Annotated in this window: 45 protein-coding genes and 1 pseudogene (1 of these 46 running past the window's edge); 23 read left to right on the top strand and 23 right to left on the bottom strand. The window is 69.6% G+C overall.

What is annotated here, in order from left to right:
- Positions 1-1047, bottom strand: partial view of an ABC transporter substrate-binding protein gene (locus ABD830_RS19630; protein ID WP_344989072.1) — the 5' portion only. It extends 267 nt beyond the left edge of the window; the window shows 1047 of its 1314 coding nt (coding positions 1-1047); its start codon is at positions 1045-1047; the stop codon falls past the left edge of the window.
- 234 nt (positions 1048-1281) lie between these two features.
- Between ABD830_RS19630 and ABD830_RS19625 the strand changes: the two genes are divergently transcribed.
- The 3 genes from ABD830_RS19625 to ABD830_RS19615 are packed head-to-tail and all read left to right on the top strand — an operon-like array spanning position 1282 to position 4267.
- The gene (locus ABD830_RS19625) at positions 1282-2283 is read left to right on the top strand and encodes an SIS domain-containing protein (RefSeq protein ID WP_344989070.1); all 1002 of its coding nucleotides are present in this window, start codon (positions 1282-1284) and stop codon (positions 2281-2283) included.
- A gap of 7 nt (positions 2284-2290) precedes the next feature.
- A complete protein-coding gene (locus tag ABD830_RS19620) occupies positions 2291-3151 on the top strand; it encodes a PfkB family carbohydrate kinase (protein WP_344989068.1) in 861 nt (286 codons plus the stop codon).
- A gap of 30 nt (positions 3152-3181) precedes the next feature.
- Entirely contained in the window at positions 3182-4267 is a 1086-nt protein-coding gene (locus ABD830_RS19615; RefSeq protein ID WP_344989066.1) for a LacI family DNA-binding transcriptional regulator, read from the top strand.
- 43 nt (positions 4268-4310) lie between these two features.
- Here ABD830_RS19615 and ABD830_RS19610 read toward each other — a convergent pair whose 3' ends face one another.
- Positions 4311-5873, bottom strand: a complete 1563-nt coding sequence (locus ABD830_RS19610) for an alpha-L-arabinofuranosidase B (RefSeq protein WP_344989064.1) — start codon at positions 5871-5873, stop codon at positions 4311-4313.
- Between the two features lie 377 nt (positions 5874-6250).
- On the opposite strand from ABD830_RS19610, the gene ABD830_RS19605 reads away from it, so the two are divergent.
- A complete protein-coding gene (locus ABD830_RS19605) occupies positions 6251-6478 on the top strand; it encodes a hypothetical protein (RefSeq protein ID WP_344989062.1) in 228 nt (75 codons plus the stop codon).
- A 310-nt stretch (positions 6479-6788) separates the two neighbouring features.
- Here the strand turns inward: ABD830_RS19605 and ABD830_RS19600 are convergent, their stop codons facing one another.
- Together ABD830_RS19600 and ABD830_RS19595 are read right to left on the bottom strand one after the other, a co-directional pair.
- Complete coding sequence (locus tag ABD830_RS19600) at positions 6789-7619, bottom strand: SDR family oxidoreductase (RefSeq protein WP_344989060.1); 831 nt, start codon at positions 7617-7619, stop codon at positions 6789-6791.
- A gap of 86 nt (positions 7620-7705) precedes the next feature.
- Positions 7706-8077, bottom strand: coding sequence for a DUF5997 family protein (locus tag ABD830_RS19595; protein WP_344989058.1), 372 nt, complete (start codon positions 8075-8077; stop codon positions 7706-7708).
- A 54-nt stretch (positions 8078-8131) separates the two neighbouring features.
- Between ABD830_RS19595 and ABD830_RS19590 the strand changes: the two genes are divergently transcribed.
- A complete protein-coding gene (locus ABD830_RS19590; RefSeq protein WP_344989056.1) occupies positions 8132-8860 on the top strand; it encodes a LysR family substrate-binding domain-containing protein in 729 nt (242 codons plus the stop codon).
- 245 nt (positions 8861-9105) lie between these two features.
- Here ABD830_RS19590 and fabG read toward each other — a convergent pair whose 3' ends face one another.
- Entirely contained in the window at positions 9106-9810 is a 705-nt protein-coding gene (gene fabG / locus ABD830_RS19585) for a 3-oxoacyl-ACP reductase FabG (RefSeq protein WP_344989054.1), read from the bottom strand.
- Positions 9811-9845: 35 nt separating this feature from the next.
- Positions 9846-11162 (bottom strand): annotated as a pseudogene (locus ABD830_RS19580) (2-isopropylmalate synthase); the annotation flags it as partial.
- Positions 11163-11394: 232 nt separating this feature from the next.
- On the opposite strand from ABD830_RS19580, the gene ABD830_RS19575 reads away from it, so the two are divergent.
- The 3 genes from ABD830_RS19575 (at position 11395) to ABD830_RS19565 (ending at position 14075) form a co-directional block, all read left to right on the top strand.
- Positions 11395-12282: a UbiA family prenyltransferase gene (locus tag ABD830_RS19575; protein WP_344989052.1), complete on the top strand. Its 888-nt coding sequence runs from the start codon at positions 11395-11397 to the stop codon at positions 12280-12282.
- Between the two features lie 189 nt (positions 12283-12471).
- Entirely contained in the window at positions 12472-13410 is a 939-nt protein-coding gene (locus ABD830_RS19570) for a sensor histidine kinase (protein WP_344989050.1), read from the top strand.
- Positions 13407-14075, top strand: a complete 669-nt coding sequence (locus ABD830_RS19565) for a response regulator (RefSeq protein ID WP_344989048.1) — start codon at positions 13407-13409, stop codon at positions 14073-14075. Before ABD830_RS19570 ends, ABD830_RS19565 begins: the two co-directional genes overlap by 4 nt.
- 11 nt (positions 14076-14086) lie before the next feature.
- On the opposite strand, the gene ABD830_RS19560 is transcribed toward ABD830_RS19565, so the two are convergent.
- The 10 genes from ABD830_RS19560 to ABD830_RS19515 form a co-directional block, all read right to left on the bottom strand.
- The gene (locus ABD830_RS19560) at positions 14087-14950 is read right to left on the bottom strand and encodes an aldo/keto reductase (protein ID WP_344989047.1); all 864 of its coding nucleotides are present in this window, start codon (positions 14948-14950) and stop codon (positions 14087-14089) included.
- A 20-nt stretch (positions 14951-14970) separates the two neighbouring features.
- Entirely contained in the window at positions 14971-15885 is a 915-nt protein-coding gene (locus ABD830_RS19555; protein WP_344989045.1) for a cytochrome d ubiquinol oxidase subunit II, read from the bottom strand.
- An 8-nt stretch (positions 15886-15893) separates the two neighbouring features.
- A complete protein-coding gene (locus ABD830_RS19550) occupies positions 15894-17162 on the bottom strand; it encodes a cytochrome ubiquinol oxidase subunit I (protein ID WP_344989043.1) in 1269 nt (422 codons plus the stop codon).
- Positions 17163-17166: 4 nt separating this feature from the next.
- On the bottom strand, positions 17167-18540 hold the full coding sequence (locus ABD830_RS19545) for a class I adenylate-forming enzyme family protein (protein WP_344989041.1): 1374 nt from the start codon (positions 18538-18540) through the stop codon (positions 17167-17169).
- Positions 18533-19600, bottom strand: a complete 1068-nt coding sequence (locus tag ABD830_RS19540) for a sugar phosphate nucleotidyltransferase (protein ID WP_344989039.1) — start codon at positions 19598-19600, stop codon at positions 18533-18535. The genes ABD830_RS19545 and ABD830_RS19540 overlap by 8 nt, the downstream gene beginning before the upstream one ends.
- A gap of 28 nt (positions 19601-19628) precedes the next feature.
- On the bottom strand, positions 19629-20384 hold the full coding sequence (locus ABD830_RS19535) for an AfsR/SARP family transcriptional regulator (RefSeq protein ID WP_344989037.1): 756 nt from the start codon (positions 20382-20384) through the stop codon (positions 19629-19631).
- A gap of 228 nt (positions 20385-20612) precedes the next feature.
- Positions 20613-21257, bottom strand: a complete 645-nt coding sequence (gntA, locus tag ABD830_RS19530; RefSeq protein ID WP_344989035.1) for a guanitoxin biosynthesis heme-dependent pre-guanitoxin N-hydroxylase GntA — start codon at positions 21255-21257, stop codon at positions 20613-20615.
- Positions 21258-21465: 208 nt separating this feature from the next.
- On the bottom strand, positions 21466-22191 hold the full coding sequence (locus ABD830_RS19525; protein ID WP_344989033.1) for a hypothetical protein: 726 nt from the start codon (positions 22189-22191) through the stop codon (positions 21466-21468).
- Positions 22175-22936, bottom strand: coding sequence for an enoyl-ACP reductase FabI (gene fabI, locus ABD830_RS19520; protein ID WP_344989031.1), 762 nt, complete (start codon positions 22934-22936; stop codon positions 22175-22177). The genes ABD830_RS19525 and fabI overlap by 17 nt, the downstream gene beginning before the upstream one ends.
- A gap of 1 nt (position 22937) precedes the next feature.
- Complete coding sequence (locus ABD830_RS19515) at positions 22938-24716, bottom strand: NAD(P)/FAD-dependent oxidoreductase (protein ID WP_344989029.1); 1779 nt, start codon at positions 24714-24716, stop codon at positions 22938-22940.
- A gap of 151 nt (positions 24717-24867) precedes the next feature.
- On the opposite strand from ABD830_RS19515, the gene ABD830_RS19510 reads away from it, so the two are divergent.
- From ABD830_RS19510 to ABD830_RS19480, 7 genes are all read left to right on the top strand, one after another.
- Positions 24868-26070: an MFS transporter gene (locus ABD830_RS19510; RefSeq protein WP_344989028.1), complete on the top strand. Its 1203-nt coding sequence runs from the start codon at positions 24868-24870 to the stop codon at positions 26068-26070.
- Between the two features lie 72 nt (positions 26071-26142).
- On the top strand, positions 26143-30489 hold the full coding sequence (locus ABD830_RS19505; protein WP_344989026.1) for a type I polyketide synthase: 4347 nt from the start codon (positions 26143-26145) through the stop codon (positions 30487-30489).
- A gap of 33 nt (positions 30490-30522) precedes the next feature.
- Positions 30523-33192 carry an aldehyde dehydrogenase family protein gene (locus ABD830_RS19500; RefSeq protein ID WP_344989024.1) on the top strand — a complete coding sequence of 890 codons (2670 nt, stop codon included), beginning with the start codon at positions 30523-30525 and terminating at the stop codon, positions 33190-33192.
- Positions 33189-34901, top strand: coding sequence for a thiamine pyrophosphate-binding protein (locus ABD830_RS19495; protein ID WP_344989022.1), 1713 nt, complete (start codon positions 33189-33191; stop codon positions 34899-34901). The genes ABD830_RS19500 and ABD830_RS19495 overlap by 4 nt, the downstream gene beginning before the upstream one ends.
- Entirely contained in the window at positions 34898-36145 is a 1248-nt protein-coding gene (gene fabF, locus ABD830_RS19490) for a beta-ketoacyl-ACP synthase II (RefSeq protein ID WP_344989020.1), read from the top strand. Before ABD830_RS19495 ends, fabF begins: the two co-directional genes overlap by 4 nt.
- 31 nt (positions 36146-36176) lie before the next feature.
- On the top strand, positions 36177-36431 hold the full coding sequence (locus tag ABD830_RS19485; RefSeq protein ID WP_344989019.1) for an acyl carrier protein: 255 nt from the start codon (positions 36177-36179) through the stop codon (positions 36429-36431).
- A gap of 54 nt (positions 36432-36485) precedes the next feature.
- Positions 36486-37412: an acyl-ACP desaturase gene (locus ABD830_RS19480; protein WP_344989017.1), complete on the top strand. Its 927-nt coding sequence runs from the start codon at positions 36486-36488 to the stop codon at positions 37410-37412.
- On the opposite strand, the gene ABD830_RS19475 is transcribed toward ABD830_RS19480, so the two are convergent.
- Positions 37396-40071, bottom strand: a complete 2676-nt coding sequence (locus ABD830_RS19475) for a LuxR C-terminal-related transcriptional regulator (RefSeq protein WP_344989015.1) — start codon at positions 40069-40071, stop codon at positions 37396-37398. The two genes, ABD830_RS19480 and ABD830_RS19475, sit on opposite strands and share 17 nt — an antisense overlap.
- A gap of 152 nt (positions 40072-40223) precedes the next feature.
- Between ABD830_RS19475 and ABD830_RS19470 the strand changes: the two genes are divergently transcribed.
- The 6 genes from ABD830_RS19470 (at position 40224) to ABD830_RS19445 (ending at position 50252) form a co-directional block, all read left to right on the top strand.
- A complete protein-coding gene (locus ABD830_RS19470) occupies positions 40224-41537 on the top strand; it encodes a cation:proton antiporter (protein WP_344989013.1) in 1314 nt (437 codons plus the stop codon).
- Positions 41534-42901: a pyridoxal phosphate-dependent decarboxylase family protein gene (locus ABD830_RS19465; RefSeq protein ID WP_344989011.1), complete on the top strand. Its 1368-nt coding sequence runs from the start codon at positions 41534-41536 to the stop codon at positions 42899-42901. The genes ABD830_RS19470 and ABD830_RS19465 overlap by 4 nt, the downstream gene beginning before the upstream one ends.
- The gene (locus ABD830_RS19460) at positions 42898-43491 is read left to right on the top strand and encodes a GNAT family N-acetyltransferase (RefSeq protein WP_344989009.1); all 594 of its coding nucleotides are present in this window, start codon (positions 42898-42900) and stop codon (positions 43489-43491) included. Before ABD830_RS19465 ends, ABD830_RS19460 begins: the two co-directional genes overlap by 4 nt.
- Positions 43488-44162, top strand: a complete 675-nt coding sequence (locus ABD830_RS19455; protein ID WP_344989007.1) for a DUF6875 domain-containing protein — start codon at positions 43488-43490, stop codon at positions 44160-44162. Before ABD830_RS19460 ends, ABD830_RS19455 begins: the two co-directional genes overlap by 4 nt.
- A 345-nt stretch (positions 44163-44507) precedes the next feature.
- Positions 44508-50024: an ATP-binding protein gene (locus ABD830_RS19450; protein WP_344989005.1), complete on the top strand. Its 5517-nt coding sequence runs from the start codon at positions 44508-44510 to the stop codon at positions 50022-50024.
- A gap of 69 nt (positions 50025-50093) precedes the next feature.
- A complete protein-coding gene (locus tag ABD830_RS19445) occupies positions 50094-50252 on the top strand; it encodes a hypothetical protein (protein WP_344993065.1) in 159 nt (52 codons plus the stop codon).
- Positions 50253-50294: 42 nt separating this feature from the next.
- Here the strand turns inward: ABD830_RS19445 and ABD830_RS19440 are convergent, their stop codons facing one another.
- Positions 50295-50810: a hypothetical protein gene (locus ABD830_RS19440; RefSeq protein ID WP_344989003.1), complete on the bottom strand. Its 516-nt coding sequence runs from the start codon at positions 50808-50810 to the stop codon at positions 50295-50297.
- A gap of 283 nt (positions 50811-51093) precedes the next feature.
- Complete coding sequence (locus ABD830_RS19435) at positions 51094-51870, bottom strand: hypothetical protein (protein ID WP_344989001.1); 777 nt, start codon at positions 51868-51870, stop codon at positions 51094-51096.
- Between the two features lie 950 nt (positions 51871-52820).
- Between ABD830_RS19435 and ABD830_RS19430 the strand changes: the two genes are divergently transcribed.
- Entirely contained in the window at positions 52821-53348 is a 528-nt protein-coding gene (locus ABD830_RS19430) for a GNAT family N-acetyltransferase (RefSeq protein ID WP_344988999.1), read from the top strand.
- A gap of 76 nt (positions 53349-53424) precedes the next feature.
- Here ABD830_RS19430 and ABD830_RS19425 read toward each other — a convergent pair whose 3' ends face one another.
- The gene (locus tag ABD830_RS19425) at positions 53425-54072 is read right to left on the bottom strand and encodes a DUF6461 domain-containing protein (RefSeq protein ID WP_344988997.1); all 648 of its coding nucleotides are present in this window, start codon (positions 54070-54072) and stop codon (positions 53425-53427) included.
- Positions 54073-54253: 181 nt separating this feature from the next.
- Between ABD830_RS19425 and ABD830_RS19420 the strand changes: the two genes are divergently transcribed.
- A complete protein-coding gene (locus ABD830_RS19420; protein ID WP_425567108.1) occupies positions 54254-54754 on the top strand; it encodes a tRNA pseudouridine synthase A in 501 nt (166 codons plus the stop codon).
- A 504-nt stretch (positions 54755-55258) separates the two neighbouring features.
- On the opposite strand, the gene ABD830_RS19415 is transcribed toward ABD830_RS19420, so the two are convergent.
- The 3 genes from ABD830_RS19415 to ABD830_RS19405 form a co-directional block, all read right to left on the bottom strand.
- The gene (locus ABD830_RS19415) at positions 55259-55510 is read right to left on the bottom strand and encodes a hypothetical protein (RefSeq protein WP_344988995.1); all 252 of its coding nucleotides are present in this window, start codon (positions 55508-55510) and stop codon (positions 55259-55261) included.
- A 1568-nt stretch (positions 55511-57078) separates the two neighbouring features.
- Positions 57079-57219 carry a hypothetical protein gene (locus tag ABD830_RS19410; protein ID WP_344988993.1) on the bottom strand — a complete coding sequence of 47 codons (141 nt, stop codon included), beginning with the start codon at positions 57217-57219 and terminating at the stop codon, positions 57079-57081.
- 192 nt (positions 57220-57411) lie between these two features.
- Positions 57412-57582 carry a hypothetical protein gene (locus ABD830_RS19405; RefSeq protein ID WP_344988991.1) on the bottom strand — a complete coding sequence of 57 codons (171 nt, stop codon included), beginning with the start codon at positions 57580-57582 and terminating at the stop codon, positions 57412-57414.
- Between the last annotated feature and the right edge of the window lie 89 nt (positions 57583-57671).

Genomic DNA, 57671 nt, shown 5'->3' with positions numbered 1-57671 from the left:
CGCGCTCGTGACGAACTTCATGAAGTCGACGGCGAGCGGGATCCTGGGGGACTTGGCGTTGACCAGGTACCCCTCGGGCGAACCCTCCAGGACCGTCGGGTCGCCGGGGGCGCTCTTCGGGACCGGGAGCTGGAAGATGCCGAAGTCCTCGGCCTTGAGCTTGCTCGACGTCGCGTTGTCGAACTCCAGGATCTCCTGGTAGTACATGGCGGCCTTGCCGTTGGCGAAGGCCTCCTGAGCGGAGGAGTACAGCACGCCGTTCGTGCCGCTCTTCGTGTCCGTGCACTGGTCGACCAGCGTCTTGAACTGGTTGAGCGCGGTGATGTAGCCGGGGTTGTCGAGCTTGGCCGTGGCCGGGACGAAGTCGGCCTGGAGCACGGCGTCCGGCACGTTGTAGGCGAACAGCTGCTGCAGGTAGTGCAGGGCGGGCCAGCCGTCCTTGTTACCGAAGGCGATGGGCTCGTACCCGGCCTTGCGCAGCGGCCCGCAGGCGGCGATGAGGTCCTCGAACGTCTTGGGCGCCTCGATCCCGGCCTTGGCGAAGGCGCTCTTGCTGTAGCCCATGAACTTGCCGTTGCCGTACAGCGGGATCCCGTAGTTCTTCCCGTCGCGGGCGAAGGCGGCCAGCGAGCCGGGGCTGAACGTCTTGCCCCACTCCGTGTCCGGGCCGATCACCTTGGTGAGGTCGGCCGCGCGGCCGCCGCGGATGTAGTTGTCCGCCCAGTTGCCCGTCCAGGTGAAGTAGACGTCGGGCAGCGCGTCCGAGGCCGTGAGGGTCTTGAGCTTGTCCTTGACGCTCTGGTCGGTCTCCTGGATCAGCTCGACCTTCACCTGCGGGTGCTTCTTCTGATACTCGGCCGCGAGGCTCTCGAAGTACGAGTCCGTCGGGTCGCCGGCGAACTTCGTGAGCACGCTCAGCGTGCCGGAGAACTCCGCCTTGGCGGCCGGGTCGGCCGCCGGGGCCTGCGCGGAGCCGCCGCCTGAGCAGGCGGCCAGCGTGAGTGTCCCGATGAGTGCCGCGAACGTCGGCAGTGCGCGAGGGCGCATGGGCTTCCTTTCTCTTTCAGGAACGCCTTTGGTGTTGGCCGACCTTACAGTGCGTCTGATACCGGTACCAGCCCTAGCGCCAAGATCTTTTCTCGCCGGACCCGGATCCGCCGCTGTAAGCCCTGTTCATGGCTCTGGTGTTTGACGGGAGCCGGCTCGCTGTGCCAACGTGACTGCCGCGTGATACCGGTATCAGGTCGGTCACGTGACATTTCCCCGGGAAAGGATGCGAAGATGCTCGGGTTCAACGAGCCGGAATTTGTCTCCCAGGTGACGAGCGCGGTGGGCCTGCGTCCACAGATCGAGGAGCTGGTCGACCGGCTCGTGAACGAGGGGTTCAAGCACGTGCTCCTCGTCGGCGCCGGCGGCACCTACGCCCAGATGTGGCCGTACGAGCACCTCGCCCGGCGCAGCTCCACCTTCGACGTGCGCGCCGCGATCGCGGCCGAGCTGATCGTCTCCGGTGACGCCCGCCTGGGCGAGGACACCGTGGCGATCTTCACCTCGGTCTCCGGCACCACCGACGACACCATCCGCGCCATCGAGTACTGCAAGTCCAAGGGCGCCCACACGGTCTCCTTCACCGGCCACGCCGACTCGCCCGTGGCCACGAAGGTGGACACGGCGCTCGTCTCGCAGCCCAAGACCTGGCCTTTCGACATGCAGCTGCTGCTGTTCATGACGCGGCTGCTGTCGCGCCGGGGCGAGTTCGACGGATACGAGAAGTTCGCCGCCGAGTTCGCGGGCATCCCGGAGATCCTCGTCGAGGTCGCCAAGCAGGCCGAGCCGGTGGCCGCCGCCTTCGCCGAGGCCCACAAGGACAGCGACTACCACTTCCTCATCGGCGGCGGGAACCTCTGGGGGTTCACGTACCTCTACTCCATGTGCATCCTCGAGGAGATGCAGTGGCTCCGCACCACCAGGGTGCACAGCGCGGAGTTCTTCCACGGCTCGCTCGAGCTGATCGAGGAGAACACCAGCGTGATCATCTTCCAGGGTGAGGACGAGACGCGGCCGCTCACCGACCGCGCCGAGGCCTTCGCGCGGCGCGTCTCCAAGGACGTGACCGTCTTCGACACCCGCGACTACCCGCTCACCGGGATCAGCCCCGAGTTCCGCGGCCTGCTCGCGCCCCTCGTCCTCGACACCGTGATGAGCCGCGTCAGCAAGCACCTGGAGCGGGTCCGCGACCACTCCCTCGACCTGCGCCGCTACTACCGGGTCATGGACTACTGAGGTCCTCATGCGAGTGCTCGGCTTCGGCGACAACATCGTCGACCGGTTCATCGACCGCGGCGTCGACTACCCCGGCGGCAACAGCGTCAACGTCGCCGTCTACGCCCGCCGCCTCGGCCTCGAGTCGGCGTACCTGGGCGTGTTCGGCGACGACTCGCTCGGCGGCTTCCTGCGGGAGTCGATCGCCGCGGAGGGGGTCTCCATCGACCGGTGCGTCGTCCGGGAGGGCGAGAGCGGCGTCTCCCACCTCCGGGTCGACGACGGCGATCGCGTCTTCCTCGGCTGGAACGGCGGCGGCGTCACCGTTCGGGAGCCCCTGGTGCTCGACGACGGCCTGCTCGGCTACGTGAGCGGCTTCGACCTCGTGCATTCGAGCGTCTACTCGCGCAGCGAGCCCGAGCTGCCGAAGCTGGCAGCGCTCCCCACGCTGGTCAGCTTCGACCTGTCCAGCGAGGAGGAGTACCGCGGTCCCGCCTACCTGGACCGCGTCTGCCCGCACGCCGACCTCGTGCTGCTGTCCTGCTCCGACCTCGACGAGGCCGCCACCGCCGACCTCCTCGCCGAGGCGGTACGGCGGGGCGCCCGGCTCGCGGTCGGCACCCGTGGCGTGGGCGGCGCCGTCGCCCACGACGGCCACGCCCCGGTGGGCGCACCCGCGCAGCACGCCGACGGCATCGTCGACACGATGGGCTGCGGCGATGCCTTCCTCGCCGGGTTCGCCGCCTCGCTGCTGCGCGACGGCTGGACCTCGGCGGCCCGGCCGGAGCCCGGCCAGATCGCGCGGGCGCTGCGCCGCGGGGCCGCATCGGCCCGCGACCAGTGCTTCGTCGAGGGGGCCTTCGGCCACGGCCGGCTGACTACGATGTGATGGGCTGATCAGGAACGGGGGAAGGGATCCATGCCAGCGGACCGTGGCCAGGGGCCGACGATCTCCGAGGTCGCGGCGGAGGCCGGCGTGGGCCGCGCCACGGCGGCCCGTACGCTCGGCGGCTACGGATACGTCAGCCCCGAGCTGCGCGCGCGGGTGCTCGCGGCGGCCGAGAAACTCGGCTACCGCGCCAACGCGCTCGCGCGCAGCATGTCGACCGGCGTGAGCCACACCCTCGGCGTGATCGTGGCCGACATCGGCAACCCCTTCTTCGCGGGGCTGCTGCGGGGCATCTCCGACACCGCGCGGGCCCGGGGGTTCGACGTGATCGTGCTGAGCACGTACGAGAACCTCCAGCAGGAGATCGCGGCCACCAACGTGCTCATCGACAAGCGGGTCGACGGCGTCATCGTCTCCTCGGCCGCCCTCGACCGTGACCAGGTCGCGCACATCAGGGCGGCCATGGACCGGGGCATCCCCGTCGTGCTCGTCGACCGCGCGGTGGCCGCCCTCGACCTCGACGCGGTCGTCATCGACAACCGCGACGCCGCCCGTGAGGCGGTCGAGGTGCTCATCGCGGCCGGTCACCGCCGCATCGGGTTCGTGTGGGGTCCGCCGGTGGCGCAGCCGCCGTCGACCAGGCGCGAGCTGCTGGCGGCGGCCTCCGCCAGCCTGTGGACCGACGGCGAGCGGCTGCGCGGCTACCTCGACGCGCTCGACGACGCGCACATCCCGTTCGATCCCGAGCTGGTGATGGCCGGGCCCAAGACGGAGGAGCGGGTGGTGGGGGAGGTCGGCCGCATGCTCGCCCTCCCCGACCGGGTCACCGCCGTGTTCTGCACGGAGACGGACGGCATGACCGGCTCCCTGCGCGCGCTGCGGAAGGCGGGGCTTTCGTACCCGGACGACGTGGCGCTGATCGGATTCGACGACAGTGCGTGGGCGGCGGTCATGGACCCGCCCCTGACGATGATCGCCCAGCCGGTGCACCAGCTCGGCGCCAAGGCGGCCGAGGTCCTCCTCGACATCCTGGGCGGCGCCGAGCCGGCCCGCACCATGCACACCCTGCGCTCCCAGCTCATCCAGCGCGCCTCGGTGGCCGCACCGCCCGAATAGGGGAGTCGTCCCCGTGGACCGGGGACGACTCCGCTCGGCTCGTCTACGCCCAGGGCTGGTCGACGACCCAGCTCACGTCGTCAGCCCAGAGGGAGGAGCTGTCGAAGGTGTGCGAGCCGCCGTTGCTGGCGATGTAGAGAGTGTTGCTGTAGTGACGGATGTACCGGTCCGGGAAGTTGTAGGAGGCCAACGAGACGCCCTGGCCGTTCTGGCCGGACTGCGGGCAGAACGTGGCATCCGAGGCGAACAGTGAGCTGCCGTCGTTGTGCTGCCGGTACAACTGGTAGTTCTGGTGGCGCAGGAAGTCGCCGGGGTAGTTCTTCGACTCCAGCGACACGCATGAGCTGTTGGCCAGACCGTTGCGTACGACCCACGTGGCGTCGCCCTTGTCGCCGGAGGAGCTGGACGAGGTGATCACCGACGTGATGACCTGGCCGTTCTGGTGACGGATGTAGCGGCCGGTGCAGCAGGCCGTCGTCGCGCGCAGCGAGATCGACGAGCCGGGGGTGAGCGTCCCGCCCGGGCCGCCCGTTGAGGTCGTGTATCCGGCGGCGACGATGTTGGCCTGCACCGCGTTCTCGGTGGCGTCCGACGGATAGCCGGACGTCATCACGCCCTCGTAGAAGGTGCCGGCGGAGCCGTGGCTGTTGTCACCGCCGATTCCGAGGATGATGGCGCCCTCCTTCTTCATCGGGTTGTAGCCCGCGACGTTGGGGCGCGGCCCGTTGTAGAAGGTCGACAGGTTGCCCGACTGCGCGTTGCCGGCTCGGATCGCCCAGTGGTTCGGCTCGCCCTTGATGATGGCGGTCAGGTAGCGGTAGTTCACGCTGGGGTCGTTCGAGTTGTAACCGGCGTTCACTCCGGAGAACAGGCCGTTCTCGAGGTCGGCCATGACCCAGGGGCCGTTGCCCGTGCCGTAGCCCCAGACCTTGATGTTGCCGAAGTAGATGGCCTCCATGGTGCCGTTGCCGTTGTCACGGCTGTTGGTCTCGGCGTTGCCGTAGTCGAAGCAGCAGCCGCCGTTGTAGTGCGTGCCGTCGAAGACCGCGTACATCCCCTCCGGCTGGTCCCCCCTCGCGATGCCGTTGGTGTTGTTGTTGCGGTAGCCCGTGCCGGGGGCGACGAAGACGCCGTACGCCTTGTGGCCGTTGATCATGGTCGGCGCCGCGGTCGCGTTCGCGAGGTTGTCGTATCCGCCCGGAGCCGGGCCCTGGAACCCGCCGGGGGGCGCCTGGGTGAGGTGGTTACCCCGACCGGACTGGTCGTAAATGATGGTGATGAGGCAGGTCGTACCGGCACAGAACGAATCCTGCGTGGCGGCGTTGGCGTATCCGCCCGCGCTCAGGAGACCGATGTCCCGGGTGGTGTTGTCCGAGGCGCGGCGCACCTGGTACAGCGCGCCGTTGTAGGAGCCGTACAGGGCACGGGTCGTGCTGTGCGCCGCCACGCAGGGGGTGCCGCCGGAGGCGTAGATGTCACACGCCTGCGACGTCGCGGCCTGTGTCGGCGTGGAGATGCCGGCCAGCAGGCCTGCGGCGAGCGCGACGGCCGCACCCGCGGACAGCAGTGCCTTTTTGAGCTGCCGGAATCCGGACCGGACAATCATGATGAACCTCTGCCTTTCAGGGGGTGCCGCGGATGCCGGGGAGTTTTAGGCATGGGTCGTTAACCGAAAGGCGCGAGCGGCCGCCATGCGACTGCGCGATTGACGATATGCCCGCTGACCTGTGACATCACGACAGGGGCGGAAGGTGGATTGCTGTGTTAGCGTTAACATTACTGCGCTTGGGACGGCCTCCGCGATGTGCTCGTGGGTTGACTGGCTCACTATGGAACGGAAGCGCATGTTGCGTCAAGGTTTCCGCTGAATTGTGAAAGTTTCACGTTAATTGCGAAATAGCGCGAAGCTTGAGAGATCGTCCGAAATCCCCAATCGACCGCGTTCGGCGTGGCGACCGGCTACGCCGATGCGAAGCTGGAGGCATGCTTCATCGCATCACCCAGGCCCTTTCCCGGCAAAGGCCCGACCCCCGGCAACTCGCCGAGCAGGATGCGTGCGCCTATGGCGCGCAATTACTGGCAGAGGCCCGCGAAGAGCTGAACCGGGCGGACAGCAAGGCTCAGGTGCTCCTCGGCATCGTGGGCATCGGGCTCGGCTCCTTGGACAATCGGGCCAGGAACGTGTCCAACGGCCATGGGTTCTCTCGGTGATTTGCCAACGGCGCACCTCCACCCCCCTCCCGCACTATGACACCGAAGAGAAGCAGGACCAACACCCGCTGATGAAGCCGCTCAGCAGCGCCGCCATTTGATCTTCATCGGGGGGATTCGGCAAGATGGCCCCCAAAGTGCGGGCTCACCTTCCGCCACCGAGGAGCTGACTCAAGTGGACTTCACAGTGACGTGGGCGGTCGCATGAGGGCCCGGGTGCGTCCTTGCCGCATCCGGGATATATCGGATGCACTGTGGCAGGTTCATGGTTCTTGCTCTCGGCGACGATCTCCCGCCGTGCAGGTCGCGATCACCGCTGACCGTCACCCAGAAATTGCCGAGCTCCGCGCAACGTGGTCCGAAGCCGCCGCTGAGTCATGGCGCAGTCCAAGCGCACGTCCATAGGGCCGGGCAACCTGGTGTCCGCCCGTCGGCCTGAAGGCAAATGATCCGCGTCGAGGCCATCGCGGCGAGCGATGAGCAGCCCGAGCTCGTACCGGCTTACCGCATCGGCTCCAGCTACGTGGTGGACACCGCGATGCTCGGATGCGGCGAGTTCAAGAAGCGCCGCAGCAAGGTCAACGACATGCACGGGACACCGCACGTCATCAGTGAACAGCACCCCTCTCGCCCTGCCGGTGGCCAGTGAACGCACCAGGGCCTCATGCGGGGAATCACCGTCGCCAATGATCAAGGATGTCCGAGCTGTCACCGCAGCCGGCACGATCGCGCTCACCGCTGTCTCGGCGGCGGCCTTGGCCGCGCCGTACGGGGTGATCGGGTCAGGGACACACGTCTCGTCATAGCGGATCGCAGCGCCGGAGAAGACCGCGTCGCTGGACACATGGACGAGGCGTCCGCCCGCCATGGAGACAGCCAGAGCCACGTTCGCGGCGCCGATCGCCGTGGTCGCCCAATCCGCCTGACGGTACGCGGCGTTGATGACCACCTCTGCCCGGAAGGCGCCGATCAGCTCATCGACATCCTCGCGTCGGCGCACATCGAGCGGCAACCACTCAAGACCGGTGGTCTGTCCAGGCCGGGTCAGATACGTCGCAGCAACCTCGTGCCCTGCCGGCAGGCACTGTCGAGCCAGCTCACGGCCGAGAAAGCCACTACCGCCGACGATGAGGATTCTCATGGCCGGTCACCCTAGTTGACCGGCCACTCCGGGGGCTCATCCGACGGGCTCGTCTCCGAGTCGGAGACGTGCGGAATCTCAGCCGTCTAGCGCTGCTTGAGGCGGAGCGCTTCCTTGCGGGTCTCGGCCTGGACGGACCGCTCGCGCTCCAGCCATGCCGGATTTTCCGCCTTGAGCGCGTTGATCTCATCGGTGGTGAGCGGTTCGGTGATCCCGCCTCTGGCCAGCCCGGATATGGAGACCCCGAGCTTCGCGGCGACGACCTGCTTGGGGTGCGGGCCGTTGCGGCGCAGGTCAGCGAGCCAGGCCGGTGGCGTCGCTTGCAACGCGTTCAGCTCGTCCCTGGAGACCACACCCGACTGGAACTCGGCGGGAGTGGCCGAGAGGAGGACGCCCAGCTTCTTGGCCGCGGTCTCGGGCTTCATCGTCTGGACGGTCTTCGGTTTGGACGAGGGCATGGTGCCAAGAGTAGTCAGTCGGAACGGGTTCTCAGACATCGGTACGCTGAGGAAGTGACTGATGGTGAGACCGGCAAGGCATTTCGGCTGGCGTATGTGCCCGGGGTGACGCCCGCGAAATGGGTCAACATCTGGACCGAGAGGATGCCCGGCGTACCGCTCACCCTGGCCACGGTTCCCGCCGCCGAGGTGGTGGGACTTCTGCGGGATGGCGGCGCCGACGCCGGATTCGTCAGGCTGCCGGTAGACCGCGACGGGCTCAGCGTGATCCCTCTCTACATGGAGACCACGGTGGTGGTGGTGCCCAAGGACCACGCGGTGGCCGCCGCCGACGAGGTGACCATCGCCGACCTGGCCGACGACGAGGTGCTCCACCCTCTGGACGACACCATCGAGTGGACGGTCCGGCCCGGGCTGCCCGCGTTCACCCGCCCGGCCACGACGGCGGAGGCGGTCGAGCTCGTGGCTTCCGGCGCCGGGCTTCTTCTGGTCCCCCAGTCGCTCGCACGCCTCCACCACCGTAGGGATCTCACGTACCGGCCGGTGCTGGACGCGCCGCAGTCTCAGGTGGCGCTGGCCTGGCCCACGGACGCGACCACCGACCTGGTGGAGGACTTCATCGGCATCGTCCGCGGCCGGACGGCGAACAGCTCGCGGGGCCGTACCCAGGCCTCCCCTGCGGAGAAACCGGCACAAAAGCAGGCACAGAAACCCACACGGAACGGCGCCGCCCGCCGGGCCACGCCGACCAGCCGCAAAAGAAAGGGCTACCGGCCTCGGTAACCTGCAGCCCCGAACCCGAACGGCACAATGCCCGTCCTCGCCGAGTCCACACCGGCCTCGCCCCCGACCCGGTCTCCTTCGCCAGATCCACACCGCCCGGTCGGACGCCTCAGCCGAGGCGGTCCGGCACCTCGACATCGGCGAGACCGTCGCCATGGTCGTCCACCCGAGGGCTGAAACTGTCGGCGCGCCGGACTGTCCTGTAGCGCTGTGGAGCTGGAGATGGACGCATCACCCAGGCGGAGTCAGTGGCCCATGGAGGCGCCGCCGTCGACGGGAATGACCGCTCCGGTGAGGTAGGAGGCGGCCGGTGAGGCCAGGAAGCGGATCACCTCCGCGATCTCCTCCGGCGCCGCCATTCGCTGCAGCGGCGTCTCGGCGCACATGTCGCGGATGCGCTGCTCGGGAAGGATCGCTGTCATGTCCGTGTCGGTGAGCCCGGGCGCGACGACGTTGACGGTGATGCCGCGGGGCCCCAGCTCCCACGCCAGCGACCGTGCCAGCCCGATCAGCGCCGCTTTGGAGGCCGCGTAGTTGCTCTGCCCGCGCTCGCCGCGCAACCCCACTGAGGAGGAGACGAACACGATCCGCCCGCGCCGCGCCTTGAGCATCCCGGGCACCACGCGCCTGGTGACCCGGAAGGTTCCCTTGAGGTTGGTGTCGAGCACGGCCTCCAGGTCCTCCTCAGTCATGCGGAGGAAGAGCTTGTCGCGTGTGATCCCGGCGTTGGCCACGAGGACCTCCACCGCACCATGCAGCGTCTCGACCTCGGTGACGGCGCGGTCGACGTCGTCGGCCGAGGTCACGTCGCACCGGCAGCCCGCCAGGCCCTCGGGCGGCTCGACGCCGCGGTGGGTGACGGCCACCTTGTCGCCGTCGCGGGCGAACGCGCGGGCGACGGCCAGGCCGATGCCGCGGTTGCCACCGGTGACCAGCACGGAGCGGCTCATGACGTACCACCGTTCATGGCGTCCCAGGCCGCGCCGATGCGGTCGGGGCTGATCTCGCCGCCCTCGTCGTCGGCCAGCGACTGGACGACATCGGCGAACTCGCGCCGCCTCCCGTGCTCGACCTCCACCCCGTGATGCATGGCCATCACGTAGGCGACACCGCCCTTGCCCGACTGGCTGTTGATACGCACCATCGACTCGTGCGAGCGGCCGATGTCGCGCGGATCCAACGGCAGGTACGGCACCTGCCACGGCAGTTCCTCGACGGGAACACCGGTCTCGGCGGCGCACTGGGCCATGGCGTCCAGACCCTTCTTGATGGCGTCCTGATGTGAGCCGGAGAATGCCGTGTACACGAGTTCGCCCGCGTACGGGTACCGCGGCGGCACAGGCATGGCGGTGCAGTCCTCGGCCACCGCCTTGATCCGGTCGATGTCGGAGAAGTCGATCCCCGGGTCGATGCCCTGGAGCAGTAGGTTCATACCGAGCGTGACCAGGCAGACGTTGCCGGCGCGCTCGCCGCTGCCGAACAGGCACCCCTCGACGCGCTCGGCTCCGGCCAGCAGCGCCAGTTCGGTCGCGGCGACGGCGGTGCCGCGATCGTTGTGCGGGTGGATGGACAGGCATACATGCTCGCGCGGCGACAGCGCACGGTTGAGCCATTCGATCTGGTCGGCGAACACGTGAGGCTGGGAGCGTTCGACAGTCGCGGGAAAGTTGAGAATCATCTGCCGTTCGGCGTCAGGCTGCCAGACGTCCAGCACGGCTTCGCAGACCTCGACCGCGAAATCCGGCTCCGTTTCGTTGAACGCCTCGGGCGAGTACTGGAACCGAAGGTCACAGTGCGCCAGCGCGCGTTCGGCGTGCTTCATCATCAGCCGCGTGCCCTGGACGGCAAGGTCTTTACACTCCGTCCGGGACATCGTCAGGACCAGCTTGCGAAAGGTCGGCGCGAGGGAGTTGTAGAGGTGAAAGGTGACCCTCGGCGCGCCACGCAGGGCTTCGATGCTCTGCGCGATCATCTCGTCGCGAGCGGGAACCAGGATGCTGATCCAGACGTCGTCGGGAATGCGCTCCTCTTCGATGAGCATGCGGACAAATACATGGTCATCCCTGCTGGCGACGGGGAAGCCGACCTCGATCTCCTTGTAGCCCATCTCCACCAGGAGCTCGAACATGGCGAGCTTCCTGCCGGGGTCCATAGGCTTGGCCAGCGATTGGTTGCCGTCACGGAGATCGGTTGACAACCATCGGGGCGCAGCTGTCAAGTGTCGATCTGGCCAGGAGCGGTCGGGAAGGGTCAGAGGGACGAATTCTGCATAGCGTCTGGCGGCCATTTTGGAATGCCGCATGCCAGGGTTCTCCATTCTCTGATGGATAGCACGGCCGGATTGACGCTAACCCGGAGGTTCCCGATCATCAAGTAGGGGTGAATGTATCGGAAGTTGTAGTCGGGTTGTCACCTTTCATGCTCCACTTAACTTCCGCCGATTTCTGTTGCAGCCTCGCGTTATGCCCGCTGGACACGCCTCTTCCCTACTCTCTCTACCCGCTCGTATTGGACACGGGGTCAATCTGCTGCGCATGTGCGTGGTCGAGACCCGCCCCTCGGTGCTGGCCCTGTTCACTCTGCGCTTCGCCGTCGGCGCGGTGCTGGGCGAGCGCGTACTCGGCGCCAACGGCGGCACGTGCCTGCAGGTGCTGTGCGCCTTGCTGGTCTGGATTCTGGTGATCTTCGCCGTCTACCTGTTCAACGGTGTCGAAGACCGCCAGGAGGACCGGGCCAACGGATCGGCACGGCCGATCGCCCGGGGTCTGCTGACCCCCGGCACCGCGCTCGGCGTCACGGGCGCGGCCACACTCGCCGCCCTCGTCGGAGCGCTGAGCCTCCCCGCCACCGTCAGCTGGATGGTGCCGGTGATCCTGCTGATGGGCTACATGTACTCGGGGCCTCCGTTCCATCTCAAGCGCACGACCGCCGGCACCGCCGCGATCGGGATCGCCGCGAGCCTGATGACGTACGCGGCCGGCTTCCTCACCCAGACCGACGGGTGGGTGCGCCAGATCGAGGTGCTCGTCGTGTTCACGGCCGCGGTTTCCCTGTGGACCGGCCTGGTCGGCGGACTCACCAAGGACCTGTCCGACATCGAGGGCGACGCCGCCGCCGGCCGTAGGACTCTCAGTGTCACGCGTGGTGAGCGCACTGTCCGGGTGCTCGCAGCCCTGGCCGCGCTCGGCATAGCCTGCGGATTCACCGCCGCCGTGCTGGCTCTCCAGCTGCCCCTGGTGGCCGCGGCGGCGATCATGACCACAGGGGCGGTCGCGCTGGTCGTCGTCACCCTGGGGCCGATCTCGCGGGGCAGCCGATCTCGCCGCCGCCGTCCGTATCGCACGTACATGATGACGCAGTATGTTGTTCATCTGATTTTAGTTGGATCTATCGCCATATCACCTGTTGCCTGGGCCGCCTAATTAGGTAAAAATGGGCCATCCGGTTTCCTAGGTTCCGGAGGCAGGGCCTTGGGGAGGCATCCGCAGGACGAGGTAGAAAGTTTCGCAGCCCTCAGGGGAGGCTGCGGCAAGCAGATTCTCTGCGAATACACACACCGACTCAAATTGGAAAGTTCCACGCTGGTACGAGAGCCGGCGACCCTTCAGCAATTGGTTGACAACGCCAACGAGATTCTCGATGACGTCTTCGCGGCGCTGGAGGCCGGCCAGATCCCGACCGACACCACCATCAGCCCGCTGGCCTGGGACATCGGCACCGACCGTGCCGAGGCCGGAGTCCATCCCAAGGAGTCGCTGGACGCTGCCTCGGTCTTCTTCAAGGTGGCGCTGCCGGCGCTGAGCATCGCTCTGGAGAATCGCCCCGACTATCCCCGCCTGTTCACCATCGCCGCTCTGACCCTGGAACAGGCCATCTCCTCCAGGATCCGGGCAGCGTCGGCCAGCTACACCAGCTTCCTGCTCAACAGGGTGCACACGGTGCAGACGGAGGAGCGGCGCAGGATCGCCAGGGACCTTCATGACCGCATCGGGTACGGTGTCAGCGTCGCCCACCAGCAGCTCGAGCTGTACCAGCGCAACCGGGTCGCCGAGCCCGTACGTGCCTCGGACAACGTCAAGCTCGCCGAGCAGGCCATCCAGGAGGCCATGCGCAAACTGCGCCAGGTGACCTCCGAGCTGCATCCGCACGATTCGCTCAAGAGCCTGGAGAAGGCTCTGCTCGGCTACCTCGAGACCGTCGACACCCACGACGTGGACGTGCGCCTGCAGATCAACGGCGACGAGGAGTGGGCCTTACCCGACGTCCGTGACGAGTCCTTCCTCATCGTCCGCGAGGCCGTGCGCAACGCGCTCGCGCACGCGCGCGCGTCAATGATCCTCATCAGGATCGACATCGCGCCGCACGAGCTGCGCGGGATCGTGCAGGACAACGGGCGCGGCATCCCGAGGGAGCGGCCCGCCTCCTCCGGGATGGGCCTGCAGTCCATGCGCGAGAGGGCCGAACTGCTCGGCGGCTCGGTCGTCGTGTCGAGCGAGGCGGGCAGGGGAACGTCGGTGGAGCTCTGCATGCCCAGGAGTGACGCCCAATGAGCACGCCCACCACGGTAGGCATCGTCGACGACCACACCCTCTTCCGGGAGGGGCTGCGCGAGATTCTGGAGACCTGCGAGGACCTGCGGGTGATCGGTGAAGCCGGCGACTCGGGCGGGGCGGTGGCTCTGGTCAGAGAGGAGCGGCCGGACGTGGTCATGCTCGACATCGAGATTCCCGGCGACGACGTGCTCGACACCGTCGACAAGATCCGTACCAGCTCGCCCGACACCAAGATCATCGTGCTCAGCATGTATGACGGCCCGCAGCTGCTGCGGCGGCTGTTATCGGCCGGGATCCGGGGCTACCTCCTCAAGAGCGTGCACAGCGAGGAGGTCATCTCCGCGATCAGGAGCGTCGTCAACGATCCCGAGCGCCTTGTGCTGGCCGTCTCCCGTGACAGCATGGCCCAGATCCACGCGCCCGCCCAGAACATCCTCACCGACAAGGAGCGGCAGGTCCTGGAGCTGGCCGCGCAGGCGCTGAGCAACCTGCAGATCGCCCGGCACCTCGGGCTCACCGAGGCCACCGTCAAGCGGCACCTGCGCAACGTCTTCGTCAAGCTCGGTGCCGTCTCCCGCATCGACGCCGTCAACCGGGCGGTCGCCGCGTCGCTGATCAGCATCAGGCAGGATCCCGGCGCGATGCCGAAGGGCTTCGGTTAGCGCCTGCCATCTCACGTGGCGCCCTCCGGATCGAAGACGAGGGCCAGGCGGTCACAGGTCTCCTGGGTCAGCAGCACGTCGACGGCGGCGATGTCCATCTCGAGCTGGACCGGGTCGAGAGCGCTCGGCAGCGGGACGACATCGTCGTTGCGTGAGAGCAGCCAGGCCAGCGCCAGGCGGCTCATGCCGACGTTCAGATCGGCCGCGATCGACTCCGCCTCCCGCACCATGCGCTGCACGGATTCGGCGCGCCGCTCGTCCCTGATGTCCGGGAAGCGCAGGCGCCCGCCGAGCAGGCCGCGGGCGAAGGGGCAGCGGGCCACGACGCCCACGTCCAGCTCCCGCGCCACGTCCAGCAGTTCGCGCTCCGCCTCACGGAAGACGACCGAGTACTCCGTGGCCAGCACCGTCATCGGATGTACGGCATGGGCGCGCCGTAACTGGTGCGGGGTCCCGCCAAGGAGCCCAATGTGGCGGATCTTCCCCTCGCGGACCAGCTCAGCCAGCTCGGTGACGCCGCTCTCGACCTGGGTCGAGAGGTCCGCGCGCAGGTAGTAGACGTCGAGGTAGTCGACCTTGTACCGGGCCAGAGCATGATCGCAGCGGCGCCGCAGGTACATGGAACCTTCCACGTGAGGCGCGGCCGCCGCCAGCAGCAGGTCCTGGCGTCGGACGTTCACCGCGCGTCCGATGAGGGGAGCCAGCTCGCTGTCGGGGTCCATGTCGCTGACGTCGAGCAGCGTGATGCCCGACGATATCGCGTAGTGGACCGTCTCGATCCAGGCGTCGGGGTCCACGCGCCCCGGCGAGGCCCACATCGACAGGCCGACACACGATGAGACCGGCCCGTTCCTGCCCAGTCTTCTATGGCGCACGAGAGCACCTCCGTCAGCATTCACAGGTATGTGGGGGGACGGTCGCGGAAGGCCCACCAGCCCACTGCCTGCAGGGTGAGCAGCAGCGGGATCACGAGCACCGCGACCGGAAGCAGCAGGCGCAGGGTGGTGGGGTCGGCGGCGGTCTCGGCCAGGCTCATGCCCGCACCGGATGCGGCCAGGATGATCGGCGCCATCAACGCGGCGGCACCGGAGGTGGCCGCGAACGCCCAGACCGGGGCTTCGCGCCGGAGCGCGAAGGTGCCGAGCAGGAGCAGGACGACCTGGACCGCGGGGGGCGCGGCCAGGATCCAGCCCGTTGCCGCCAGATGTGTGACCGCGCCCACGCCCGCGGCGGCCAGGATCGCCGCAGCCGCGGCGGCCAGCAGCGGGACACCTGCGCGCAGCGCCCGCCCGCGCAGCGGGCCACCGCTCCGCATCGCCAGGAACGCCGCCCCATGCCCGGCGAAGAGCGTCAACGTCGCCACCGCGCACAGCAGCACGAACAGTCGCGCGGAGGAACCGCCCAGCAGGATGCCGGTGAGCAGCCCCCAGCCCGCCGCGGCGACCAGTCCGCCGGCCGCGGCCAGCGCGCCCCAGAGCACGCGGGCAGGACGGGAGCGATGCCTGCTGCGCAGTTGGACGGCCACGGTGCCCACGACGACACCGCCGAGCAGCCCCGCCACCGGCAGGTGGAGGGACGGCAGCAGCGCGGCCTCCGCGTGGGGGAACGCCCCGGCCATCACCCCGGCGAAGGCCACCAGCCACACCTCGTTGCCCAGGAAGAACGGGCCGAAGGTGTTGAGCGCCAGCCGCCGCTCGCCCTCGCCGCGCGAGAGCGCCGCGTGCAGCAGCTGCACGCCGTAATCGTAACCGCCGAGCACCAGATACCCAGCGAGCAGGGCTCCGAGCAGGGCCAACCAGATCGTTTCCATGCCTTCCCTCACAGTTGGAGCGCGACCGGAGACTCCTTGTGGGGGAGCGCCTCCTGCCCGCGGAGGTCGGTGTCGCGCGGGCCGCGATGGGCGTAACGCACGATCAGGGACCAGTTCGCGATCGCCAGGGCCGCGAGCACCGTGCTGAAGCCGATCAGCGAGACCAGCACGACCCCGGGGGAGAGGGGCGAGCGGGCCTGGGAGGTCAGGAGCTGGCCGTACACCGCCCAGGGCTGACGGCCGACCTCGCGCACGAGCCAGCCCAGCGTGGACGACACGAACGGGATCGGCACGATGAGCATGACGAGGAACGCGACGCCGCGCGAGCGCGCCAGCGCGTTGCCGATCAGGCAGACGGCGCCGAACAGCGAGAGCACCACGATGAAGAACGCCGAGGTCATCATGAAGTCGTAGGCGCCGGCGATCCAGCCGGGCGGCGCGTAGTCGCCGGGCCCGAGCCGGGCGGCCAGCTCCGCCTGGACCTGCGCCACCGTGTACGGCCCGCGATCCTCGGGCAGCAGCACCTCGCGCAGCACCGCCATCTTCATCGGCTGAAAGGCGTGCAGCGGTGGGATCTGCCGGAACCCGGTCTCGGCGACCGCGATGGAGAACGGCACGGCCACCGCCAGCCCGGCACGGGCGGAGCTGAGGAAGAACGGCACCTCGGAGGTGCGCCGGAGGAACTGATAGGCGCTCACCCCGGCGACGAACCCGCCCCCGGCGACCAGCGCCGCGGACACGATGTGCCACAGGGCGTACAGCGCGTTGGGGTTGGTCAGCATGGCGGCGAAGTCGGTCAGGTAGGCCCTGCCGTTCCGGATCTCGGCGCCCACCGGGTGGTGCATGAACCCGTTGGCCACCAGGATCCAGTACGTGGAGGCGTAGGCGGTCGCGGTGACCGCCCAGAAGAGGAGCAGGTGCACGACCTTGGGCAGCTTTCCCCATCCGAAGATCCACAGCCCGAGGAAGGTCGACTCGGCGAAGAACGCCACGAGCGTCTCCATCGCCAGCGGCGCGCCGAAGACGTTGCCGGCGAAGGCCGACAGCCCGCTCCACGACAGCCCGAACTGGAACTCCATCACCAGCCCGGTGGCGATGCCGAGCGCGTAGTTGACGACGTAGATCTGTCCCCAGTAGCGGGTCATCCGCTCGAAGCGCGGGTTGCGGCCGATGACGTAGCGGGTCTGCATGTAGGCGATGATCGGTGCGAGCCCGAGCGTGAGCAGCACGAACAGCCAGTGGAAACCGACCGTGATCGCGAACTCCAACCGGGTCATGACCTCAACGTCCACCTGGATAGCCCTTCAGCGTCTCGGCGGCCAGCTCCCGCAGCGCGCTGACGTCGACCTTGCCGTTGCGGTTGACGGGAAAGCGAGGCAGCATCACCACCGCGTTGGGACGCTCGTAGGATGCCAGAAGGGCGCGCAGACGAGCGCGCCAGTGGCGCTCGTCCCGTTCGCTGTCCTGGACGAAGAACACTAGCATCGACCCGGCCCGCTCGTCGTCGACGGCGACGACCTTGACCGGGGCGCCGCACTCCTCGGCGCGGCGTTCCAGGTACTCCGGGTAGAGCGTGTGGCCGAGCCGGTGCACGGCGTTCATCCGGCCGTAGACGTGGAGCACGCCGTTGTCGTCGAGCCGGCCGAGGTCGCGGGTGCGGAACCAGGTGTCCTCGAAGGGCACCAGGCTGCCGTCGGGCCGCAGGTATCCCTCCAGCCTGCCGGGGGTCTGCACCTCGATCTCGCCAGGATCGCCCTGGACACGGACCCTCACCCCAGGCAGCGGCCTGCCGCAGCCTTCAAGCTGATCAGGCAGCATAAGGGCGATGTTGCCCGTCTCGGTCATGCCGTAGCCGTCGAGCAGGGGATGCCCAGTGGTGGCGCGGAAGCGCTCGGCCAGCGGGCGGTTGAGCGGCGCGCCGCCGACGCACCACATCCGGACCTTCTCCAGCCTGCCCAGCAGGGCCGGGTCGCGGGCGAGGAGCGTGAGCAGGCCGTGGTAGGTGGGCGGGGTACCGTCGACGACGGTGGCCCCCGACTCGGCGACGGCCGCGATCGCGCGTTCCAGCCGGCGGTAGGGCGCCACGAGCAGCCGGCAGCCGGTCAGCCACCAGATGAGCAGCAGCGACATGCCGTACTGGTGGGAGAACGGCAGCAGCGGCGCCAGCACGTCGTGCGGCGCGTAAGCCATCGCGGCGGCGGTCACGCGCGAGTTCTCCATCACGGCGTGGCCGGACTTGACCACGGCCTTCGGGGATCCCGTGGTCCCCGAGGACCACATGACCACCCCGTCCCGGCGGCGTTCCCACGCCTCCAGGGAGATCGTCGCGGGTGCCGTGGCGGCGGGCCCGTCAGGCTCGGCGAGGTCCAGCACGCTCCGCGGGGGCAGCGGGATCCTGGCGGGCGCGTCGGTGACCGCCCAGCGCACCCCGGAGACGTCGCTCATGGTGGCGAGCTGGTCGGCGGCCAGTTGCGGATCGGCCAGCACGATCGAGGCGTCGAGGTGGCACAGCGCCAGCAGCGCGGCGACGAAAGGGGAGGAGTTCTCCCCGGTCAGCAACACGCGGTCGCCGGCCCGGACGCCCAGCTCGGTGAGCCGGGCGACCAGGCCGAGCGCCTGCTTCTCGACCGCGGACGGCCGCAGGACGTCAACCACGGGTCTCCTCCCCTGTGGCGGCGGTCAGCAGGATCCGGCTGCGGTCGGCCACGACCAGCCGTGATCCGGCGGGGCCCGCGCCGACGTGAGCGTCACGCCCGATGAGCGAGCCGCGGACCGGCCCGACCCCGTGCAGCGTGGCGCCCTCCAGCACGATGGTGTCCTCGACCGTGCTGTCCTTGACCTGACAGTCGGGGCCGAGCGACGTGTGCGGACCGATCGTGCTGCCGCTCACGCTGGTGCCGACGCCGATGATGGCCGGGCCGACCACGCGGGAGCCGCGGACCGTGGAGCCGGCGTCCACCAGGACCGGTCCGATGAGCTCGCTGTCGTCGTCCACCTCGCCGAGGATCAGCGGGTCGATGCGGCGCAGAAGCTCGCGATTGCAGTCCAGCACGTTGTCGACGCAGCCGACGGTGTTCCAGTAGCCGCGGGCAGAGTAGGCCAGCACGGTGGCGCCGTGCTTGATCATCCAGGACACCGCATCGGTGAGCGCGTAGCCGCCGTACCAGGTGGGCCCGGCCGACATCACGGCCTGGTGGATGGCGGGGCTGAAGACGTAGGCGCCGACCAGCGCGCGGTCGAAGGCCGGGTGGCCGTGCCCCTCGGTGATGCCGGCCAGGTGGCCGTGCTCGTCGACCAGGGCGACCGGGCCGCTGCCGGCCTTGGCGAGGTCGCCCACCATGGCCACGGCCTCGGCCCTGTCGCTCCGCTCGTACTCGGCGACCAGGCCGGGGACGTCGTCGAGGACGACCTCGCCGCCGTGCAGGACCAGGAAGTCGTCCTCGTCCAGGAAGTCCCGGGCGAGCAGGATGCCCAGGCCGAGCAGGGCGCGGTCCTGCCGGATGTAGGTGACGTCGAGGCCGAAGGCGGCGCCGGTGCCGACAGCCTTCCTGATCGGGTCGTCGTGCCGGTCTACGACGATGCCCACCTCGGAGATTCCGGACTTCTTGATCGCCTCGAGCGCGTAGCTCACCACGGGGCGGTTGGCGACGTGAACGGCGTCGCCGTAGGGGCGCGACATCGTCCCTGTCCGCCCCGCCAGCACGAGAGCCTTCACAGGCTGCACCTTTCCACGAGTTCGTCTGTCAAGCGGCGCCGATGGGCACGCGGCGCCTGGCGCCCTGCGCGTGCAGCATGCGGTATCTGAGCTGGCGCAGCTCGCGGGAGGGCTCCAGACCGAGCTCCCGGTCCAGTACGGCGTACAGTTCCTGGTAGGCGCCCAGCGCCTCCTCGCGCCGCCCCACCTGGCACAGGGCCTCCATCAGCCGTCCGTGGAACCACTCGTTGAGCGGGTTGGTCGCCACCAGGAAGCGCAGCTCTCCGATCAGGTCGCGGCCCCGGCCGATCTCCAGGTCAGCCTCGATGCGCAGCTGCAGCACCCGCAGCCGCGTCTCTTCGAGATCGGCGAGGTGGGCCTCCAGCACGGGGCCGGGCATGACGTCGGTCAGGGGGTGGCCGGACCACAGGTCGAGTGCCTGCCGCCAGCGGCGGGATGCCTCCTCCACGCGCCCCGCCGCCGCGCACGCGCGCCCCTCCTGCACCATCCGGCGGAAGGCGAACACGTCCACGCTCTCCTCGGGAACGGACACGAGGTAGCCGGGCGGGCGGGTGACGATCAGCTCGTCGCCGAGGGGCAGGCCGGCTTCGTGGTCGAAGAACCGGCGGAGCTGGTAGACATGCGTCTGGATCGTGGTGACAGCGCTCTTCGGAGGGTTGTCACCCCACAACTCAACGATGAGCGATTCGACGTCGACGACCCGGTTCGCATTGAGCAGCAGAAGGCCGAACAATTGCCGTTGACGGGGTGCGGTAAGGCGCCATACCCGTTCCTCTGATCTCATTTCCAGAGGACCGAGGACCTTGAATTCGACCATGCGGCTGAACTCCAATCTCGGGCCATTTCCTGACTCGAACAAAATGACCGTAGCCAGCCCCGAGACGGGCAGACAAGAGGTATTGACGGAGGATCGTCCCGGGGTATCGAAAGGAGTACCGGCGGTCCGACGTCCGATACGCGAACACGAGTGAGGCGGGACCGCCATGGGTCCCGCCTCACTCTTGGCGCTGGTTCAGTCGGTCTTGGGGGTGAACGGGCAGCGCCAGGTCGGCTCGGTGAACCGGCCGCCGTAATGGCGCGCCTCGTCCTTGTAGGCTATGAAACTGGGGTTCGGCGAGCCGTGGAAAGAGCGTTCTCTGCCGCGTATCTTGGTGCGCAGCTTGAAGAACTTGATGCCGAGCGCGTTGAATTGGATGTGCGAATTGAACACCAGGGTGGGTCTGCCGAACCGGCGGCTCGGTCTGGACGCGCCCGAGTGCAGCCCGACCACGAAAAACGGGTGGGCGCCGACAGAATAGGCGAAGTCAGCGGACTCGGGGTCGGAGCTGTACTGGTCGTTCCACGGAAAACGCTCGGAGTCTAGGTCGTGCATGGCCTGCAGGTGCCGCCACAGCAGCGTCTCGTACTCGTCCTCGGTCAGCTCACCCGGCTCCTCGAACGTCGCCACGAAGGAGGTGAAGCTGCGCGCGGACGGCTCGAAGGACTCGAGGAAATCGAGCACGTCGCGGTGGTGCGCACGCACAGACTCCAGCTCTCCCAGCTCCGGGTAGTGGTGGTGAACGATGGATTTCCTGTGCAGCGCGGCCCTGGCTCCGAGGCAGACGAAGTCGTCCTGTTCGATGAACGCGGCAAGGGCGGCGTAGACGTCATCATCCATGCCGGATGCTCCAAGGTCAGAAAGGGATGTCGCCGCGCGCCACGAACGGCGATCCCGCGGCCGATGGTCCGCGCGACCGCGTTCGTGGTCACGCGTGGTGTGATGATCTGGTCGACGGCGCCCAGGGATCCGGGCCCTCGGCCCCCTCCACGTCGTCGGGGAGAAGGCCGTGGGCATCGAGATCTCCGGGCACGGTGTGCCACGCCGGCTACCTCGCGGGCGTCGCGACGGCCGCCCGGGCGGGCGCCCTCCAGAGCGGCAGCGCGGCCGCGATCAACCACACGGCGGGCACGAGCATGCCGAACAGCGGGTAGAGCACGCCGTAACCGAGGTCGGTCAGCCCGGTCGCGTACAGGTAGGCCGCGGTGACCACGGCTCCGGTCCCGCCGCCGACGCCGAGCCAGGCGACCCACCGCGGGTACAGCGGGCTGACGAGCATGGCCAGGCCGTAGGCGATGGGCGCCAGGCCGGCCACGAGCAGCACTCCGGTGATCTCGGTGGAGTAGGCGGCCCGGCCGCTGGCGGCGAAGATGGCGTCCCGCACGCCGGGTGTGTCCGTGGCGACCTGGGTCAGGAACGGGTGGACGTAGCCGTCACGGGCATAGGTGACGATCAGCAGGCCCACGCCGGCGACGGAGAGGCCGTTGCCGGCCGCCGCCAGTGGTCTTGCCGCCGTGCCGTGGAATGCCTCACCCACCGTGAGCAGGCCCGCCAGCCGCAGGGCCGTCCCGATGGTCACCGCGAAGTGCAGCAGCACCCACAGGCCTTTCGCGCCGGCGATGCCGTTCATGTAGACAGATGGCGCCACATCCGCGAACGGGTCCTGGATGAGAACCAGTACGGCCATCGCGCTGAGCATCGCCAGCGACACTCCCGCGATTCCCGCCCCGGCGCCGATCCGTGTCGCCGTTCCCTTGTCAGTCTCCCATCGCATGGAATCCTCCATCCACGTGGATCACTTCTCCGGTGGTGGCGGGGAACCAGTCGGACAGCAGCGACACACAGGCGCGAGCGACCGGCTCGCAGTCGTCGGCCTTCCAGCCGAGCGCTGAGCGCGCGTCCCAGCCCGCCTCGACGTCGGCGAAGCCGGGGATGCTCCGCGCGGCGACCGTGCGCAGCGGTCCCGCGGCCACCAGGTTGACCCTGACGCCGCGCGGTCCCAGGTAGCGCGCCAGGTAGCGGGAGCAGGACTCCAGCCCCGCCTTGGCCACGCCCATCCAGTCGTAGTTGGCCCAGGCCACGGTGGCGTCGAAGTCGAGACCCACGATGGACCCGCCGTTGGGCATGAGCGGCAGGCAGGCCGTGGTGAGCGCTTTCATGGAGTAGGCCGAGACCTGCACCGCGGTCGAGACGTCCGACCACGGCGTCTCCAGGAACGTGCCGCCGAGGGCGGACTCCGGGGCGTAGGCGATGGCGTGCAGCACTCCGTCCAACCGGTCCAGCCCCACCCGCTCGGGGAGGCTGGCCAGCTGGCCCTCGTCGGTCACGTCGAGCTCGACGACCGGCGTGTCGGCCACCGGCAGCCGGCGCGCGGTGCGCTGGACGAGGCCCAGCCGACCGAACCCGGTCAGCACCACGTTGGCGCCCTGCTCCTGAGCGATCCTGGCCACGTGGAAGGCGATGCTGGAGTCTGTCAGCACGCCCGTGACGAGGATGTTCTTGCCGTCGAGGAGTCCCATGTCAGCTCCCGGCGGGCGTGACGGTGACGACGCCGGTCCGCCACAGCAGCTTGATCAGGTGCAGCTGGAGCTCGGTGAGCTCCTCCCGCAGTTGCCGGTACGGCACGCCGCCACCGGACAGGGCGTCCCAGACGACCTTGCCGCCGTCGACCTCGTCGAAGCTGCGCACCTCGACACCGGAGGCCGCGCCCTCGACCGAGTACCGGTGGCACGGCAGCGGTGTGGAAAGGGGCGACACCACAGCGTCGCCGTTGGCGACGGGATCCGCCCAGTAGGCGGTGAGCGCCGCGTGCTCCTCCTCCGTCAGCTGGAACGGTGGCGGGGGCGGGAAGCCCTTGAAGCCGGGGATGTCCAGCCCGAGGCTCTTGCGAACGGAGGCGCCCGGGGTGAGGCTGACGTGGTCGTCGTCGCCGATCACGCCGGGGTCGGCCATGCCGTACGCCTTCATGTAGGGGCCTTCGGCGTCGAGGTCGGCCTGGGTGCCGCCCTCGCCGGTCATGTGGCGCAGCACGTCGGGCTCCATCGTGGTGCTGAGCAGGATCTGGAAGGTCTGCTCGCGGAAGTTGCCGGCCACGTCCTGGCCGCGGGTGCGCCAGTAGATGCTGTCGGGGTTGTTCTTGCCGATGGCGTGGTACCACTGGTCGATCGAGAGCGAGAACGACTCGGCGATGCCGTGCCACTCCATGTCGTAGTCGTGCCAGAGGTCGCGTTTGTGCTGCTCGTCGACGCTCTCGTCGAAGGTGGCCGCCAGCACGGTCGCCGCGGACAGCCCGTGGTGCATGGCGAAGGCCACGCCCGAGGAGAAGAGCGGGTCGACGAAGTAGGCGGCGTCACCGACCAGGATCCAGCGCTCGTCGTAGCTGGCGAACTGGTCGTTGATCATGGAGTAGTTGGTCGCGGTCTGCATCTTGTCGGAGATCGGGGTGCCGTTCTTGACGAGCTCGCCGACCAGCGGGATGTCCTTGATGGCGTTGGTGAACTGGGCGATGTCGGTGAAGTCCTTGCCCTCCTCCTTGAGGATGGCGGGGATGGTGACGATGCCGACCGAGTGCGTCATGACGCGCTCGCCGTCGATCACCTTCGGCACCGGGATGTACCAGCACCACCCGTCGGTGAAGGCCGAGCAGGCGATGGGCGACAACCGGTCGGGATGGAAGATGTTCCAGTCCTCGGGGATGTCGTAGGCGTGCTGGGCGCCGGTGTAGTGCTGCCAGATGGCGATGTTCTTGTACCCCGACAGGAAGCTCCGCTTCTTCTTGGAGGCGATGCTGTTGCGCCGGCCCGAGGCGTCGACGAAGTAGCCGCAGCGGATCTTGCGGCCGTCGTTGAAGGTGACCTCGCAGTCGTCCTCCAACCGCTCGAAGGCCGAGATCGTCATCTCCTCGAACATGTGAGCGCCGCACTCTCCCGCGTGCCTGAACAGCAGCTCGTCGAACTCCGAGCGGTTGACGTGGGAGGCCCAGCGGTGAACGCCGTCCCTGGCGTAGGACTCGTGGTCGAAGAAGGCCACGCTGGGCTCCTCCGACCAGCGGAAGATGCCGCCGAACTTCTGGACCTTGAAGTCGCTGGACATGACCTTGTCCAGCACCCCGATCTCCTCCAGGGCCGGCGTGGTCGGGTGGGCGAGCGATTCGCCGATGTGCTCGCGCGGGTGCTTCACCTTGTCGAAGACCGCGACGCTCAGATTCGTGGTCCGCGCCAATTTCGCGGCCAGGGTGGAACCGGCAGGCCCACCGCCCATGACGATGACGTCGTAATAGTCTCGCACCGATTCGGTCATTTGCATTCCTCTTTCTCCGGGCGTGGGGGGCGGAGGGGCGAGGTCCGCCGATGCCACAATGGCATCGGCGGCGTTCCTGGGGACCGAGGAGATTGCCGAAGTAATTGGCTTCGGTCTTATTAGCGGCACGTCCGACGTGCACTGTTGGGTCGTGGCTGACAATGATTTCAAGGCGCTGTTGGGCCCGCCCGAGGCCCGCTGGTTCGTCCTGGCGGGGTTCGTCGGCCGGCTCCAGATGGCGATGCTCGGCATCGCCACCATCCTGCTGGTGACCTCGGCCACCGGCTCCTACACGCTGGCAGGCGCGGTCGGCGGGACGATCCTGGTGTCGCAGGCCGTCGCCGCGCCGCGGGTGGGCCGCCTGGGCGACCGCCTGGGCCAGGGCCGGGTACTGCGGCCGGTGCTGCTGCTGCACGCGCTCGGTCTGGTCGGGATCATGGGCGGCGTGGCGAGCGGCCAGTACTGGCTGCTGTTTCCCGCCGCCGTGCTCGCGGGCGTGGCCTTCCCGCCGCTCGGGCCGATGGTCCGGGCCCGCTGGACCGCTCGCGTGGGCGGGACCCCACTGCTCAAGGCCGCCTTCGCGATCGAGAGTGCCGTCGACGAGGTCGTCTACATCCTCGGTCCGGTGATCGCGACCACGGTCGCGGGGGCCGCGAGCCCGGAGCTCGGTTACGTCGCCTGCATGGTGCTCACGCTCGTCGGCGGGCTGGCCTATGCCTCGATGCGCCGCACCGAGCCCCCGCCCATGCCCGTCACCAGGCCGGGACCCTCTCTGCTCCGCATCCCCGCGCTGCGCGTGACGCTGCTGTTCGCGCTCGTGCTCGGCGTCGTGCTGGGCTCCAGCGAGATCGCCATGGTCGGGTTCGCCGAGGACCTGGGCGCCGTCGTACTGGCCGGGCCGCTGGTCGGCGCGATGTCCGTGGGCAGCCTGCTGACCGGCGTCTGGTACGGCTCGCGCCGCTGGACCTCCTCGCTGTCGCGCCGGTTCGCGATTCTCGCCGCATGCCTGGCCGCAGGGCTGCTCCCGCTGACGCTGGCCACGGGGGTCCCACTGATGGCTGCAGCCTCCTTCGTCGCCGGCGCCGCCATCGCCCCGACGCTCATCGTCGTCTACGAGCTCGTCGAGTCCGTCGTCCCCGGCGAGCGCAGCAGCGAGGGATTCGCATGGGTGCAGAGCGCCCTGGTCATCGGCCTGGCCGCGGGCGTGCAACTGGCCGGCCAGGCGACGGACGCCCTCGGTGGGCATCTCGCCTTCCGAGTCCCGGCCGGCGCCGGCGTCGTCGCGCTGGTCACCGCACTGCTTTCCGTCCGGCTGACCCGGCGCATACGGCCCGCAGCCGAAGTTCTTCGGTGATTCCCTCGGTAGAAAACCGAGCGGCCGGTGCCATCCTCAATTTCAGCTTCGAATGCGCGAGTTAGGGACACGATGCGTGATATCGCGATAGTCGGCATGGGATGCCGTTTCCCGGGCGCCGGAAATTTGAATGAATATCTCCGGATGCTGCTGGACGGCGAACCCCGTTTCCACGCGGTTCCTTCTCACCGGTGGGACCACGGACAGTTCTTCGACGCCGCCGCAGGGCGGGCACCGCGTAAGGCCTATACGGACCGGGTCGCCTACCTGCCGGAGGTCGACCGGTTCGACGCCGCCCACTTCCGGATGCCGCCGCGCCGGGTGCGCACGATGGACCCGCAGCAGCGGCTGATCCTGGAGGTGGCCCGCGAGGCCGTCCAGGACGCGGGCTGGGAGCGGCGCCCCTTCGACCGGTTGAACACCGGCGTGTACTTCGCCATGAGCACCGCCGACTTCATGTACCTGACGCCCGACCCCATGGACATGGAGCCGTGGTCGATCCCGGGCGAGCAGCTCAACATGGCCGCCACCAACGTGAGCCAGTTCTATGACCTGAGCGGCCCCAGCTTCACCGTCGACTCCTCCTGCTCCTCGGGGCTGGTGGCGCTGCACGAGGCCGTGGTGGCGCTGCGGGCCGGAGTCTGCGCGGAGGCGATCGTCGGCGGCGCCTACATCAACCTGATCCCGCACAGCCTGATCGGCTTCTCCAAGGTCGGCGCGGTCTCCCGCGCCGGAGTGTGCAGGCCCTTCGACCGCCGCGCCGACGGGTTCGTGCTCGGCGAGGGCGTGGGCGTGGTGGTGCTGCGCCCGCTGGAGGCCGCGCTGGCCGCGGGCGACCGCGTCTATGCCGTGATCAAAGGGATCGGCTGCTCCAACGACGGCACGACCGAGGGGCCGATGACCCCGCGCACCGAGGGGCAGCGGCTGTCGCTGCGCCGTGCCTACCACGACGCCGGCGTCGAGCCGGGCTCGATCGGGTTCGTGGAAGCGCACGGCACGGCGACCACCGTCGGCGACCGGGTGGAGCTGGAGTCACTGCGGTACGTGCGCTGCGAGACCGGCAGCGAGCCTGACCCCGCCTACCTCGGCTCGGTCAAGGCGCTGATCGGCCACTCGCTGACCGCTTCCGGCATGGCCTCCCTGATCAAGACGACGCTGGCGCTGCACCACGGTGTCATCCCGCGCCAGCCCGAGACGGAGATCAACCCGGAGGCCGACCCCGCGATCGCCGGACTGGCGATCCCGCGGGAGAACGTCCCGTGGCCGCGCGCCGGGAAGACGCGGACGGCCGGGATCAACTCCTTCGCCTTCGGCGGCACCAACGTACACGTGGTGATGGAGGAGGCGCCCGCCGTGGAGGAGAGCGCCGAGGACGGCCTGCCGTACCTGTTCCTGTTCTCGGGAGCGACGGTGGAGCTGCTGGCCGAGCACGTCGAACGATTCGCCGTCGAGCCGAGCACGCCGCCGGCGGCGGTCGCCAGGACGCTGGCGGAGCGGGAACTGCTCAAGGCGCGGCTCGCGGTGGTCGCGGCCGGGCACGAGGAACTGGCCGCGCAACTGCGGGTCGCCGCGGTCGCGCTGAAGGAGGGCCGCACCGGCCCGCTCGGCGAGGGGCTGTACGCCGCCGCAGCTCCTCTGGAGTCGCCGCGGGTCGCCTTCCTGCTCCCCGGCCAGGGCAGCCAGCGACCGCACCTGCTGGCCGATCTGTTCGAGCGCTACCCCGCCTTCCGCGAGACCGCGATCGCGCTCGACGCGATCAGCGGCGTCGACGTCCTGGACGCCGTGTACGGCCCGGACGCCGACACCGAAGCGGGACGCGAGCGCATGAAGGGCACCGACGTGTGCCAGCCCTTGCTCGGGGTGCTGGGGCTGGCCGCCGGTCGGCTCATCGGATCCTGCGGCGTCGTCCCCGCGGTGACGCTCGGTCACAGCGTGGGCGAGTTCACCGCGGCGGCCCTGGCAGGGGCCATGGACGACGCCGAGGCGGTCAGGCTGATGGCGGGACGCGGCGCCGTCATGCGCCGGGCCGAGGAGGGCGGCAGCGGCGGCATGCTCGTCGTCCAGGCCGCCCCCGAGACCGTGGCCGGCCTGGCCCACGGGATCGAGGGGGTCTGGCCCGCCTGCTACAACACCCCGAAGCAGACCGTGGTCGCCGGGGAGCAGGCGGGGCTGTCCGCCCTCGCGGAGCGGTGCGCAGGCGCCAAGGTCGGCGCCGTGCCGCTGGCGGTGTCCAACGCCTTCCACACACCGCTCTTGGAGGGCATCCGCGCAGAGATCCGCACCGACCTGGAGCGGCGCGAGATCGGGACTCCCACCACCGGATACGTCTCCTGCATGAGCGGCGGTCCCGTCGAGGACCCGGCGCGGCTGCGCGAGCTCTGGGAGGGGCACGCCTCCTCGCCCGTGCGCTTCGCCGAGGCCGCGCTGGCCGCCTACGAGTTGGGGGCGCGGGTGTTCGTGCAGGTCTGCGGCGGGCGGTCGCTCCTGGCCATGGTCCAGCGCACGCTCGGTGACCGGCAGGGCGCGGTCTACGTGGCGATGTCCGGCGACCAGCCCGATGACGCCCGGTCCTTCCTGGCCGGGCTCGGCCGGCTCGCCGCGCTCGGGCTGCCGGTCACGCTGCCCGGCACGGGGCAGCTCCCCGGCCTGGTGAGCCTGCCGCCCTCACCGCTGCTCCGCAAGGTGCACGCCCTTCCCCCCTTCCCCATGCCGGCCGCCAAGGCGTCGCCGGCGGACTCCCAGAAACCGGTCACCGCGGCTGCCCAGCCGTACACAGCGCAGGAGAGTCACGTGAGCGACATCGTCAGCCTGTTCCGGGAGCAGATCGCGGTGCTGCGCTCCGCCGGAGCCGCGATTCCCGCGACCGCCCCACCCGCGCCGGAGCCGGCGCACCTGCCCGCCACCCTGCCCGCCACCCAGCTCACCACCCAGCCCGCGACCCCGCCGGTGGCGGACCAGATCCGGCAGGTCGTGTACGAGCACATCGCCAGGATTGGTGCGTTCCCCGCCGAGCAGCTCAGCGGTCCGACGCTGCTGGTCGACGAGCTCGGGTTCGACTCGCTCATGGTCACCGAGCTGCGAATCTCCCTGCAGAAGGTCTGGCCCGAGCTGACCACCGTGCCCAAACGGCCCAGCATCGACGAGGTCGTAGCCGCGGTCTCGGCCTCCCAGGGCGTCAAGGTCCCGGTCCAGTCCGCGCCTGAGGCGCCCAAGCGCCCGGTCGCCATGCAAGCCGGCCCGGAGACCTGGCCGGAGGTGGTCGAGCACCGCGAGTTCATGGCGGCCATCGAGCGCAACCCCTACTTCATCGACCACCAGGCCAACATCCGCGACACCACCGTCGTGGACGGCCAGGAGCTGATCAGTTTCTCCAGCTACAACTACCTCGGCCTGTCCGGGCACCCCAAGGTCAACGAGGCGGTGCGCGAGGCCGTGGAGAGATACGGCACGTCCGTGTCGGCCAGCCGCTTCCTGTCCGGCAACCGCCCCGTCCACCACGAGCTGGAGGCCGAGCTGGCCACCCTGCTCGGCACCGAGGACGCGATCGTCATGGTCAGCGGCCACGCCACCAACGTCTCGGTCATCGGCCACCTGGTCGGCCCCGACGACCTCATCGTGCACGACGAGCTCTCCCACGACAGCATCTTGCAGGGCTGCAAGCTGTCGGGCGCCACCCGCCGCCCCTTCGCTCACAACGACCCCGCCGCGCTGGACGCCGTCCTGACCCGGCACCGCAAGCTGCACCGCCGCGCCCTGGTCGTCATCGAGGGCGTCTACAGCATGGACGGCGACCTCGCTGACCTGCCGGCGATCATCGACGTGAAGAACAAGCACGGCGCCGTCCTGCTCATCGACGAGGCGCACAGCCTCGGGACCGTCGGCAAATCCGGCGGCGGCATAGGCGACTTCTTCGGCGTGGACCGCTCTCAGGTCGAGCTCTGGTCCGGGACGCTGTCGAAGGCGGGCGCCAGCTGCGGCGGCTACGTGGCCGGCTCGGCCGAACTCATCGACTACCTGAAGTACACCGTCCCCGGCTTCGTCTACAGCGTCGGCATGACCCCGCCCAACGCCGCCGCCGCGCTGGCCGCGCTGCGCGTCATGCGCGACGAGCCCGAACGGCTGGAGCGGCTGCGCGCCAACTCCGAGCTGTTCCTCAGACTCGCCAAGGAGGCCGGGATCAACACGGGCGTGAGCCAGGACTCACCCGTCGTGCCCTGCATCGTCGGCGACAACGAGCAGTGCCTCACGCTGGCCAACCGGCTCTTCGACCGCGGTATCAGCGCCAACCCGATCCTCTACCCCGCCGTCCCCGAGGAGCTGGTCCGCCTGCGCTTCTTCGTCACCTCCGAACACACCACGCAACAGATCGAACACACCATCGACGTTCTCGCCGAAGAGCTGAAGGGATTGGCGGGCTGAACCCGCACGCCCGTATCGGAATGGATTGAGACATTGGACTGGACCACAGGAAAAGTCATAACTCCCACCGCCACCTACACCTCGATCGAAATCGAAGAGCTTGCCCTCGGCATGGCGGCGATCCTCGCCGACAACTCGGTGACCGCCGGCGATCGGGTGGTGATCTGCGCCGACAACTCCGCCGAGCACATCGCGGCGCTGCTGGCCCTCATGCACCTGGACGCCTCGATCGTGCTGATCGATCACCGCGAGACCGCGTCCGAGCGACGAAGGATGGCCGCTGTCGCCGGGGCCCGTCTGATCATCGACGACGGCGACAAGGGCAGGACGACCCTCCACTCACTGGCCGAACAGGCCAGGCAGCGCGAGGTCAGGGCCGAGTTCCTGTCCTTCACCGCCTGGCACGCCCGCACCGACGCGCTGGTCACCTGGTCCTCCGGCTCGACCGGCTCTCCCAGGGGCGTGGTGCGCTCGGGCCGCAGCTTCCTCAATGACCTGCAGCGCACCCGTGACCGGATGGGCTACCGGCCCAACGACGTGCTCCTGCCGCTGCTTCCGTTCTCCCACTTCTACGGCCTGACGCTGGCCATCCTGCAGTGGACGGTCGGCTGCTCGCTGATCGTCGCGCCGCTGGAGCGCCTCGACATCGCCGTACGGCTGGCCGCCACCGAAGGCGCCACGGTCGTGGACGCCACGCCCTCCACCTATCACGCGCTGCACGCGATGAGTCAGCGCCGCCCCGTCACAGCGCGCGATCTGAGCAGCGTGCGCATGTTCTGCTCCGGCGGCGCCCCGCTCCCGCCCACGCTGGCCGAACGCTTCGCCCGCGCCTTCAACCGCCCGCTGCTGGACGGCTACGGCAGCAACGAGGCCGGCAACATCGCCCTGGCCGACCTGACCAATCCCCACGCGTGCGGCCGGCCGCTGACCGACGTGTGGGTGCGCATCACGGGCCGCGACGGCGCCCCGGTCGCCATCGGCGAGATAGGCGAGATCACGGTCTCCTCGCCCAGCCTGATGGAGGGCTACCTGGCCGCTGACGGCAGCATCACGCCGCTGGGCGAAGGGCCCTACGCCACCGACGACCTCGGCTACTGGACGCCGGAGGGCAACCTCGTGGTGATCGGCCGCAAGAATGCCGTATACCGCATGGGCCACAACCTGTACCTCGAGACGATCGAGCGCAAGGCCGAGTACTGCGGCCGGCCCGTGAAGGTCGTGGGAGTGGACGACGAACGGCAGGGCAGCCAGCTCGTCTTCTTCGTCGAGGATCCGAACGAGGCCTCCGCGTCGCACTGGCGCAGCGCCATCTGCTCGCTGCTGCCCTCCTACGAGCACCCGAACAAGGTCGTGGTGCTGCCCCGGCTACCTGTCAACGGCACCGGCAAGGTGGACGCCAGGGCGCTGCGCGGGTTGGCCGAGCGCGCGGTGTACCGGCCCGCTCGGCGGCACCCCCCGATAGTCCACGAGGAGGCGCCGCTGCCGGCCGACCTGGACCTGATCCCGTTCGCCGAAAGGATCGCCGCGTTGCGGGCGGTGGCGCACTTCTTGCGCACCGACCCTGGGGCGGTCATGAACGTGCTGACGGAGATCTCGGACTACAAGTCGGTGGAGGGCGAGATCGAGGCCGCGATCCACACGCTGTCCGGCGCGATCGACGAGGTGATCCGCCACGGGCCGCCGCGCACGGACCGGATGGCCGTCTTCATGTCGTCCAACGTGCTGCTCAACTCCTACGTGCTGTACCTGCTCGTGCCCTCGCTCTACGTCGAGACGATCACAGCAAGGCCCTCCAGCCAGGTGGCCTCGCAGACGCACCGCCTGCACGAGCTGCTGGCCCCGGTGCATGGCCTGCCGATCGAGATGACCTCGTTGAGCCAGCGCAGGTTCAAGGAGGGCCCGGTCGCCGAGGCAGACGTGGTCGTCTTCACCGGCACCTACCAGAACGCCGAGGCGATCAGGGCGGAGCTGGACCCGGAGCAGATCTTCCTGCTCTTCGGCCAGGGCGCGAACCCCTTCATCGTCGCTCCCGGCGCCGACCTCGACCTGGCCACCGAGGACGCTCTGCGGATCCGGATGCTCAACTCCGGCCAGGACTGCTTCGGCCCCGACGTGTTCTTCGTCCAGGAGAACGACGTCCCGCGTTTCGTGGAGGCGCTGCTCAAGCGCCTGTCGACGCTGACGTTCGGCGACTACGACGACCCCGAGGCCGACTACGGCCCCATGTGCTACACCGGGGCGATCGCCGACGCCGCCGAGTACCTGCAGGACAACAGCGCACGCATCATCTACGGCGGCCAGATCGACTTCCGCACCCGCCAGATCCAGCCGACGGTGCTGCTGCACTCGATGCGGGACAAGCAGGCCATGGCCGAGATCTTCTCCCCGCTGTTCAACATCGTCTCCTACACCGACATCGCCGAGGTGCGCGAGCGCCTGACCACCGGCTACTACCAGGACAGAGCCATGGGCGCCATGGTGTACGGCGAGGCCCCCGAGCTGGTGGAGTTCCTGCGCAAGCGCCACATGGTGGCGGTCAACGAGACTCTGCTCGACATCGACGACGGCAACGCCCCCTTCGGCGGCCACGGCATCATGGCCAACTACGTCGCCATCGACAGGAAGCGGTTCGCCAAGCCGCTGCTGATCTCTCAGATCGTCGCCGAGCACGCGGCGGTCCCAGCAGAGGCGGGCGCGCGATGAGCGCCGTCACCTACCCCAGCGCCTGGCACGCGGCCATGGACTTCGCCGTGGCCCACGGCGTGGACACGGTGTTCGGGTTGCCCGATGACGACCTGGTGCCGCTGCGGGCTCTGGAGGGGACCGAGCTGCGCATGGTCCTGTGCCGAGACCAGCGGGCGGCGGCGTTCATGGCCGCCGGGCACGCGCTGGCGGCCGGCCGTACGGCGCTGTGCGTCATCGGGAAGGGACCGGCCGCCGCCAACGTCGTCGGCGGCCTGCTCGAGGCCCGCTGCTCCGGCGCGCCGATGGTGGTGCTGGCCTCGGGTACCGGGGCTAGGACGCGCGGCTCGGGCGCCTTCCAGGAGCTGGACCAGCTGGCCATGATCGCACCGGTGGTCAAGTGGGCGCACCGGGTCGACCACCCCGACCGGGTCGTGCCGGCGATAGAGCGGGCGTTCCTGGTCGCGGCCAACGGTGCGCCCGGCCCCGTCTACCTGGAGCTGCCGGCCGACCTGCTGGATGTCGAGGTCGTCAGGGACCGGCCCTGGCACCAGCCGCGCGCCCAGCACCCGCAGCCCGACACCGAGGCGCTGGCCGGCTCGCTGGTCGCGCTGCGGGCCGCACGCCGTCCGGTCATCCTGGTCGGCGGCGGCATGCGGCACAGGAACGGCGGTGGCGAGGTGGAGCGGCTGGCCGAGCGGCTCGGCGCGCCCATCTTCGCCACGGCCTCCGGACGGGGCGCCGTCGACGAGACCCACCCGCTGTTCTGCGGGCTGGCCGGGTTGTACGCCGCCGAGGAGATGCTGCCGCTGTGGGCCGAAACCGACCTGGTGGTGGCACTCGGCAGCAGGCTGGAGGAGACGGCCGTCTACCGGCCCGGGTTCTCCGCCCCTGATGTCCCGGTCCTGCAGGTCAACCTGGAGCCGGTCGACATCTCCCACGAGCGGCCGGGGCACGTGGTCATCGGCGACGGCCTGGCCGCCGTGCGATCCTGGCTGACCGACCTGCCCGAGCGTGCCGCGCGCCCCGAGCTGCTGGAGCGAGCCGAACTGCCCGCGCCGACGAACGAGTGGAGCGAGCGCGCGCAGGCAGCCAACCGGGCCGCGGCCGAGCGGGTGGCCACCGAGCGGCAGCGGGTGGCGGAGCTGCCCGGCATCCATATCGCCGACCTGCTGCGGGTACTGGACGAGGTGCTGCCCGAGCGGCGCGTGCTGGTGCAGGAGAACGGGCTGCAGGACATGTGGTCCTACTTCTACCCGCACTGGCGCGTCCCGGCGGCGGCCGACTCGATCGTGCCGTCTGAGCAGACCAGCCTGGGGTTCGGCGCGATCGCCGCGGCCGGGGTGAAGCTGGCCGTACCCGGCAGCGCGGTGGTCGCGTTCGTCGGCGACGGCGCCTTCGGCAAGCTCGGCGCCGACCTGGAAGTGCTGGTCGAGCAGGAGCTCGGCGTCCTGTTCGTGGTCCTCGACAACGGCGGCTACGGCTGGCTCCAGGCTCAGCTCGACAAGGCGGGGCCCTCGAGGTACCGCTTCGCGGGCAGCCCCCACGGCACCGGCGCCGACCGGCCCGGGGTGCACCACGCGGTGGTGGACGACAAGACCCGGCTGGACAAAGAGCTGCGCCAGGCCGCGGCGGCGTGCGCGGCGGGCCGCGTCGCCGTCGTCGAGATCCCGGTAAGGCTCGACGACGTGCCCGCCGATCTCACCGAGACCGAAGGAGAACACTCGTGAGACCCTACGGACGCCGCGTGGTCATCACCGGCATGGGTGCCATCACGCCTGTCGGGCTGAGTGTCCAGGATTTCTGGGACTCCCTGCTGGCTGGCCGGAGCGGCGTGGGGCCGATTGAGGCCTTCGACGCCTCCAACCTGCCGGTCAAGATCGCCGGTGAGGTGAAGGGGTTCGACCCCACCGCGTACATGCCGCGCACGGTCAGCCGCCGGATCGACAAGTACGCGCAGTTCGCGGTGGCCGCCGCGGCGCAGGCCGTCGAACACGCCAAGCTCGTCATCGACGAGGCCAACACGCACCGTGTCGGCGTCCTGATCGGCTCGGGGTACGGCCCGACGGGTCTCGTCCAGTCGGGCACGCTCACCCTGGAGGGGCGCGGCTACCGCGGCCTCGCACCGTGGCTGTCGGCGGCCACCTCGATCGACTGCGCCGCCGGCGAGGTCGCCTACAAGCTGCAGGCGACCGGCCCTTCCGGCGCGATCAGCACGGCCTGCGCCTCCGGCACGTCGGCCGTGGGCGAGGCGATGCGGATGATCCAGCGCGGCGACGTGGACGCGATGATCGCGGGGGGCGCCGACAACTCGGTGACCTCCTTCGACATCGGCTCCACCGCGATGTCGCGGGCGCTGTCAACGCGCAACGACGACCCGCAGCGGGCCAGCCGGCCCTTCGACAAGGGGCGGGACGGTTTCGTCATGGCGGCGGGCGCCGGCGCTCTCGTGCTGGAGGACGCCCGCAGTGCCGAGCGGCGCGGCGCGCCGATCCTGGCCGAGGTCGTCGGCTACGGCGCCACCAGTGACGCCTACCACCCGACCGCGCCACACCCCGAGGGGCTCGGCGCGCGCCGGGCCATGCAGCTCGCGCTGGACGACGCGGGTCTGCCCGCCTCGGCCGTGGACCACATCAACGCCCACGGCACCAGCACCACGCTCAACGACAGGACCGAGGCCGCCGCCATTCGCAAGGTGTTCGGCGACCACGCGCCCAGGATCCCGATCACCGCCGTCAAGTCGATGACCGGGCACACGATCGGCGCGGCGGGCGCGGTCGAGCTCGTCGCCACCGTGCAGACGCTGCTCACCGGCGTCGTCCCGCCGACGATCAACTGTGACGACCCAGAGGACCCGGACCTCAACTTCGTCCCTCACCAGCCGCAACGGCACGACGTCGCGGTGGCGATGAGCAACTCCTTCGGCTTCGCCGGCCACAACGCGACCCTCGTGGTCCGGCGCTACGAGCAATGACTCCCTCTAACACCCACGCAAGGAGAAGAAAATGAGCAAGCAGCACATTCTCGCCGAGTTCGCCGAGATCGTCCGAGAGATCGTCGGCATCCCCGTGGCCGAGGTGCAGCCCGAGGCCCACCTGCGCGACGACCTGGACATCGACTCTCTGTCGCTGGTCGAGATCATGGTCGCCGTCGAGGACAGGTTCGGTGTGGCCACCCCGGACGAGATCGCGGCCGACCTGGAGACCGTGGACGCCGTGCTCAACCACATCGAGCAGCACGCGTCCGCCGGCGTCGCCTGAGTCCACTCGTGGGGGGCCGGACCGGCCCCCCACGCCTCTGGAAGGAGCAAGAGCGTGCAGGACGTCGACCTGCTGACGGAACTCGAGCCCGTCGTCGCCGAGAACATCAACCGCCACCTGGGCGTGGCGCGCGACTGGAACCCGCACGACTACGTGCCCTGGAGCCAGGGACGCGACTTCGCTTTTCTCGGCGGCCAGGACTGGGAGCCCGGCGACACCGCCGTCGCGCCGGCGGCGCGCGCCTCGCTGATCGTGAACCTGCTGACCGAGGACAACCTGCCCGCCTACCATCACAACCTGCTCACCGCCCTGGGCTCGGACGGCGCGTGGGGCGAGTGGATCTACCGCTGGACCGCCGAGGAGGCGCGGCACGCGATGACGCTGCGCGACTACCTGGTGGTCACGCGCGCCGTCGATCCGGTGGATCTGGAGCAGCGGCGCATGGCCCTGATGGCGGCGGGGCCCGCCAACGAGCCCGTCGAGATGCTGCCCAACGTCGTCTACACCGCGTTGCAGGAGCTGGCGACCCGGCTCTCGCACCGCAACACCGGCACGGCCACCGGCTGCCCGATCGGAGAGCAGCTGCTGGCCCGCATCGCCGCCGACGAGAACCTGCACATGCTCTTCTACCGCAACCTGGTCGGCGCGGCGCTGGAGCTGGCGCCCGACCGGACGATGCGGGCCATCGCCGACGTGGTGAAGGGCTTCGAGATGCCGGGCACGGGACAGCCCGGATTCCGCCGCATGGCAGCTGAGATCGCCGGCAGCGGCATCTACGACCTGCGGCTGCACCACGACCGGGTGCTCATGCCGATCCTGCGCCACTGGCGCGTCTTCGAGCGCTCGGGCCTCGGCGCGGAGGGCGAGGCGGCCCGCGAGGACCTGTCAGCGTTCCTGCACGTGCTGGACGCGCACGCCAGCCGCTTCGTCGAGCGCCGCGAGGAGCGCGAGGCCCGGAAGGCGCTCAGCTCTCCCCGATGAGCTCGGCCCTGTTCGACACGCTGAGCTTGCGGTAGATGCTGGTCAGGTGAAGCTCGACGGTCCGCAGCGACACGTAGAGGATCCCGGCGATCTCCCGGTTCTTCTTCCCCGCCACCACCAGCTCCGCGACCCGGCTCTCGGCCGGCGTCAACGCGTCCCACCCCGTCTGCGCCCGCCTGCGCGGGCGCGCTCCCAGCTTGAGGAGCGCGGCGTGAGCGTGGTCGGCCAGCGCGGTTCCCCCGCAGCGCTGGCCGAGGTCGAGAGCCCTCCGCAGCATGTCCCTGGCTTCGTTCCCCTGGTCGGTCTCGGCCAGCGCGCTGCCGAGTTCGCCGACGGTGTGGCCGAGCTCCAGCGTGGCCGAGGGTGCTCCTTCCAGCACCGTGACCGCTTCCCGCAGCAGCGCCACCCGCTCGGCGGAGTCGGTGGCCACCACCGCCTGGGTGCGCAGGCTCCGCCCGAGAGCGCGTTCCGTCGGCCACAGGTCGGCGGCCTGGCGCTGCTCGCCGGCCAGCCGTACGGCTTTGTCCTGTCTGCCCAGCGCGACCAGCGCCACGGCCGCGTCCACGAACCAGGAACTGGCCGCCGGGTTCCGCACACCCCAGGTGGCCAGGCGCGCGCCGCACTCCAGCAGGTCCGCCAGACCGGGCCGGCGCTGGCCGCGCGCGATCCGCAGCCTTCCCCTGGCGGCCAGCAGGTGGTTGTTGCGCCACTGGGCGACCGGCTCGCCCGGCAGCCGCGCCTGGCGCAGCAGCTCCTCGGCCTCCTCGTGCTCCCCCCGCTCCAGCAGCACGTCGATCAGGGCCGCCAGGTGGTGGAAGACCACCGGCTCCGGCAGCCCGTCCTCCACGGCCGCCACCGCGGTACGCGCCGCCGCCTCGGCCTGCTCGACGTCCCCGGCCCGCAGCGCCACATGGGAGCGCAGCACCGCCAGCTCCGGCACCTGTACGGCGGGCGCCCGCTGCTCGGCCTCCAGCAGATGCCGCTCGACCGTCTCCAGGCGGTCGGTGTACACCAGCGGCAGCAGCGCGAAGCTCAACACCAGTGCCCCGCTGTCGACCACCCCTTCCGCGGCCAGCGCGGCCTCGGCCGCCGCCCGCGCGTCGGAGGGATCCCGCCCGGCCCAGGCCAGCCGTACAGCCCTGGCGGCCAGCTCGCCGCCACCCCCGTCCTGCGCGTCGGGGGCGGGGGCGGCGCCCGGGTCGAGAGTATGCAGGACCTGTCGGTAGCCGCGCAGCCGGGAGCCGAGCGCCGGGTCGGCCCGCGAGACCGGCTCGATGTGTTCGTCCAGGACACCGATCGCGCCGGAGAGGTCGCCGAGCGCGGCGGTGGCGAGTGCCAGGTGCTGCCCGATCAGAGCGCGCTCGGCGGCCGTGCGCACGCCCGACCTGGCGTTGCGCAGGTACTTGATCGAGGCGTGGTGGTCGTGGCCGCTGAGGGCGACGCCGAGCTGCAGCATGAGCCGGATCCGGTGGGCGGGGGAGAGCGAGCTCTGGATGGCGCGCTGCGTGCAGGCGGTGGCCTGCTCCAGGTAGCCCATCGCGGTGAGCCGTACGGCCACTTCGCACAACAGGTCGGTGACCTCGGGCGAGGCGGTCGGACCGGCGGCCAGCAGGTGCCGCGCCATCACCGGCGCGTCGGCCTCACCGGCGCCCAGCAGCCGGGCGGCGGCCAGGTGGTAGCGGTTGCGCTCCTCGGCGCGCATGCACCGGTAGAGAGCGACGCGGACGATCGGGTGGACGAAGGCGATGGTGGCTCCCGCGCGCAACAAGCCGAGTTCCGTCAGTCCGAGCACGGTGTTGGCGACCTCGCCGTCCTCGATGCCGCACAACTCCTTGACCAGCGTGTGGCGGGCATCGGCGTCCAGCACGGCCAGGATCTGGGCCACGGTCAGCGAGTGCGCCGAGTGCCGGGCCAGGCGATCGGTGACGTAGCGGGCGATCCGCGGCGGCGCGAGCGCGGGCAGTTGCCCCGCGGCCTGGTCGTCGGTGCCGATCCCCTCCTGGTTGAGCTGCCGGGCCAGCTCCACCAGGAAGCGCGGGTTGCCACCGGTCAGGCGCCGGCACAGCGAGGCGAACTGCGGGCTGGGCCGGGTGCCGCACGACAGCTCCAGCAGGCGGGCCGCGTCGTGCTCGGTCAGCGGGTCCAGGGAGATCTCGACGTGGTTGACCGTGCTGCGCAGCTCGTCGTAGACCTCGCGCGAGGCCGGCCACTCTCCTACAGGAACAGAGACAACCAGCACAATCGGCAGGCCCGATAACCGGCGCGCCAGGTGGGCCAGCCAGCCAAGGGAATGCTGGTCGATGCGGTGCACGTCGTCCACGACGAGCACCAGCGGGGCCGTCCGGGTGATCTCGCGGACGTGGTCGTACAGCGCTGCGAACACATCGTCCCTCCCCGAGTCCGAAGCGACCGGTGGCTGCCGGAGACCCAGCAGCTCCGCCGCCGCGCCGAAGTCCGGCTGGTGCCGGCGGGCACCGGAAGCGAACAGCGCGCTGACGCTCTCGCGTCGCGCGGTGGCGACCACGTGTCTCAGCAGAGCGGTCTTCCCCGTTCCCGCTCCGCCCTCCACGATGATCACGGTTGAGCGTCCCCGCACGGCGTCCCGGACGGCGCGGTCCACGATCCCGATCTCGACCTTCCGGCCAAGCAGTTCATGCATGGCCTCCCCCTTTCACACGGCCAGTATGGGCCGCCCCGGTGGAAGACCACTCAACGCCTTTTCAGCGGAATACTTCGGTCTTTTCCTCGGTGGAATTCCGGCACCCGCGTGCGAATCTGAGAATCCGTTTCCGAGCGCCGAAGGAACCGTTCATGACGCCCATCGCCCCGCCGCCGGCGCCACACGCGCTGCTCCTTCTTCTGCTGCAAATAGGCGTGCTGCTGCTGCTGGCTCTCGTGCTCGGCCGGGTGGCGGTGAGATTCCGCCTGCCGCCTCTGGTAGGTGAGCTGAGTGCTGGAGTGTTACTCGGCCCCTCGCTGTTCGCCCACGTCGCGCCCGGGCTGGAGTCCTGGCTGTTCCCGCGCCAGGCCGAGCAGTTCCACCTGCTGGACGGCGTCGGCCAGCTTGGCGTGCTGCTGCTCGTCGGCATCACCGGCGCCCATCTGGACACCAAGCTGATCCGCCGCCAGGGCGCCACCGCCGCCAAGGTCAGCGGGTTCGGCCTGGTGATACCGCTCGTCTCTGGTATCGGGATGGGGCTGCTGCTGCCCGCCACGCTGACCGCCGGCAAGGACCAGACCGTCTTCGCGTTGTTCCTGGGTGTGGCCATGTGCGTGAGCGCCATCCCGGTGATCGCCAAGGTCCTCCTCGACATGAACCTCATGCACCGCAACATCGGGCAGCTCACGCTGACCGCGGGCATGGTCGACGACGTGTTCGGCTGGCTGATGCTCTCGATCGTCTCGGCCATGGCCACCAGCGGGTTGAGCGCCGGCTCCGTCGGCCTGTCGCTGGGCTACGTCGCCGGGGTGCTGATCCTGGCGTTCGTGCTGGGCCGCCCGCTCGCCCGCGCCGCCTTCCGGCTGGCCTCCCGTTCGCGCGAGGAGATGCCGACCATCGCCACGACTGTCGTGCTGATCCTGCTGGCCGCGGCCGGCACGCACGCCCTCGGCCTGGAGGCGGTCTTCGGCGCGTTCGTCATGGGCCTGGTGATCAGCGCGCACGGCAGGCCGGACCGGGCCAAGCTCGCCCCGCTGCGGACGGTCGTCGTCGGGGTGCTGGCCCCGATCTTCTTCGCCACCGCCGGGTTGCGCATGGACCTGACGGCGCTGACCAGGCCGGACGTGCTGGGCTTCGCCGTACTCATCCTGGCCGTGGCCATCGTCGGCAAGTTCGCCGGCGCCTACCTCGGGGCCCGCACGAGCAGGCTGGGCAACTGGGAGGCGCTGGCCCTGGGCGCGGGCATGAACGCGCGCGGCGTCGTCGAGGTCATCGTCGCCACGGTGGGCCTGCGGCTGGGCGTGATCAGCACCGATGTGTTCACCATCATTATCCTGGTGGCCGTGGTCACCTCGGTCATCGCGCCGCCGATCCTGCGGGTGGCGATGGCCAGGCTGGAGACCACCACCGAAGAGGACGAGCGCAGGCAAGCCCACTTCGAGCCCGCACTGGAGCGGGTCGCATGACGGGGCTGGACCTGCGCCGCTGGCTGGGGTGCGCGGTCGACACGGTCGAGGCGTGGGAAGCGGAGTTCGGTCCGTTCGCCGCGCACCCCTCCCACCAGCTCGGCGAGGCGGAGTTCGGCGCCGCCTTCGCCGACCTGGGCAAGCGCCTGCGCGACAACTACCCCTTCTTCCACCCCCGCTACATCGGGCAGATGGTCAAGCCGCCGCACCCCGCCGCGGTGGTCGGCTACGTCACCGCGATGCAGCTCAACCCCAACAACCACGCACGGGAGGGCGGCCCGGCCACCGCCGATCTGGAGCGGGAGGTGATGGAGGCGCTGGCTGCGATGTTCGGCCTGGAACGCCACCTCGGGCACCTGACCACCAGCGGCACCATGGGCAATCTGGAGGCGCTGTTCGTGGCGCGCGAGATCCACCCGGACCGCGACATCGCCTACAGCGCCGACAGCCACTTCACCCACGCCCGCATGTGCCACGTCCTGGGCGTGCGGGGCCACGCGGTCCGGGCCGACGCGCGCGGCCGGATGGACATGGAGGCGCTGGAGAGCCTGCTGCGCACCGGGCGCGTCGGTACCGTGGTCGTCACCGCCGGCACCACGGGAACCGGCGCGGTGGACCCTGTCCACGAGGCGCTCGCCCTGGCCCGCCGGTACGGCGCGCGGGTGCACGTGGACGCCGCCTATGGCGGTTTCCACGTGCTGCTGGCAGAGGAGGGGCTGTTCGACCCGCGTCCCTGGCGGGCCATCGCCGCCTGCGACTCGGTCGTGGTCGACCCGCACAAGCACGGGCTCCAGCCCTATGGTTGCGGGGCCGTGCTGTTCGCCGACCCGGCGGTGGCGCGGCACTTCCTGCACGACTCGCCCTACACCTACTTCACGCCCTCCGACCTGCACCTGGGCGAGATCAGCCTGGAGTGCTCGCGGGCGGGCGCGGCGGCGGCCGCGCTCTGGCTGACCCTGCGGCTGCTGCCGGCAACCCGCGAGGGGCTCGGCCGGGTGCTGCTGCCGGGGGTGCTCGCGGCCAGGGAATGGGCCGGGATGCTGGAGGCCTCGCCGTACCTGAGCCTGTACCAGCCTCCCGAGCTGGACATCGTCACGTATTTCCCGACCGAGGCGACGCTCGGCGGTGTCGACGCCGCCTCTGCCCGGGTCCTCACCGACGGCATGGCGGGGCCCGACCCCGTCTACGTCAGCGCCCTGCGCGTCGAGGCCCCGGCGTTCACCGCGCGCCATCCCGCGCTGGCGGCCGATGCCCCCGGCGCCCGGATCCTGCGCAGCGTTCTGATCAAACCGGAGACAGGCGACCACCTCTGGCACCTGCACCACCGCCTGGAGGAGCTCGCCGCTGGAAGGACTTCCCGATGACCCTGTCGAGCCTGGCCATCCGCCCGGCAACCGACGCCGACACCGAGCCACTGGTCTCGCTCCTGGCCGAGGCGTTCGCCGATGACGCGCTGACTGTGTGGGCCTTCCCCGATCCCGTACGGCGGCGCCAGATCCTGCCGGACTTCTTCCGCGCCTTCTACGACCTGGCGCTCGCCCAGCGGGGCGCCTACACCACCGATGACCGGCAGGGGGTGCTTCTGGCGACCCCACCAGGCGCCGCCGACCCGGGCGAGGGGTTCGCCCGGCGGCTGCGGGCCGTGGCAGGCGAGTACGCCGACGCGCTGATGACGATCGTCGACCTGCAGGAGCTCTACCACCCGGCCGGCCCGCCCCACCTCTACCTGGGCTTCGGCGCGGTGACGCCCGAGCGCCAGCGGACGGGCATGGCCAGCGCGATGATGCGGCACCTGATGGAGGAGTGCGACCGTGACGGGACGCCCGCCTACTTGGAGGCGAGCTCGGCGGGCGGCGAGGCGGTCGCGCGGCGGTTCGGCTTCGAGCCGCACGGACCCCTGATCCACATCCCCGGCGGGCCGCGGTTGCGGCCGATGTGGCGGGATCCGCAATGACCTCTCCCCAGGTGTGGACGGCCGCCGAGGCGATGGCCGGACTCGACCATCCCCGGCTGCCGGAGCTGCGGAAGATCCTGGACTGGAGCCAGGAGTTCCTCACCCAGGGCCACCCCGAGCTGGGCCGCTCGGGGCCGGTCTGCCCGTTCAGCGCGCCGTCGCTGCGCCGCGGCCTGTTTCATTTCGCGGTGGAGGAGGGCGAGGTTTCCGACGACACCATCGCGGCTTATCGTGGTCTTTTCCTGGACACGTTGGAAGCAGTTTCTCCGGAGCACCGGGAATTGCTGACTTTTGTGGTGGTGCTGCCAGATATCGACGGGACCACGTTGGATGCAATGCAGCGGCGGTTGAAAAAGGAATATGTGGCGGGCGGGCTGATGATCGGCCAGTTCCACCCCTCATGCGCGGAACCGGGATTGTGGAACGCGGATTTCCGCCCGCTGCGCTCGCCGATCCCGCTGCTGGCGATCCGTACGATGCTCGCCTTCGACCTGCCCTTTCTGTGGGAGGAGGAGGGTCACCTGAATTCCTACCTGGAGCGCTTCGCCGGCGGCATTCCGGCCAGGATCCGCAGCCACCTGGTGGGCCGGGTTGTGCCTACGCCTCATCCGCGGCCGGCGGCGGTCTCAGCGAAACCTCCGGTCGGCCTTCGCCGCGTACCCTGGCGGTGACGGACCCCATGATCGACAGCCCGAGCCCCCTCCCCGACCCGCATGGGCCAATGTCATCGGTAGCGCGGCGCGCTGGGGCGATCACCACGATCGCGGTCTTCCCCCGGCGAACTTTCGACCTTGTGGGGCGATCTTTCGTCGCAACGCTCCGAATGGTGGCGTTGCCCTACATACCCTGAAGCAACGGACGGCCACGGTTGTTGGGTGGCCTTCCCGCCACCGGGGGCGCGCAACGTGCCACGTCCGCTATCGCGTGGCCGTCCCGACCCCGGAAGGGTGGAATGCCGCCGGGAGACCGCCATGGCCCCGTGCGCAGATGGTTGATCAACAGGAAGGCTCGGTCGCATGTTCGGTCGTGTCGCCATCGTCAATCGTGGAGAGGCCGCGATGCGGCTCATCCATGCCGTTCGGGATCTGTCGGCGGAGACCGGGGAGAGGATCGAGACGGTCGCGCTCTATACCGACGCCGACCGGAATGCCACCTTCGTGCGCGCGGCCGACCTGGCCTACCCGCTGGGTCCCGCCTCGGCGCGGCCGTACCTCGATCACGCGGTGCTGGAGCGCGCGCTGGTCGAAACCGGGGCCGACGCGGCCTGGGTCGGGTGGGGGTTCGTGGCGGAGGATCCGGCGTTCGCCGAACTGTGCGAGAAGATCGGAGTCACGTTCGTCGGGCCGAGCGCGGAGGCGATGCGCAGGCTCGGCGACAAGATCGGCGCCAAGCTGATCGCGGAGGAGGTCGGCGTCCCGGTCGCGCCGTGGAGCCGTGGCGAGGTCGCCACTCTGCAGGAGGCGCTGCGCGCGGGTGAGGAGATCGGCTACCCGCTGATGCTCAAGGCCAGCGCAGGCGGCGGCGGTCGCGGCATCCGGATGGTCGCCTCGGCCGAGGACCTGGCCGAGGCATACGAGCGCACCAGCCAGGAGGCGCTGCGCGCGTTCGGGTCCGGGGTGGTGTTTCTGGAGCGACTGGTGACCGGGGCGCGCCACGTCGAGGTGCAGGTCATCGCCGACGGCCAAGGAGGCGTGTGGGCGCTGGGTGTGCGTGACTGCTCGGTGCAGCGGCGCAACCAGAAGATCATCGAGGAGTCGGCCTCCCCGGTGCTGGGCCCGGAGCAGACGGCGGAGCTGAAGGCGTCGGCCGGGCGGCTGGCCGTCGCGGTCGGCTACCGCGGCGCCTGCACGGTTGAGTTTCTCTACCATCCGGGGGAGAAGCTGTTGGCCTTCCTTGAGGTCAACACCCGGCTGCAGGTCGAGCACCCGATCACCGAGATCACCACCGGCACCGACCTGGTACGCCTGCAGCTGCATGTGGCCGGCGGCGGCAGGCTGGTAGGTCCGCAGCCGGTCGAGGCCGGTCACGCCGTCGAGGCCCGGCTCAACGCCGAGGATCCCGACCGCGACTTCGCGCCGGCGCCCGGCCGCATCGCCCGCCTGGTGCTGCCCGCCGGGCCCGGCATCCGCGTCGACACCGGCGTGAGCGAGGGTGACACCATCCCGGCCGACTTCGACTCGATGATCGCGAAGATCATCGCCTATGGCAGCGACCGCGAGCAGGCGCTGGGCAGGTTGCGCCGGGCGCTGGCCGACACCACGGTGATCATCGAGGGTGGTGCCACCAACAAGAGTTTCGTCCTGGATCTGCTCGACCAGCCGGAGGTGATCGAGGCCGGCGCTGACACGGGCTGGATCGATCGAGTGCGCGGCGAGGGCCGCCTGGTCAGTCACCGGCATTCGGCGGTCGCGCTGGCCGCGGCCGCCATCGAGGCGTATCTGGATGAGGAGGAGGTCAGCCGGCGCCGGCTGTTGTCCACCGCGTACGGCGGGCGTCCTCAGGTCCGTCACGACCCCGGCCGGCCGTTGGACCTGAAGTTGCGTGGTGTCGGTTACCGGCTGAGCGTCGCCAGGGTCGGTCAGCAGCGTTTCCGGGTGAACGTCTCGGGGGCCGCGGCCGATGTGGAGGTGGAGCGCTTTGACGCGCACAGTGGCCAGATCGTGGTCAATGGTCACCGTTACCGCCTGGTGTCGGCCACGCACGGGCCGATCCATCTGATCGAGGTCGACGGTGTCACGCACCGGGTCAGCCGTGATGAGGGCGGTGTGGTCCGTTCTCCGGCGCCGGCGCTGGTAGTGGCGGTCCCGGTGTCGGTGGGCGAGGAGGTCCAGCCGGGCGCGGCGGTGCTGGTGCTGGAGTCGATGAAGATGGAGACGGTGCTGCGTGCGCCGTTCCGGGGCCGTGTCCGCGAGTGTCCGGTAACTGTCGGTAGTCAGGTGGAGACCGGCGCGCCGCTGATGCGGTTGGAACCGTTGGGCGATGAGGTCCGGGAGGAGGAGATCGGCGGCGCCGTCGAGGTCGACCTGCCGGCCGAGCCCGTTGGCGTGTCGGCGGGCGACCGGGTCGAGCGGGGCCTGCAGGACCTGCGCAGCCTGCTGCTCGGCTTCGACGTCGATCCGCACGACCACAAGCGGGTGCTGTCGGACTATCTGGCCGCGCGTGCCGAGCTGGGCGGCCCGCTGCTGGAGGGCGAGCTGGAGCTGCTGACCGTGTTCGCCGACCTGTGCGAGCTGAGCCGCAACCGCCAGCGTGGCGGGGCCGCCACCGGTGGCGGGCACCTTCACAGCGCTCGGGAGTACTTCCACACCTACTTGCAGAGCCTGGACATCGAGCGAGCCGGGCTGCCGGAGACCTTCCAGGCCAAGCTCGCCAAGGCGCTGGCCCACTACGGCGTGACCAGCCTCGATCGCACCCCCGATCTTGAGGCCGCCGTGTTCCGTGTCTTCCTGGCCCAGCAGCGCGCCTCGACCGACGCAGGCCTCATAGCGACGCTGCTGCGCGAGTGGCTGCACATGACTCCGCCCGGCCAGAACCTGCGCGAGCGCGCAGGCCTCACCCTGGAGGGGCTGCTGTCGGCCACCCAGGTCCGCTTCCCGATCGTCTCCGACCTGGCCCGCGGCGTCGTCTACACCTGGTTCGTCCAACCGCTGCTGCGCCGCGACCGCGCCCGCGTTTACGCCGATGTCCGCAAGCACCTGCGCCACCTGGACGCCAGCCCCGATGCGCCCGACCGTGCCGAGCGCATCGCCGAGATGGTCCGCAGCACCGAACCGCTGGTCCGGCTGCTCGGCCAGCGCCTGGTCCGCCATGAGCTGGACAACGCGGTCATGCTGGAGGTGCTGACCCGGCGCCACTACGGCAACAAGGCCCTGTGCGCAGTACGCACCCGCCAAGCCGCCGGCTGCACGTTCGTCGTCGCCGAGCGCGCCGAATCCTGCGTGGCCTCCGCCGCGGTCAGCTTCGACGTCCTGGGCCGTACGCTGGACGGCCTGGCCGAGCTGGCCGCCGACGCGGAGGTCGTCGACGCCGACATCTATCTGTCCTGGGAGGGCCAGCCGGCCGACTTCGAAGCGATGGCGGCCGCACTGAGCGAGGTCGTCAACGCCCACCCGCTGCCGGGCCAGGTGCGCAGGCTCACCGCCATCGTCGCCGGCCGCGACGGGGCAGTGATGCACCACCACTTCACCTTCCGCCCCACAGGGACTGGGATGGCCGAGGACCGGCTGATCCGCGGCCTGCATCCCCATCTCGCCCAGCGTATGCAGATCGAGCGGCTCAGCAAGTTCGACCTCACCCGGCTGCCTTCCACTGACGAGGAGGTCTACCTGTTCCGATGCGTCGCCAAGGAGAACCCCGCCGACGAGCGCCTGGTGGCATTCACTCAGCTACGCGACCTGACCGAGTTACGCGATCAGGACGGCCACCTGGTGGCCCTGCCCGCGGCCGAGGAAGCTGTCACCGCCTGCGTCGACTCCATCCGCCGCGCCCAGTCACGCCAGCCCTCCGACAGGCGTCTGAGCGTCAACCGGATCGTCGTCTACGTCTGGCCGCCCAGCCGCGTCCGCCGCGATGAACTGGAGCCGATCGTACGGCGCGTGCTGCCGACGACCCTCGGCGCCGGGCTGGTCGAGACAGAGTTCATCGGCCGCCGGCGCGACCCCGAGACCGGCGAACTCACCAAGATCGCCGTGCGGATCGCGCAGGGTGCCGCCGGAGCAACCGAGCTGACCATCGGCGAGCCGTCCGACGAGCCCATCGAGCCGCTGGACGACTACCGGCACAAGGTGCTGCGCGCGGCCAGGCGCGGCAACATCTATCCCTACGAGCTGACCGCGATGCTGGGCGACTTCGTCGAGCACGACCTCGACGAGCACGGCACGCTGATGCCGGTCGAGCGGCCCAAGGGCAAGAACGCGGCGGGCATCGTGGCGGGCGTCGTCACCACGCCGACCGAGCGCCACCCCGAGGGCGTCACCCGCGTGCTGCTGCTGGGCGATCCGACCAAGTCGCTGGGCGCGCTGTCGGAGCCCGAATGCGCCCGGGTCATCGCCGCGATCGACCTGGCAGAGCGGATGCGGGTGCCGCTGGAGTGGTTCGCCCTGTCGGCCGGTGCCCGGGTGTCGATGACCTCGGGCACCGAGAACATGGACTGGGTCGCGGCCGCGCTCAAGCGGATCGTCACCTTCACCCAAGGCGGCGGCGAGATCAACATCGTTGTCGCCGGCATCGCCGTGGGTGCCCAGCCGTACTGGAACGCCGAGGCGACCATGCTCATGCACACGAAGGGCATCCTGGTGATGACGCCCGACTCGGCGATGGTGCTCACCGGCAAGCAGGCGCTGGACTTCTCCGGCGGCGTCTCGGCCGAGGACAACTTCGGCATCGGCGGCTACGACCGGGTCATGGGCCCGAACGGGCAGGCGCAGTACTGGGCGCCGAACCTGGCGGCCGCCCGCGACGTGCTGATGGCCCACTACGACCACACCTACGTGGTACCCGGCGAGTCCGGGCCGCGGCGGGCGCCCACCGCCGACCCCACGGCCCGGGACGTCTGCGACTTCCCGCACGCGATTCCGGGTAGCGACTTCGCCACGGTCGGTGAGATCTTCTCCGCCGAGCACAACCCCGACCGCAAGAAGCCCTTCGACATCCGCACGGTGATGCGGGCGGTGTCCGACCAGGACCATCCGGTGCTGGAGCGGTGGGCGGGCATGGCCGATGCGGAGACGGCCGCGGTGCAGGACGCGCACATCGGTGGCCGGCCGGTCTGCCTGATCGGCATCGAGTCGCGTTCGGTGCCGCGGCGTGGCTTCCCGCCCACCGACGGGCCCGACACCTACACCGCGGGCACGCTCTTCCCGCGCTCGTCGAAGAAGACCGCGCGGGCGATCAACTCCGCCTCCGGCAACCGGCCACTGGTGGTGCTGGCGAACCTGTCCGGGTTCGACGGCTCGCCGGAGTCGATGCGGAAACTGCAGCTGGAATACGGGGCGGAGATCGGCAGGGCGATCGTCAACTTCGAGGGGCCGATCGTGTTCTGCGTGATCTCCCGCTACCACGGCGGCGCGTTCGTGGTCTTCTCCAAGGCGCTCAACCCGAACATGACCGTGCTGGCGTTGGAGGGGTCGTTCGCCTCGGTGCTCGGCGGAGCCCCGGCCGCGGCCGCGGTGTTCGCCGGCGAGGTGAGCAACCGCACCGCGACCGATGCGCGGGTGAGCGACCTGCAGGCCCGCGTTTCGGCAGCCACTGGCGACGAGCGGGCGGTGCTCGGCGCACAGCTGGCCGAGGTGCAGGCAGCCGTCAGGGCGGAGAAGCTCGGCGAGGTCGCCGCGGAGTTCGACCGGGTGCACAGCATCCAGCGCGCGGTGCAGGTCGGCTCCGTGGACGCGATCATCAGCGCCGCCGAGCTCCGGCCCCGCATCATCGAGGCGATCGAGCGCGGGATGGCAGGCGGCCAACCCCATCTGCTCGATCATCTCGGCGGGCAGCCCCGGCCATTCGCGCCGGAACGTCTTGGGCGCCCCGGCTCATAGTGGCGAGCGTGCCCGCGTGCCGTACGAACGCGGCGGCCAGTCCAAGGAAATCCCTGATCCACTCCGCAGGTGCCGCAGCGCCGCGCCACCGTGATCGACGCCTTCTTCGACCTCGCCGACACGATCATCACCGTGCGCAGCCTGATCCGACAGGCATGGACGACCCACCGCTGGGACGAACGCACGAACCACCGGCTACGACCAAAACGCCTACGCGCGACCTCTTAGCCAAGGCGTAGGTGAACTCGAGACCAAGGCTCGCAAAGCGCGTCAGCCCTGAAACCAGTTGGCTCCGAAGCTCAAGGTTCGCCCATCTATGGTGACGGATTGCCCCTCCGGGAGCAGTGGCTCCCGCAGTGCTGGCAGGAGTATGCGGTGCCACTCGACCGTCACCCCGATCTCGCGGTGGTGGTCGAGCAGTGCCTCCGCGCGCATGTCGGCCAGGAGTTCCGGATCGTCTATGCCGTCGGCGTCGCTGTCCGGCTCCGGTTCGCCTCCGACGTGGTCGTAGTCGTCGTCGAATCCCATTTCCGCGAAGCCGGGGATCTGCAGGCGGAGCAACGGGATCAGATCATGCTCCGCCACAAGTGCGCCCTGCTGGTAGATCCGCAAGGATAACTCCTGGCCCGCCGACGCGGTCAGCTCGAAGCCGCCGCCCGAGCGGACGTAGTCCCGGATGGCCGACTCCGCCGCAGCCACGCTCCGGTGGACCCCCGCATACTCCGTCACCACGCTGCCCGACGTGTTCGAGCCTTCAACGAGAAGAAAACTGTGCATGGCAGCCATGCATACCAGGCGGGTGGGCGACGTCGCGAGGGAAGAGGGGTTCGATCAGCCATGATGGCAGAGCAGGCACAGGTCTCCTCAATGATCTCAGAGCGCTGCAACTCCATGATCGCCAAGCCCTGCGCCCGCTCAACTCCCTGGGTACTCCATCGCGCCTATCTGCGCGGCCTCTAAGGCACATCAGGAAGGGGTGGGATCTTGGCCGATACTTGCCCCCCACCTGGGGTTATCGTCCTCTGTGGTCCTCTGGAGTCCAGGGCCGTCCGGGACGATTGTCGCTCACTTAGTCACCCAGCATCTGGCCCGTGGGCTGGGGCTGCTGCCATACGTCACGGCCGTTGCTCCACAGCTCGGAAGCGTGGTACGCGAATCGGTCGAACAAGCCGTCGTCCTGGTACCGCCGCAGGTGCAGCATCGGCGAGTCGTGCCCCACTAGCTTGGCCAGGTGAGGCGTGACCAGCATCTCCGAGTCGAAACGGAACACGCTCATGGCGATGTGCTCGTCGCCGTACCGGGCCTCGATGCCGGGGACGTCGCGTAGCTGCTCGATCTCCGAGAGCGTGATCCGGATGCGCGTGGATACGGTCAGCGGGACGTTCTCCACCTCCTCGCGGCGGTGGGTGACCTCGCTGTCCGGGTCGCCGACGAGAAACCGGATCTTGCAGCCCTGCTGTGCTTTCCGCTTGAGAACCTTCGCCAGGTTCGGGTGTTCCAGCCACAGGAAGTAGTTCGTGTAACCGGCGAACACAATCTCGTTGCGCGCCGCGTTGATGAGGTTGCGCCAGATTGATTTCGGGCACGCGGAGCGATACGGATAAACCGTCAATACTTCCTTGTCCGGCCCTGTTTTCACCGTATTGCGAATTGCGTCTGGCCATAGCACGGCTGTCTCAACTCCTAGTGCCTCTGCGGCGGCCCACTGGTGCCGCAGGTGCGGGACACGAGCCTCGTCCTGCAGCCAGCGTTCCACCGTCTTGACGTCCACGCCACACCGGTCGGCCAGGTTCTGGTTCGTGACCTTGGCGTTCAGCATGGCGCTGCGTAGGGCGACGTTGGCCACGGTACACCTCGGGACGGAGGACGTCAGGGACGTTTTTGAGCGTAACGCCATAACGTCCTGGACGTCTCTATAACGCGGTGGGTTCGTCACGCAAAGGTAAGCACGCTGATCCCATGTCAACCCCGGTAATTCTCGGAGACCTCCAAGCGGCTTTTCCCGGTTGGTGTATTTGGCGTAGTTCTGTGGGGCGTCTCTGGGCAACTCGAAACGGCCGACGTCTATCCCAGTACGAGGTAGACCACGGTCTCTGCCAGACGATCGACGCGGATGGCGTCGCTCAACTCAGCATGCGACTACCGGCTCGGCCTGTCCGACCACGAGAGGAACTCTGTACAGCATGCCGTACGGGCCAAGCAGAAGATCGGCTTGTGCGGCGAAGCAGTGAGCCCGCTGCCGACCCTTGGCTGGTGCTTGCCTTTCCTACCCACGGCTACGCGCGCCTGCCCGGCGTGCGTCCATCTGGCCGAACGGCCTGCGGAAGAGGGGGCGGTGCCTTCCACGGTCCCTCTTCCCTCGTCGTGATAGCCGCTCAACCGTGTTCCGGCTGAGCGGGCAGGTTGGTACTCACCTCGTACGCCGTCGACTCACCGCGTAGCGGCAGCGGGCCGGGGACGGAGTGTCAAGCCCGGCTTCGTGTGTACGTTCGCTGGTCGCCGTTCCTCGGTCATGCGTTGTCCTGCGGTCAGGGCCGGGTTTGATGCGGAGGAGGCGGGCTGCTGGGCTTGCCTGAGTCGATGGTGTGCGAGGTGACCACCTCGGTGCCGGAGCGCTCCCGCCGGAGGCATAGGGCTTGAAGAGTCGTCCCGTCTTATGTGAGCGGAGCGGCCGGCGCCCATGCGAAGCACCCGGAGGGCCGCGAAGTGGGTGCGGGCCGGCGGCAGAGTGGCGACGACGTCGCTGAGCCCGATAAGGGCTTGGTGCCACCCACCCTCGCAGGCATCATGGTCGCCATGCCAGAGTTCATCGATCCGATCGGCACGTTGCGGACGTCGTTTCTGGCCGCGGCGGCCGAGTTCCGTGCTGACCCTGACTATCCGGTTCCGTGGTACATCGACGATGTCGACCCGCAGGCTCTGGTGGACCCGGCGGCCTTCGAGGCGTACACCGCGCGAGTGGTCGACGAGCGGAACTCATGGGGTGTACGCCCCGGATTCGTGCCGATGACCACCCTATGGTGGGTCGACCGCGAGGAATTCCTGGGAAGATTGGCCATCCGTCACCGGCTCACCCCGGCACTGGAGAAGTTCGGCGGCCACATCGGCTATGACGTCCGCCCCAGCGCACGCCGCCAGGGTCACGCGACGGCTATGCTCGCCGCGGCGCTGCCGATCGCCCGATCTTTAGGCATCTCTCAGGCTTTGGTCATGTGCGACAAGACGAATATCGCCTCTCAACGGGTCATCGAAGCCAACGGCGGACGGCTGCTCGACATCACCGAGCAGAAGCGTCGCTACTGGGTCCCGACCACGAGGTCTTGATCCCCGCCACCGCCCCGAAAGGAGGGGGCTCGGCTTTGAGCGTTCACGCTTCCTATACGTCGCGCTCTGTCAACGTTCAGATCGCCGGGGTAGCGACTCCGCCTGCGGAATAGAGTGACGAGGTCGGGTAGCGGGGTACCTGCGTCGCCAGCAGGTCTTCCGTCAGCCGAAGTCCCGTCAGGCGGGTGGCCAGGGCCAGCGCGCAGCATAGAGCGAGTTGCCGTTTGCCGGGTGTCGCGGCGTAAATGTCCTCTTCTTCGTCTTCGTTCTCGTCTTCTTCAAGGTCGTCGTCGAAAGTTGGGAAGCCGAGATCCGCTATGTGGGCCGCGATGGTGTCGGGCGAGCGTCCGCGCCTGGTTGCCGGATCGTCAATGGTGAAGGCGGAGATCACCTCGCCGTTTTCCGCGTAGGCGAAGTAGACGTCGGTCTCGAATGTCCGTGAGACGCCGGCGGCTGCCGCGCCGGTGGACAGGCTCTCCATGATGGGGTGGAGGGCGCCCATGTAACCGCCACGTTCGACCGTGATGGTGCCTGCCGGATGAGCGTGGACGGACGCGATGAAAGGCCCTCCTGGAGTGAGCATGCTTGCCACATCCACTGGCGTACGTAGGTCCAGTGCTCCTAGCAGCGATGCACTATCCCGATCGCGCACGAAAATCACCGAAAATCCGGAAATCCGCAGCCCGGCGTAGCGTTCATGGGTTATCCACGTGCCGGACGGCATCGCTGGCCGAGCTCGACGGCAACCGCGGGCCGCTGGGTGTCGATGAGCGGCTCTACTGCGCCGTCGTCCGGCGTCCTGGGTGGGGTCTTGCCCCGGATGTACGTGTTTTTCCGCGTCTCACGTGGCTCCTGAGGCTTTGACGCGCGTTTCTCGGCGATGTTTCCGGCGGTACGCGTACCGGGTGAGCGACGCTAGTGGCGGCGTCAACCCGCTGCGCCCCCGCGGCGTGAGGTGGTCTGGCACAAACCGGTCCCTGGACGTCGGCGCCCTGAACGCGGCGGCGGCGCGGCTGCTCGGGGAGCACGACTTCGCGGCGTTCTGCAAGAAGCGCGAAGGGGCCACCACGATCAGGGAGCTGCAGCGGCTGGAGTGGGTACGCGAGCCGGACGGGTATGGTGCTGGTGGCGACCGTCGTGGCACGGACGCGTTCTGCCACTCGATGGTGCGGGCGCTGGTCGGGTCGCTGCTGGCGGCGGGCGACGGCAGCCGGCCCGTGGGTGGCCGGGCGAGGTGCATGACGCGGGCCGTACGCGACTCCGGTGGTGCACGTCGCGCCCGCGCACGGACTGTGCCTGGAGGAGGTCGGCTACCCGGCGGAGGCGCAGCTCGCCGCGCGGGCCCTCGGCCACGCGGCGAGTGCGAACTTGCGTCTGATCGCCGAGCTCCGCTCGGCGGACTGTGATGGATGTCCTCGCTTCGCTGCGGATCCATCCCAGTTGTCACCCCTTCGTGACGCGGCGTTCCGAGGTACGAGTGAGGTCTGGTCGCGCAGCGCCCCGCTGACCTTGGGGAGCGTCTTGTCCTTCGGGTCGGGCGTGTGGGCGTCGGCGTACGTGGCGTAGCTGAAGACGAGTGTAGCGTCCCCACACCAGGCCGGACGCGTAGCCGCCGGCGATGTGCACAGCGCTCGCTGCCCGACGCCCGCGGCGCCGGGAGCGGGCGGAACCAGATGTTGTGTGACAGGTTCTTGGCTTGTCGAGCGGCGGCGGCCGCGTCCTTGTCGGGGAGGACCGCTATGCCGCGTGGTGACGGCGTAGCGGCGCTTGCTGTCGACGTACGCGGGCCCCTGAGCACGCGGCCGCACTTCCGCTCGCGCAGCGCGCGTCGGCGAAGGCGCCCACGGCGGCCTTGTCGCAGCTCGTCTCCATGTCGGCCTTGACCCTGGCGAACGTCGTGCCCGCGGCGCTCACCTTCTTCTTCGGAACGCCTCGGACAGCGACAGCTTCTGCGGGTCGGTCTGCTCGGAGTTGAGGATCGACGTGCCGTCGGGGCGCGTCCGGGGCTGGGCGTCTGATGGCTCGCTGACGGCGGCTGCTCGGAGCTCGCCTGTCCCGACGCGCTGGGCCGGTGCGGCGGTCGTGGTGGGGGCGGGGGAGCTCACCGCCTGGTAGGCGAAGAAGCCGCCGGTGGCCACCCCGGCCAGGGCGAGGGCACCCAACGTGACGAACAGGGCGCGTCTGCTCTTCCCGGGCGGAGCGGGCGGCGTCTGGAACGGGGGCTGTTTGAACGCTCCACTCGGAACGCGGGGCCGCCGCCCGGGGGGAGGGACTTCTGGCCCCAGGTGTCCCTGGGGAACGGAAGGTCGGGCAGCTTGGCTCGGCCGGCGGGAGGTGGGCGGCCAGACGGGTACGTCGCCGGGCTCCGCCGGGTGGACCGGAACGTTGGCGGGGTCGGAGAGCGAGAACCGGCGGGTGGTCGCGCCTGGCGGCCTTGGGGTCGAAGTAGTGGGCCGGTTGCTTGGTGTCGTGGGGTGGTTGCGCGGCGCCCTCATGGGCGAGCGGCCGGGTCTCCTCCTGCCGGCGGGGGCGACGGGGGCCGACAGTGGAACGCTCCTCTGCTTGGCAGGAGGGGCGCTCGCCTGCTTGGACGGAGGGGCGTCGTCCCACCTCGGCGGGGCGCTGCGCGTCCTCCCGTTGCTGCTGCGGGTGCGTCGGATCCCGCCTGGGCGCCGGCTCGTTGGGACGCTTCCCTGCGCGCTGCTTCCGGGTCGAAGTAGTGGGCCGGGTGGGTGAAGCCACTCCGGGTTGGTGGCGTTCGGGTCGAAGGGGTGTGCTCGGCTCGTCGTTGTCGGGCTCGCACCAGCTCGCCCGTGGCGGCGGGCCAGGGCGGCATGGCGTGCGGGTCGCTGATGGGCGCGGGCACGCGGGCATGCCCGCCGCGGCGGCGGTGAACGCCGGCGGGGCTCCCAGGGCGGCGCGCCTGGCACGACCGGTTCGGCCGGCGGAAGGGGTGGGCGGCCGGGCGGGTCGTGTCCGAGAGCGGGATGTACGGCCGTAGCTCGCCCGGCCGGGTGGGTTCGACGTCGTCGTCGGCGAACCAGTCGTACTCCGCGGCGTCGTCTCCGGCGACCTCCCACGGCTGCGTGCCGGGCGGGTCGTCGGGGTCGGGCAGGTTCGGTGGCGGGCCCTGGAAGACGGGGATAGCAGGGCGCTCGCCGGCGCTTGCGGCACCGCCAGAGGGGGCGGACGCCGATCGGCGGATGGCGCGTGCGCCGCGTCCTGGGCGGACGTGGATCGGCCGGAGGAGTCGTGCGCCGCGTCCTTGGGCGGATGTCGATCGGCCGGATGGCGCGTGCGCCGCGACCCTCGCCGGACGTCGATCGGCCGGGTGACGCGTGCGCCGCGTCGTGGGCGGACGCGGACGCCGCCTCGTCGGCGGAGCCACGCACGCCGCCACCGGCGGAGCCACGCATCCCGCCGTCGGCGGGCCGCGTACGGCGGCGTTCGGCGGCATCACGTGTCACATCCTCGCGGAGTCGTGTGCCGCCTCGTCGGCAGGCGTGAACGCCGATGCATGTCTCGCCCGCCGGTCTGCCCGAAGCTCGGCGGTGGCGTCCGCCGGTGCGGACGAGCCGTCGGCTTCCCTGCGATCGGGCTCGGGACCGGGTTCCTGGCCACGCATAAGGGGGAGCCTAGCGAGAGCAGCGAGATCGTTATGGTCGGTATGCGCGTGTCCCAGAGGGATCCGGCATCCCGTTTGGCCGCCTAACGCGTACGAGCCCGTTCGCTACTGGGGAACACCGGTCAGTGAGCGGTTGTCCAGAGCCTTGAAGACCGTCGCCTTGGTGATGTCGTTGATCGCGGAGAAGAGCTGCTTGGAGCCCTTCTTGTCCGGCTTCGTGCCGTCCTTGTCTGGAAGCCAGACCATGATCGCGTAGTGGACCGTGCGTCCAGATCTTGGCCCCCGCCTGCGCCCGAGCCGAGCTGTTTGGTGACACTGTCCTTGCCTGCCAGTGGCTTCACGTAGTTGCTCGTGCTGCCGACCTTGGCCACCTTGGTGGCGGACTTGCTGCTCTTGAGGTTGGCCACGCCGATCGTGCCGATCACCTTGCCGGCCTTGTCACGGAAGCTCGCGCGTACGAGGCTGGGTGCATTTGCCGGCCTTGAGGGCCTTCTTCAGTGCGTCACCCAGGGCGCCGTCACTGCACTTCTTGTCCTTGCTGGTGATCGTCATCTCGTACGACCGGCCAGAGACGGTGATCTTCTTCTCCTTGCCGAAGATCTCTTTCACACGTGATCGGCTCGGGGGTCCGAGGAGCGCTCGGCCGCGAAGCGTACTTGCCGGCCGGGGGCCGACGGGAGCGCGCCGAGGTCCGGTCG

The sequence above is a fragment of the Nonomuraea helvata genome (genome assembly GCF_039535785.1).
GTDB lineage: Bacteria > Actinomycetota > Actinomycetes > Streptosporangiales > Streptosporangiaceae > Nonomuraea > Nonomuraea helvata.
This window is presented reverse-complemented; position numbering and strand designations above follow the sequence as displayed.

Bases quoted from the DNA above. Each gene is read 5' to 3' on its own strand.
- ABD830_RS19450 (WP_344989005.1), top strand. From the start codon at position 44,508: ATGTTCGGTCGTGTCGCCATCGTCAATCGTGGAGAGGCCGCGATGCGG.
- ABD830_RS19440 (WP_344989003.1), bottom strand. From the start codon at position 50,810: ATGGCTGCCATGCACAGTTTTCTTCTCGTTGAAGGCTCGAACACGTCG.
- ABD830_RS19605 (WP_344989062.1), top strand. From the start codon at position 6,251: ATGCTTCATCGCATCACCCAGGCCCTTTCCCGGCAAAGGCCCGACCCC.
- ABD830_RS19575 (WP_344989052.1), top strand. From the start codon at position 11,395: ATGTGCGTGGTCGAGACCCGCCCCTCGGTGCTGGCCCTGTTCACTCTG.
- ABD830_RS19565 (WP_344989048.1), top strand. From the start codon at position 13,407: ATGAGCACGCCCACCACGGTAGGCATCGTCGACGACCACACCCTCTTC.
- ABD830_RS19620 (WP_344989068.1), top strand. From the start codon at position 2,291: ATGCGAGTGCTCGGCTTCGGCGACAACATCGTCGACCGGTTCATCGAC.
- ABD830_RS19425 (WP_344988997.1), bottom strand. From the start codon at position 54,072: ATGCCGTCCGGCACGTGGATAACCCATGAACGCTACGCCGGGCTGCGG.
- ABD830_RS19505 (WP_344989026.1), top strand. From the start codon at position 26,143: ATGCGTGATATCGCGATAGTCGGCATGGGATGCCGTTTCCCGGGCGCC.
- ABD830_RS19485 (WP_344989019.1), top strand. From the start codon at position 36,177: ATGAGCAAGCAGCACATTCTCGCCGAGTTCGCCGAGATCGTCCGAGAG.
- ABD830_RS19495 (WP_344989022.1), top strand. From the start codon at position 33,189: ATGAGCGCCGTCACCTACCCCAGCGCCTGGCACGCGGCCATGGACTTC.
- ABD830_RS19455 (WP_344989007.1), top strand. From the start codon at position 43,488: ATGACCTCTCCCCAGGTGTGGACGGCCGCCGAGGCGATGGCCGGACTC.
- ABD830_RS19515 (WP_344989029.1), bottom strand. From the start codon at position 24,716: ATGACCGAATCGGTGCGAGACTATTACGACGTCATCGTCATGGGCGGT.
- ABD830_RS19595 (WP_344989058.1), bottom strand. From the start codon at position 8,077: ATGCCCTCGTCCAAACCGAAGACCGTCCAGACGATGAAGCCCGAGACC.
- ABD830_RS19430 (WP_344988999.1), top strand. From the start codon at position 52,821: ATGCCAGAGTTCATCGATCCGATCGGCACGTTGCGGACGTCGTTTCTG.
- ABD830_RS19600 (WP_344989060.1), bottom strand. From the start codon at position 7,619: ATGAGAATCCTCATCGTCGGCGGTAGTGGCTTTCTCGGCCGTGAGCTG.
- ABD830_RS19615 (WP_344989066.1), top strand. From the start codon at position 3,182: ATGCCAGCGGACCGTGGCCAGGGGCCGACGATCTCCGAGGTCGCGGCG.
- ABD830_RS19465 (WP_344989011.1), top strand. From the start codon at position 41,534: ATGACGGGGCTGGACCTGCGCCGCTGGCTGGGGTGCGCGGTCGACACG.
- ABD830_RS19535 (WP_344989037.1), bottom strand. From the start codon at position 20,384: ATGAGATCAGAGGAACGGGTATGGCGCCTTACCGCACCCCGTCAACGG.
- fabG (WP_344989054.1), bottom strand. From the start codon at position 9,810: ATGAGCCGCTCCGTGCTGGTCACCGGTGGCAACCGCGGCATCGGCCTG.
- ABD830_RS19550 (WP_344989043.1), bottom strand. From the start codon at position 17,162: ATGACCCGGTTGGAGTTCGCGATCACGGTCGGTTTCCACTGGCTGTTC.
- ABD830_RS19410 (WP_344988993.1), bottom strand. From the start codon at position 57,219: ATGGTCTGGCTTCCAGACAAGGACGGCACGAAGCCGGACAAGAAGGGC.
- ABD830_RS19460 (WP_344989009.1), top strand. From the start codon at position 42,898: ATGACCCTGTCGAGCCTGGCCATCCGCCCGGCAACCGACGCCGACACC.
- gntA (WP_344989035.1), bottom strand. From the start codon at position 21,257: ATGGATGATGACGTCTACGCCGCCCTTGCCGCGTTCATCGAACAGGAC.
- ABD830_RS19555 (WP_344989045.1), bottom strand. From the start codon at position 15,885: ATGGAAACGATCTGGTTGGCCCTGCTCGGAGCCCTGCTCGCTGGGTAT.
- fabI (WP_344989031.1), bottom strand. From the start codon at position 22,936: ATGGGACTCCTCGACGGCAAGAACATCCTCGTCACGGGCGTGCTGACA.
- ABD830_RS19475 (WP_344989015.1), bottom strand. From the start codon at position 40,071: ATGCATGAACTGCTTGGCCGGAAGGTCGAGATCGGGATCGTGGACCGC.
- ABD830_RS19525 (WP_344989033.1), bottom strand. From the start codon at position 22,191: ATGCGATGGGAGACTGACAAGGGAACGGCGACACGGATCGGCGCCGGG.
- ABD830_RS19610 (WP_344989064.1), bottom strand. From the start codon at position 5,873: ATGATTGTCCGGTCCGGATTCCGGCAGCTCAAAAAGGCACTGCTGTCC.
- ABD830_RS19470 (WP_344989013.1), top strand. From the start codon at position 40,224: ATGACGCCCATCGCCCCGCCGCCGGCGCCACACGCGCTGCTCCTTCTT.
- ABD830_RS19625 (WP_344989070.1), top strand. From the start codon at position 1,282: ATGCTCGGGTTCAACGAGCCGGAATTTGTCTCCCAGGTGACGAGCGCG.